Source organism: Thalassobaculum sp., assembly GCF_040219215.1.
Taxonomy (GTDB): Bacteria; Pseudomonadota; Alphaproteobacteria; order Thalassobaculales; family Thalassobaculaceae; genus Thalassobaculum_A.
In genome coordinates this window covers 56,383-112,580 of record NZ_JAVJSX010000019.1, presented here as the reverse complement: position 1 = coordinate 112,580, position 56,198 = coordinate 56,383, and the positions used below count along the sequence as shown (strand labels likewise).

Here is a 56,198-nt window from a genome sequence, read left to right as displayed (position 1 = left end):
GGTCGGTTGTCATCGCTCCCTCTCTCTCAGTCCCGAATGGCGATTTCGCGCAGCCCGTCGGCCAGGAGATTCAGGCCGAGAACCAGCGACGAGATGGCGAGGCACGGATACACGATCATGTGCGGGAAGGCGGGCGCCAATGCCCGGCTCTCGTTGACCATGCCGCCCCAGTCCGGATCCGGCGGCGGCAGTCCGAGACCGAGGAAGCCGAGGGTTCCGATGGTGATGGTCACGTAGCCCAGCCGCAGGCAGGCATCGACGATCAGCGGTCCGCGGGCGTTCGGCAGGATCTCGACGAACATGATGTACAGCGCGCTCTCGCCGCGGGTCTGCGACGCCGCCACGTAGTCGCGGTTGCGCAGGTCCAGGGTCAGGCCGCGCACGATACGCATGATGCCCGGTGCCGAGGCAAAGATAATCGCCAGCACGATGTTCAGGCCGGAGGCGCCGAAGGTCGAGATCACGATCACGTAGAGAACGAAGATCGGAAACGACAGCACGATGTCGGACACGCGGGACAGGACCGCGTCCCACCATCCGCGGAAGTACCCGGCGGCCAGCCCCATGATGATGCCGACCGCGTAGGCTGCAACGGTGGCAATCGGGCCGTAGATCAGAACACGGCGTCCGCCATAGATGATCCGCGACAGGATGTCCCGGCCGATCTTGTCGGTACCCAGCCAGAACGTGGCGCCGGATGCGGGGTCGACGGCACCCGGTCTCTGGAACGGCATGATGGTGGCGTTCGGGTCGAACGGCGCCAGCACCGGGGCCAGGATCGCCGCGATGACCCAGGCCAGCACGATGCCGGCGCCGATCATCCCGACCGGGCTTTCGCGCAGCAGGCCGATGGCCTTGACGACTCGGGTCAGCCCGGACTGGCGCTGCGCTACCGGTTCTTCGGTTTCCGCACTTGCGACCATCGCGCTCTCCTCAACTGAACCGGATGCGCGGGTTCAGGTACATGTACCCGATGTCCGCCAGGGTTTGCGTACCGACGGCGACCAGGACGGCCACCATGGTGCAGGCCTCAATGACGAAGATGTCCTTGTTGAGAGCGGCTTCCAGCAACAGCGAGCCGAAGCCCTTGTAGGCGAACAGGTACTCGATGACGATCACGCCCGAGAGCAGCCAGTTGATCTGCAGCATGATCACCGTGAACGGTGCGATCAGCGCGTTGCGAAGCGCGTGCTTCAGGATCACCTGCCGATGCGGCACGCCCTTGAGGATGGCGGTGCGGATGTAATGGGTCTGCATGACCTCGGCCATCGACGCCCGGGTCATGCGGGTGATGTAGCCGAAGCCGTAGAGCACAAGTGCGGCGACCGGCAGCACCATCTGGGCGATGTCGAAACCGCCGATCATGTTGCTGACGCCGGGCAGGAGCTTGAGCCAGAGAACGAAGATCGCCACCAGGAACACGCCGGAGGCGAACTCAGGGATCGAGGTCGTGGCGATCGAGAACACCGAGATCGTCCGGTCCTGAACGGAGCCTTCCTTCATGCCGGCCAGGACACCCAGCAGCAGCGACAGCGGGACCATGACCAGCAGGACCCCGAGTGCCAGAAGACCGGTATTGCCGAGGCGGGGGAGGAGAATATCGACCACCGGGACCTTGAACCGGGTCGACATTCCGAAGTCGCCGATCATGAAGTTGCCCAGCCAGCTCGCGTAGCGGATCGGCAGGGGCTCGAGGTAGCCGTTGGCTTCCATCCAGAGCTGGCGTTGTTCGTCGTTCGAATAGGGACCCAAAACCTTCTGGGCGACGTTGCTCGGGTCGAGCTCCAGAACCAGGAACACCAGCATCGACACCACGACCATGGTGAACAGCAGGTATCCAAGGCGCTTGGCGAGAAAGATCAGCATCGCTCGGTTCGCCTCCCGCGATACGGTTTCATCGGACGGCGCCGAAGACCGCTTCCCCCGGTGGCGCGCTACAGATGCGCGCGATCATGCGTCTATAAGGTCGTCAGGCGGTGCCGGAGCACCGCCTGACGTTCGCTCGTCGCCTCAGGCGCTGAGCGAGACCTTGTGCCACTGATGGTACAGGGTCGGGTGCGTTGTGTAGCCATGCACCTTGTCGGTCGTGGCCGAGAACACCGAGCGCCAGATCGGCTGCACCATGACGGCGTCGTCCTGGAGGATCTTCTCGACCTTCTCCATGGCCGCTTTCCGCTTGTTCACATCCAGGATGGCGCTTGCCTGATCCAGGGCCTTGTCGAACTCCGGATTGGCGTAGCCGGACTCGTTCCACGGCACTCCGGAGCGATAGGCCAGGTTCAGCACCATCACGCCGAGCGGGCGGTGGGTCCAGGAGGTCAACCCGAACGGTGTGGTGGTCCAGATGCCCCAATAGGTCGCCGCCGGAACCGGGCTCAGTTCAAGGTTGATGCCGGCCGGCGCGCACTGCTCCTTGAACGCCTGCATGGCCGCCAGTTCCCAAGCACCGGAGGTCTGGCCGAAGTCGATCTTCAGCGTGATGCCGTCCTTGAAGCCGGCCTCCGCCAGCAAGGCCTTGGCCGCTGCCGGGTCATATTTCGGCTTCGGCAGCTTGAAGTACTCCGGATGGATCGCCGAGACGTGGTGGTGTTCGCCAGCCTGGCCGCGGCCCCGATAGGCGATCTTCAGGATCGCATCGGTATCCATGCAAAGCTGAACGGCCTTGCGTACCTTGATGTCGTCGAACGGCTTCTCGGTGACCTTCATCCGGCCGATCGCGGTCTGCGCGGTCGCCGCCTCGTAGACCTTCACGCCAGGCAGGGCGTCGTAGACGTCGAGCTGGCTGACATCGACTTCGTAAATGCCGTCAACCTGACCGGAAGCGATGGCGGCAACCTGGGCCGATGCGTCCTCGCCAAGGTCGATGTAGTGGATCTCGTCGAGGAACACCTCGCCGCCCCAGTACGGGTCCTTGCGTCGGGTCAGGACCGCCTGGCTGCCGACGGTGAACTTCGTCAGTTCATAGGGGCCGGTGCCGATCGGGTTCTTGGACAGGTTGGCACCCATCTCGTCGAACTTCCGGTGCACGATCGCGGTCGGGTAGTTGTAGAGGTTCTCCGGGATCGACAGGACCGGCGAGTTGAGGTGCAGCCGCACGGTGTGGCTGTCGACCTTCTCGACGGCGCCCTTGGTCATGCGCTTGGACATGACCGCGTTGCCCTTGTCGTCCTTCTTGCCGGTGTCGACGTCCTCGACCATGGCGGAGAACAGGCCGACATTCGACGAACCGGTCTTCGGGTCAAGCCAGCGTGTGAAGTTGTGGACCACGTCGTCGGCGTTGAAGTCGTCGCCGTTGTTCCACTTCACGCCCTTGCGCAGCTTGAATTCCCACGTCTTGAGATCCTCGGACGCCGACCAGCTTTCCGCGAGGTACGGCCGGGTGACGTTGTCCGGGCCGGTGATCGTGAGATACTCGACAACGTGACGGGCGACATTGGACTTCTCCGTCCAATCGAACGTCGCCGGATCGGTCATTTCCTGGACCTTCATGGCGAACTTGAAGGTACCGCCCGGTTTGCCTTGGGCACGGGCCGGCGCCACCATTCCCTCACCGAGGATCTGGCCTGCCATCGCATACGCTGCGCCGGCTGATACGCCGAGCAATGTGATCGTCCGAAGGAACTCGCGGCGATCGACCTCTCCCCGGCTGAGCTGCTCTTTCAGCTCGGGGATATAGGGGTGGTTTGCCCCCGATTTGCGCTTGTCCATGATCTGCTCCCGTCTCTCCCGTTCGTTGTCGTTGCCCGCATCTCACGGGCCCAGGAAGCCGTAATCCTAGGCGGCTGCGACATTCCGAGATTGATGGTCGAGACGCATTTTTATCGATCTTGGTTGGCGTCTTCAGTCGACCCCGGCGTCGTCCCCGCGCCGTCCGCAACACGACGAACGACTTCCGCCTCCGCCGCTTCGTATCGGCGAAATCATTGGGCGAGCGTCTGGAGATGTCAAACGGTTATGGTAAATGGAAACTTGCGTAGCGGCCGAAGCGGTGGAACCAAAGAGGATTCGCGGCCATCCGGCCGAGGCGGGCATTGGCCTGCGGTCTTCAGATGCGACGGGAAATCTAGACGATGGATGGCATTGAGTACTTGTGGTCGGGGCCGGTTGCGACGCGGTTGTCCACAACGGCACTGCCGGCCATCGTTGACTGGTGTCGGGCACGACGCGTGACGAGGCCGATGCTTGTGGGAGGTGGATCTCTGACAGCGACCCCCCAGGCGCTTGCGCTGGTCCACGCGCTGGAGGCGGCCGAACTGGCGGTGTGGTGCTTCGACCGGGCTACGACGCCGTCCATCTCGGTCGTGGCCGACGCCGTCGCCAGCTATCACTTCGAGAACTGCGATGCGCTGATCGCGATCGGCAGTGCCGTGGCGATGGATGTCGCGAAGGGAGCAGCGCTCATGGCTGGCCAGCGCAGTCCGTACAGTGCTCTCGCCTGCGATCCCGGCGGCGAGGGTGTGCCGGTGGATGCATCGGCGCTGCCTCCGCTTCTGGCCTTGCCGGCCACGCCTTCCGCTGCCATGGCGGTCGGTGGCGTCGTCTGGATCGCTGATGAGATGGGGGCGGCGCGACCGGTCCGGCATCCGGCGCTGCGTCCCGGTGAAGCGGTTCTGGCGGACGATACGGTCATGAGTGTTCCGGATGACGCCCACGGCCGTTCGTCGGCCCTGGCGGCGCTTGTTGCAGCGGATGCAGGCTGCTCGGACGCTGCGGTGGCCGGGCTGATGGAGCCGGGCGTATCGGCGGTGACGACGATGCGGCGAGCTTTGGTAATGGCATCGACCATCGAGGGCGCGCGGGCGCCACGCCGGCGGCTGGCGCTGACGTCCTCGGTGATCGGCGGATTGGATTTCGGCCAGACGATGCTCGCGTTGCTGGGGCAAGCGTGCTGGCGGACCGATGCGCAGGCCAAGCTGGGCGGCACCCCGACCGATGTTTCGTCGCTGAGCGCCGATCTCATCCGGTCGACGCGCGGTGTTTGCGACACCAGCGATCTGATCGAGGTTGATCGCATCTTGGACTTGCTCGGCGTGGAGCAGCCGGGTGCGCCGCGTCGCCGCGGTCGCCGCGGTCGGGTCGTGTGATGCCGGAGCTGGCAATCCGACCCGGTGTCGAGGCCGACCTCGACCGGCTTCTGGTGCTCAACAACGCAGCGGTGCCGGCGGTCAATGAACTCGACCGCGGCGATCTTCAGCGGTTCTTGAAGATCGCTCCCCATTTCCAGGTGGCCGTGATCCGGGACCGTCTGGTCGGGTTGATGATCGCGCTGGCGCCGGGCCTCGACTATGGCAGCCTGAACTACCGGTGGTTTGAGGAACGCTATGACGGGTTCCTCTACATCGATCGTGTTGTCGTCGATCCCGACGTCCGGTCAGCCGGTATCGGTGCGGCGCTGTACAGGAACCTTGAACTGGTCGTTCGGGAGCGCGGCATTTCACGGTTGGCCTGCGAGGTCAACTTGCGGCCGTCGAACGACCGCTCGCTGCGCTTCCACGAACGGCTCGGCTTTAGAGGTGTGGGCACCCAGGACACCGAGAACGGGGCCAAGACCGTTCAGCTCATGGTCTGGGAGCTGAATCGCTGATCCGGGCCAGGACGTCGACCCACTGTTCGCCGATGAGCGCCGGGCTGTAGGTTTCGGCGATGAAGGTCTGACCGGAGCGGATGGCGGCGTCGATCGACGCTGATGGGATCTGCGTCGCGGCTTCGATTCCGGCGGCCAGATCGTCGACCAGCAGAGCGTAGTCGGCCAGCGTCCTGTACGCCGGCAGCGGCGAAGCCACGCAGAACCGTCCGGCCGCGATCGCAGTGATCAGTCGGTTCGCGCTCTTCAATGCGGAGTCGGCGTCGAGATCGCCCGGCAGGATCACCAGATCGGCATGTTCAAGTCCCCGCCGCTGGCTGTCCGGGGACCATTCGGTGTAGCGCACCGTCAGCCCGGCATGGCCGTCCCGGTACCGCTCCACCAAACCCTCGAACAGGTGTGCGCCCGTCGATACCAGGGAGAGCTCGAGCGGAAACTGCCCGGCAAGTTTGAGCAGTCCAGGCACTTGAGGGTTCAGGTACCGTGCGTTGGTTGGCGAACCGAACCAGATCAGGCGCAGGGGCCGTCGTCGAAGGTCGCCGCCTACCGGCCGCAGCGACTCGTCCAGCGGGTCGTCAATCCGGTAGGCCGGCGCGCCTGTCTTGGACCAGCTGCGGGCAAGTGCCGCCAGCCCTTCGGACGAGGCGGTGAAGGCGTGGACGTGCTCGGTCAGGGCGTGCATCGGCGCCAGCGCCTGGTAGCGCGCCAGATCGTCGGTGACGTCGAGGGTGACGGACTTGCCGAGGCGTCGGGCTCGGTCGGCCAGCCCGCGGTAGTTCTGGAACACCTTGCCGATGACGATGTGGTCGGCATCTATGAAATTCTGGCTGCCTTCGATGTGTTCGGGTGTGGTGTTCGCGACCAATGCCGCTTGATGTCCGTGAGCATTGAGCGCCTTGAGCGCAACCAGCAGCCGCAGGCGCGTGCTGGCCAGCCGGGCCGTTGGCCCGTCCGGAGTGTTGTGTACCTGATCGTCCGTAATCAGAAGCACGTTTCGCCGACGGACCGGGGTTGCCAGCGTCGGGGTGTTCACGGGAGGATCGGTTGTCGCGTCTGCGCGCTGCTTCGTATCCGTCATCACCGTACCCCACGGAATTTATCGCCCGATGTCCAGCCATCTCCCGGTCGAAGTCCTGGATGCATTGCGCCGTATGAAACTGGTGGGTGCCGGAGAGATTCCGGTTGCGACGGCACTGACGGGTGGGGTGGCGTCCGATATCTGGCGGATCGATTCGGCCCGCGGGGCATTCTGCGTGAAGCGGGCCTTGGCTCGCTTGAAGGTCGCCGCGGAATGGCTGGCTCCCGTTGAACGCAATGTCTTCGAGGTCGCCTGGTTCAGGGAGGCGCGCGCCGAAGTGCCTTCGGCGGTTCCGGAACTGCTCGGCCACGACGCGGAGGCCGGACTGTTCGCCATGGCGTGGCTCGATCCGTCGTCGCACCGCTTGTGGAAGGCCGACCTGGCAGCCGGGGTGGCGGATCCCGCGGTTGCCTGGGCGGTCGGGGATCGATTGGGTCGGATCCATGCCGGCACGGCTGCACGCCCGGAACTGGCGGTCGATTTCGCCACCGATGCGATCTTCCACGCCATCCGGCTTGAACCGTATCTGGAGGCCGCCGCACGGGCGCATCCGGATCGCGCGGACGTCCTGGCGGCCTTGGTGGCGCGGACCGCGGAAACCCGCTGGTGTCTCGTTCACGGCGACGTCAGCCCGAAGAACATCCAGATCGGCCCCGACGGTCCGGTCCTGCTCGACGCCGAATGCGCCTGGTGGGGCGACCCGGCGTTCGACGTCGCTTTCTGTCTGAACCACCTGCTCCTGAAGACGCTGTGGGTGCCGGGCGTTGCATCAGATCTGCTGGCGTCCTTCGACGCGCTGTGGACAGGCTACCGCTCGCACGTCGACTGGGAGCCGGTCGATACCGTCGAGGCGCGCGTGGCGACCTTGTTGCCGGGCCTGTTCCTGGCGCGGATCGATGGCAAGTCGCCGGTTGAGTACCTGACCGACGAAACTGATCGCAATCGGGTCCGAAACGCGGCACGGGCCTGGCTTGCCAGCCCGTTCGAGCGGTTGGCCGACCTTCGCGCGGACTGGACAAGGGAGATTGGCGGGTGAGCGACCGGATCGAACAGGTGATCGGACGCCGGGTGTGGGACAGCCGTGGACGACCGACGGTGGAGGTCGAGATCCGCTGTGCAGGTGGCGCCGTCGGCCGCGCCATCGCCCCCGCGGGTGCTTCGACCGGATCGGCCGAGGCGCTGGACAAGCGTGATGGCGGAACGGCGTTCGGCGGCCGGGATGTCCGAGAAGCCGTGGCTGCGGTAGCCGGACCGATTGCCGACGCGCTCATGGGCCGCTCGGTGGTCGAGCAGGGAGTGCTGGATCGCGATCTGATCGCCTGCGACGGCACGGCCGACAAATCCAAGCTGGGCGCCAATGCGATCGTGGCGACGTCGATGGCGCTCGCCCATGCGGCTGCAGCGGTCCACGGTACTCCCTTGTGGCGTCATCTGGCGGGAGACAGCCCGGGCCCGTTGCCGCTCCCCGAGATCCAGATCCTGGGCGGTGGTGCGCACGCTGCGCGGCGGGTCGACGTTCAGGACTTCATGGTCATTGCGGTCGGTGCCCCGGACTATCCGACCGCGCTCGACTGGACGGCGGAAGTTTATCGGGCGGCCGGCGAGTTGCTGGCCGAGGCGGGCCGGCTTCAGGGGGTGGCCGACGAAGGCGGTTGGTGGCCGGCATTCGATGGCAACGAGGACGCCCTTGACCTCCTGGTGCGGGCGATCGAGAGGGCGGGCCGGATTCCCGGAGACGAGGTGGCGATTGCCCTGGACATCGCGGCCAGTGACTTCGGCAAGCAGGGCCGGTACCGATTGGCGCGCGATTGCCGGGAGATCGACTCCGACGGGTTGTCGGAAATGCTGCTCGGCTGGCTGGCGCGCTATCCGATTGTGTCGATCGAGGATCCGCTCGCCGAGGACGACCTTGCCAGTGTGGCGGCATTCGCGAAGGCTGCACCGCGGGGCGTGCAGATTGTCGGCGACGATCTGGTGACGACCAACGCCTCTCGAATCCGGGCGGCTGCCGAAGCCGGGGCGGGCAACACCGCATTGATCAAGCCGAACCAGATCGGAACGCTCACAGAGACGGCGGAGGCACTGGCGGCAGCGCGGTCGGCCGGTTGGGGAGCGATCGTGTCGGCGCGTTCAGGCGAGACCGAGGATGTCACGATCGTCCACCTGGCGGTCGGATGGGGCATTCCTCAGCTCAAGGTTGGGTCGTTCGCCCGGTCGGAGCGCATGGCAAAGTGGAACGAAGGACTGCGCCTGGGTGAGGTCGTGCCAACTGGCCACGCATTGCCGAAGCGATCAATCTATCCGTGGGGCCAAGTGTAGAAGGACGGCGGGCATGAAGGCCATCTATCACTACGATGTCGGTCCGTGGCTGGCCGAGCGGCTGTCTGCATTGGCGACGGCCGATCGGATACAGATCTCGACCTGCCCGGAGGACGATGACGACGGGTTCGCCCGGCTGCTGACCGACGCCGACGTTCTGCTGCACAACCTGAAGCCCGTGACCGAGGCCCATATGGCGGCGGCACCGCGTCTGCGCCTGATCCAGAAGATCGGGGTGGGGGTCAATACGATCGACCTGGAAGCGGCCAAACGGCGCGGGATTGCCGTGTGCAACATGCCGGGCTCAAACAGCCGGGCCGTGATGGAAATGACGCTGCTGCTGATGCTGGCATGCCTGCGTCGGCTGCCGGTATTCGATGCCCGTACCCGACGCGGCGAGGGCTGGGGCTGGCCCAAGGAGATGCAGGACACGCTGGGCGAACTGGCCGGTCGAACCGTGGGCTTGGCGGGCTATGGCTCGGTACCGGAGATGCTGGCGCCGGTTCTGGCGGCCATGGGCGCGGAGGTCATCTATTGCTGCCGGACCGCGAAGTCCAACGCGATTGGAACCTGGGTCGACAAGGAGCAACTGCTCGCCCGATCCGACATCCTCTCCCTGCACATGCCCCTGACCGACGAGACCCGGCACTGGCTTGACCGTGACGCGCTGGCCGCGATGAAGCCCGGAGCGATCCTGATCAACACCGCACGAGGCGGTCTGGTGGACGAGAACGCGTTGATTGCATCCCTAAGCACCGGGCGGTTGATGGGGGCCGGTCTCGACGTGTTCGCCGAGGAGCCGACTTCGCCCGGCAACCCGCTGTTGGGGCTCGACCGGGTGGTCCTGGCACCACACGTGGCGTTCTTTACCCTTGGGACCCTGGAACGCAGCCTGTCGATCGCGGTCGAGAACATCAGGCGATTGCGCGACGGGCAGGATCTGATGCACCGGGTTGCATGAGCAGCCTGTGAACGACAGTGGAAGGCGGGACATGCTGATCAGGGATCTTCCCACGCCGCATCTGGTGCTGGACCGGCGCAAGCTTGAGCACAACCTCGCCCGGATGCGCGGACGGGCTTCGGAATTGGGCGTTCGCCTGCGGCCGCACGGCAAGACCGCAAAGTCGGCCGAGGTCGTACGGCGGGCCGTTGGTGCCGGACCCCTCATGGTCACGGTGTCGACCCTGCGCGAAGCCAAGTACTTTGCCGAGAATGGCGTCCGCGACATCGTGCACGCCAACTGCATCGCACCGAACCGGCTGCCGGAGGCGGCAGCCTTGCTGCGCGACGGCGTGGATCTGGCGATCACGACGGACAGCACGGCGGTGGCAGCGGAGATCGTCCGCGCCGGAGGTGAATTCGGGGTGCGCTTTGCGGTGATGATCGAAGTTGACGTAGGCGAGCACCGGGGAGGCGTCGCCGCCGATTCCGATGCGCTGTTGGCAACGGCCCGTGCGTTGCACGACGGCGGGATGGAAGTCCGCGGGGTCCTCGCCCACGCCGGACACACCTACGGCTGCACCGACGCGGCGGCGGTGGCGGTGATTGCCGAAGCCGAACGGGCGGGCGCCGTTGCGGCAGCCCGCCGCATCCGCGAGGCTGACATTCCCTGCCGGGAGGTCAGCGTCGGATCGACCCCCGGTGCGCTGTTCGCCAAGCACCTGGATGGTGTCACTGAGTTCCGCCCCGGCGTGTATATGTTCATGGACCTGTTCCAGGCGGGGGTCGGGTGCTGCGGCATCGACGAGATTGCGCTGACGGTGCTGGGTACGGTGATCAATCACCGTCCGGATGAGGGGACCGCCCATATCGACGCCGGTGCGCTGGCTCTGTCCAAGGACCGGTCGACCGGCGCGCAACCGATCGATCGGGGGTTCGGTCTGGTGACCGACGTCTTCGGCCTTCCGCTGCCGGGGCTGTGCGTTGAGGCGGTGCACCAGGAGCATGGCCGTCTGGCCGGTGCCGGAGGGGTGCCGTTCGGGGTTCTGCCGATCGGCTCGCGAGTGCGGGTGCTGCCGAACCACGTCTGCATGACGGCGGCGATGTATGACAGGTACGCCGTGGTTGACGGCAGCGAGAAGGGCGACGAGCAGCCGGTCGAGGCGTTCTGGGATCGCGTGAACGGCTGGTAGCTGGGTGGTGTTGTCCCGGTGCCGGTCAGACGATCGCCTGGGCAAGCTGCTGGGCCGTCACGCGCGCGCCATCCAGATCGGCGCCTTTCAGTTGAGCCCGAGCGAGCTTCGCGCCGGTCAGGTCGGCGCCCTTCAGGTTCGCGCCAGTCAGGCGGGCGCCCGTCAGGTCTGCGTTGACCAGAACCGCTCCGGAAAGGTTGGATACCCATAGCCGTCCGGTCGGCTGACCGTCCGGGCCCTTCAGTTCAACCGAGGTCAGGTCGGCGCCGGCGATCCGGGCACCCGTCAGGTTGGCACCGGCGAGGTTTATACCGGCCAGTTCGGCATCCCTGAGATCGGCGCCGGAAAGATCCGAGCCGGACAGATCGGACATTACCAGACTGGTCCGCCGCATGACCGCGCTGACCAGGACTGCCTCACGCAGATCGGCACCGGACAGGTTGACGTCAGACACATCGATGCCGGTCAACTCGGTCTTGGCCAACTGCGCGCGTGATCCGCCACGTCCCTGTTCGCGGATCCAGACCGCGTGTTCGTGCAGGATGTCGCGCAACGATCTGGACAGGCCCCGTCCGTCGCCTGAGGTCAGGTTGGCGCCCGAGAGATCGGCGGTGGAGAGATCGACGTTCTCCAGAATGGCACCCTGCAGTTCGGACTTCTGGAACATCGTGCGATGGATGAGTGCGCCCGACAGGTTGGCGCCGGAGAGATTGGCGCCGACGATTCGCGCGCTCGACAGGTTGGCGCCGGAAAGGTCCGCCCCCTGCAGGTTGGCGCCCTCCAGGTTGACGCCCGACAGATTGGCCCCACACAGCAGGGTCTTTTCCAGCGTCGCGCCGATCATGCTGGAATGCGACAGGTCGGTGCCGGAGAGATTGGCACCGCCCATGTCTGCCTCGTCCATGTCGGACTGGCCGATGTTCGAGCGGATGATGGTCGCCGGTGCCGCCGGGTTACCGCTGATCAATGCGCCGCCGCGCAGGTCGGCTTCTTTCAGATTGGCACCAGCCAGGTTCGAGCCGCGCATGAACGCGCCCCGCAGGTCGGCACGAATCAGCAGGGCGTGGTTCAAGTCCGCGCCGTCCAGGTTGGCGCAGAACATGTCCGAGTATGACAGGTCGGCACCGGAGAGGATGGCCCGTGCCATGTACGCGCCGGAGAGCTTGGCGGACTGCAGGTTGACCTGCACCAGGTTGAAATCCGCGAGATTGCAGCCCGACAGGTTGGCGCGGGCTCCGCCCGATCGGCGCTGCAGCCAGCGCTCGTGGCTCGAGATGATGTCCAGGATCTGGTCAGGGGTCATCGACATCGAACGGGATCAGTTCCAGCCGTCGACGACGACCCGATAGATCTTCGTCGGCCGAGGTTCATCTGCGTAGTAGTGCTCGTCGATGCGCAGTGACAAGGACAACTCCTCGCAGTAGCTGCTGAGATGTGCGTAGCCGCTGGTCCGTTGAATGTCGTCAAGGGAGATGCCGAAATCCCCGGCATTCGTGGTTTTCAACGGTTCGCCGGAATTGTCGGTCAAGTAGTAGATGACGAATCCCGCGCCTGCGGAGCCGGCCTTGGCATCAGCGTAGCGCGCCACATCATCGGCGACGCGCATCGCCAGCCGCTCCAACTGGTCGCTGATCGTTGCAAGCGTTCGGCTGCGGGCGGCTGATGGGCTGGCTGTCAAGTTTGCGTTCATCGCTAATGACTGTGTGCCGAGCGTTTTGCTCGGTTGCTCCATCATCTCATACCGTTACTGAGAAGAGGTTAAAAGGATGTTTCCACATTTCGGCTGCCGCGTGGCGGAAATTCCTGCGCGCACCGGGTCAAAGAGAGTCGAAGGTCGTCGGCAAGATTGTATCCGGCTCCGCAAGCATTCTCTCTGAACTGCGCGCGCATCTTGCAGATCAGGAACCGGGCACACTTTGCGCGTTGCTCGGGGACCTCAGACGGGGGCGGCCTCGTTGTTCACCGCTGCATCCAACTGATCGATCCCGACAAGGGCATCGGTAAAGTTGCAGCCGGTGATGTCGGCACCCGCGAGATCGGCACCGGTGAGGTCGCAGTGGGACATGTTGGCGCCTCGAAGATTGGCGCCGCGAAGGCTGGCGTCATTCAGTTTGGCGCCCGACAGGTTGGCCGGCCAGAGCCGCCCGGTCGGCTTGCCCTTACTGTCCTTCAGATTGACCGGCCCGATGATCGAGTTCTGCAGATTGGCGCCCGTGAGATTGGCGCCGGACAGGTTGACGCCCTCCAGCGACGCTTTCGACAGATTGGCGCCTTCCAGGGTGCACTTCCCCAGGTCCGACATCACCAGCAACACCTCGGACAGGTTTGCTCCGGTCAGGTCCGATCCGTGCAGGTCGGCGCCCGACAGGTTGACCCCGGGAATGTCGATGTAGGTCAGGTCGGTATTGACCAGCGTTGCGCGCTGACCGAGCCGGCCGTCTTCGCGAATCCAGACGTAGTGGTTGTTGAGCGTGTCGCGGACGTCGGACGGCAGCGAATCCTCGCTGCGAACCATGTTGGCGCCGGTCAGATTGGCGGATGACATGTCGCAGCCATCGATGTTGGCACCGGCGAGATTGGCGTGCTTGAAGATCGTGCTGTTGATGAATGCGTGCTTGAGATTGGCGTCCTGCAGGTTGGCGCCGGTGAAATCGGTCTCCGACAGGATGCAGTTCGACAGGTCGGCGCCTTCCAGGTTGGCGTTTCGAAGATTGACGCTCGACAGGTTTGCGCCCGACAGATTGGCGCCGGCGAGGTTGGTGTTGGCCATGGCCGAATTCGAGAGATCGGCGCCCCGCTCGTTGCGGGTCGGCGCCTCGCGGCTGCCGTCCTCGCCATCGGAGCCGAACATCAGGGTGCCGCCGCGGAAGTCCGCGCCCCGCAGGTTCGCGCCGTTGAAGTTGACGTTGCGGATGTTCGCGCCGCGCAGATCGGCCTTTTCGAAACTCGCGCCCTTTGCGTCGGCCCCGTCCAGCACCGCACAGAACAGGTCGGTCTGACTGAGGTCGGTGCGGACCAGGATGGCACGGGTCAGATCGGAACCCGACAGCTTGGCGCCGCGCAGGCGCGCGCCCTCAAGCGAGAACCCGGCGAGGTTCTGGCGGGCAAGGTTTGCCCGAACGCCGCCACGGCCCTTGGACAGCCAAGCCTCATGCTCCTGCAGTATGCTCACGAATTGCTGCGGCGTCATGCCGGCGCCCCCGAGATCCCATCGTCAAACTATCGAGACGTCCCCAACTATGTCCCAGCAAAGGTTAACATACTCTATCGCATTGTAGGTTGTGTTCGTGAACCGGCTCGCAACACGCATGGCGGGACGGCTACTCGGCCGGCGCTTCGCCCTTCACCGCCGTACCCGTTGATCCGGTTGCACGGGCCTTGACCGACCTGCCTTCGATGGCGGCCATGAACAAGGACAGCATCGACGGGATCAGGCCCAGGGTCAGGACCGCCGACAGCGACAGTCCGCCCACCACCACGGAACCCAGGCCGCGGTACAGTTCCGACCCGGCGCCCGGCATCAGGACCAGCGGCATCATGCCCAGGACGCTGGTCAGGGTGGACATGAAGATCGGCCGGATACGGTTGCTGGTTGCCTCCAGGATGGCGTCCGCCGGGCTCATGCCCTCGCGGCGCAGGTGATAGAGGGTCTGGTCGACCAGCAGGATCGCGTTGTTGACGACCGTGCCGATCAGGATGACGAAGCCGAGCAGGGTCAGCATGTCGAGATTCTGCTGGTAGAGCTGGTTCAGCAGGAACAGGCCGATGACCCCGCCGGCCGTGGCCAGCGGCACCGAGAAGATGATGATCAGCGGATAGAAGAAGCTCTCGAACAGCACCGCCATGACCAGGTAGACGATGACCAACGCCAGGGCGAGGTCGAGGACCATCGCATTCCAGGTCTCGGTCAGCTTGTCAGCGGTGCCCGACATCAGCAGCTTGGTTCCAGCCGGCAACCCTTCCGCCTGCAACGGTTCGATAACCTGCTCACGGATGATATCCATCGCCTGCTCGAGCGGCATCGCCGCCGGCGGGCTGATCTGCAGGGTGATGGTGCGGGCCCGCTCGCTGTGGCGGATCTCGGTCGGACCGGTCGTCTCGTACACGTCGGCGAGCGAGCCGACCGGGACAATGGTTCCGGACGATGTGACCACCGGCAAGTCGCGGATGCCCTGGGTTTCGGTGATCTGCTTGAACGGGCCCCGCAGGGTCAGGTCGATGCGCTCGCCGGCCACCGTCACTTCGGCAACCCGCATGCCGTCGTTGAACGCGTCCACGGTCTGCCCGAGTTCGACGGCGGTCACACCATTGTCGGCAAGGCGCAGGCGGTTCGGCACCACCCGCACTTCCGGCGCGCCCAGTGTCAGGCCGGGGCGGGGCCGCATCTGGGTGCCACCTTCGCGCGGCAGGGCCTGCCCAACCTTTCGCGCAGCCCGCCCGGCGACGTCGACGATCTGTTCCAGACTGCCGCCGGCAATCTCCAGATCGATCGCCCGCGCACCGCCAACACCGCGTCCGAACAAGGACGTCTGGCGGAAGAATCCGGAAGTGCCGGGTTCCTGGAACGCCGCGTCACGCATCGGCTTGATCAGTTCGCCGGCGCGGCTCGGATCAGCCGCAGAGGCGCCGACGATTGCGTTGGCCCGGAAGGCGGCGAAGAAGAACTGGTCGATCCGGACTTTTCCGTCCTCGCTTGACACCGGTCCGCCATCGACGTTCCACAGGGACCGGGTGGCGTCTTCGATCCGGCCGGCGATCGACGTCATCGTATCCAGGTTGTATCCGGCGGGTGGCTGGACCCAGCCGATGACCAGATTGCGGTTACCGTTCGGCAGATAGTCGATCTTTGGCAACATCGCCCAGGTGATCACCGACGTGACGGCGGTCAGGCCCAGGATCAGGCCGATGGCGACGGATTTCCGTCGAATGGCATGACGGGTCAGCGCCAGGGCGCCGGCTTTGAAGGCAGCCGCTGCCGGGTCCAGCAACGGAACCCGCCGCGCACCGGCGCTATCCGGGTTTGCGCCCAGCAGCCGGCCCGCCAGTGCAGGGATCACGGTTACCGAGACCAGCAACGACAACAGGACCGACACCGAGATGGCGACCGCGATGTCGCGGAACAACTGGCCGACTTCCAGGTCCATGATGAGGATTGGCAGGAACACCATGACGGTGGTCAGTGCCGATACCAGCACCGCGCTCCAAACCTGGGCGGCGCCCCGGTAGGCCGCTTCCCGCGCGCTGTGGCCTTGCTGGCGGAGCCTGAAGATGTTCTCCAGCACCACGATCGCGGCGTCGACCACCATGCCTACCGCGAACGCGATGCCGGCCAGCGATACCACGTTGATCGAACGGCCCAGGGCCGCCATGGCCACGAACGAGCCGATGACCGACACCGGGATTGCCAGCGAGACCACCAGCGTGGCCTGCCAGGAGCGCAGGAAGGTAAACAGCACGACGGCTGCCAGCGCGCCTCCGATGTAGATGTTCTGGGTGACCAGATCGATCGCCGAGTTGATGTAGGTGGTCTCGTCGTAGACCTGCTGCAGGATCAGGTTCTGCGCCGGCAGGTAGTCGCGCCGCAGCTCGTCGATCGCGGCTCTTACACCAGCCATGGTCTCGATCACGTTCGCACCGGTCTCCCGGTACATCGGCATGCCGATCGCCGGTACGCCGAAGCGGCGGATGTTGGAGACCGCTTCCTTGTAGTCAAAGGTGACGTCGGCAACATCGTTGACGGTCACGCGGGCGACGCGGCCGGTTGCCGGGTCGGTGTCGGTGCGAAGGGCCACCTCGCGGACCGCGGCCGGGCTGTCGAGGTCACCCTGGGTGCGTACCGTGTAGCGGCGCTTGCCTTCTTCGACGGCACCGCCGGAGATCGATGCGTTCGCCTGGCGCAATGCGTTGACCACCTGGGGCACGGTGATCTGGAACCGCGCCAGGCGTTCCGGATCGACGATCACCTGAATCTCGCGCTGACTGCCGCCGTAGATGTTCATACGGGCAATGCCGGGGACCCGCTCGATCCGGTCTTTGATGATGTCTTCGGCGAAGTCGTAGTAGGTGCCGATCCGGCGCTCGTTGCCCGGTCCTGCCATCAGCACCATCCAGGCGATGGCGTTGTCGTCGGAACCCGCGGTGTCGAAGATCGGCTCTTCGGCTTCGTCCGGATAGCCACTGATCCGGTCGAGCCGGTTGGCAACCAGCAGCAGGGCCTTGTTCATGTCGGTGCCGATCAGGAACTCGAGCTCGATCGACGCTCGTCCAATCTCCGACTGACTGGTCATCCTGCGCAGGCCCTCAAGGCCGCGCAGCTCGTCCTCCTGGCGGTTGGTGATCTCGCGCTCGACCTCGGCCGGTGCGGCACCGGCCCAGTTTGTCCGCACGCTGATGACCGGCTGATTGACGTCGGGCGCCAACTGGATCGGGATGCTGACCAGCGCGACATAGCCGAACAGCACCACCATGAGGACGGTCGCCAGGACGGCGATCGGGCGTTCAATCGAGGCGCGGATGATGTCCATGGCGGCCTCGCGTTAGGATTGGGGTTGCACGGCTTGGCCGGATCGCAGGCCTTCATTGCCGCGGACAACCACGACATCTCCGGCGCTCAGCCCCTGCAGAACTTCGTATCGGCTGCCCAGGCTTTCACCGAGCGCCACCGTCTTGTAGACGGCCTTGCCGTCGAGCACGACGAACACCGCTTCGCGGTCGCCGTTGCGCACGATGGCGTCCTTGGACACCGTCAGCGCATCGCGGGTGCCGCCGACCGGGATGTGCAGGACCACCGACTGGTTGGCGGCGATGTCGTTCTGCACTTTGTTGTCGGCCTGCAGCACGAACCGCACGGCCCGGGTCCGGGTCCGCGGATTCTCCTCCGGAACGATGGCCCGGACGGCGGCGAAGATGTGCCCGCCGTTTTGAACCTCGGCTTCGATCGTGGTGCCCGGCGGAAGGGCGGCCAATCGGTCGGCGGGGATGTCGGCTTCGATCTCGATCTCGGAATCGTTCAACAGGCTGACCACCGGATCGCCGACCCTGACATAGGCCCCGGCCGTGGTGTGCTTGATCGTCACGACCCCGTCATATGGCGCCCGCACGCTCGCGTCGGCGACGGCGATCTCGGCCAACTCCAGTTGCGCCATCGCCGCGGCGGCGTCCGCCTGGGAGCGGGCCAGTGCCGCCTGGGCGATCTCGACGTCCCGCTGGGCGTCCTCGGTGCGGTCCTTGCGGTATGCGGTGGAGCCCTTGAGCTGGTCATGGCGTTCCAAGGCCTGGCGCGCCTTGGCGAGCGTTGCGCGGTCCCGTGCGACCGCCGCACGTGCGGCTTCGCTGGATGCGGCACGGAGCTGCCGTTCGCTGGCCAGACGGTCGTCGGCGAGGCGGGCCAGGACATCCCCACGCTTCACGCGGTCGCCGACTTGGACCTCGACGATAGCCACCCGCTCGGCGGCACGCGCCGCCACCACGCCGTTCTGGCGGGCGACGAGACGGCCAAGAACGTCGATGGTCTGGCTGAGCGGCTCCAGGCGCACCGGATCGACGCCGACCGCCTCCTTGCGTTCCTTGGCGGGCGCCGCCGGCGCGGACTGGGCATAGGCAGGCCCGGATGCCAAAAGTCCCAAAGCACCGATCAGGAGCAGGGCGGTGCGATAACTGGGGAACATGTGGCGCATCCTGGCAAACTCGAACAGCGCCCGGACACCTTGCCGGACCCGGATTTATATCAACGAATCCTCGCAGCTGCGAACAGGATCGTCGATTACCTAACGCGGCAGGTCCTCAAACCAGTCGCACGAGCAGCAGGGCCAATCCGGAAACCAGGAAGCTCAGGCGCAGCCATGAGCGGGCCAAAGCATCCTCTCCGCCGGCCAGTGCAGCCGACACCAGCCACAGCGCGGCTCCGATCCGCAGAAACGCGACGGTCGCCTCGAACGGCTGGCCAAGCGGATCGAGCAGGGCGGGCTGCACGACAAACGCGATCGGCACCAAGTACAGGCCCAGGCCAAGTTTGAGCGCGCGGCCGGCAACCGCGAGCCAGGGCGCGTCGGCCATCCCGGCAGCAATGAACACCGTGCCGCATACCGGCGGCGTTATGGTCGACAGCAGCGCGTACCAGAACACGAACAGGTGGGTTACCAGCGGCGGCAGGCCGAGCTCGATCAGCGCCGGCCCGGCGACCGCCACGCAGATCACGTAGGCCGCGGTGGTCGGAACCTCCATGCCAAGGATCAGGCAGGCGAGCGCCGTCAGCAGCAGTGCCGCCCAGAGGTGTCCGCCGGACAGCGCGATCATTGCCGAGGTGACCTTTACCCCGAGCCCGGTCTGGTTCAGCACGCCCACAATCAGCCCGGCACACACGATGATCGCGGCAATCCCGGCGGTCTGGCGGCCGGCGTCGACCGCCGCGCGCCCGATCCGGTCGAGGAACAGGCGGGGTACCGGCCGCAGGCGCTCGTCGACCAGCAGCAGCATGAGGGCGGTGGCGATGGCGGCACCGGCGGCCAGTTGCGGTGTCCGGCCGCTGCCGAACAGCACAACCAGCAGCACGCCGAAGGGCAGCGCGAAGAACGGCAGAAGGCGCAGCACTGCCCGCCCGCTCGGCCGTTCGTCGGCAGGCATCGGCGCGAGCCCGGCGCGTGCGGCCTGACGGTCGACGCCGATCCAGACCGCGGCGAAGAACAGGATGGCGGGCAACGTGGCGGCCACCACGATGTCGGTGTACGGGCGGGTCAACAACTCGGCCATCACAAAGGCGCCGGCACCCATCAGCGGCGGCATGATCTGGCCGCCGGTCGACGCCACCGCCTCCACCGCGGCCGCCAGCGATGCCGGATAGCCCAGCCGCTTCATGGTCGGCAGGGTGATCGCACCGGTGGACGCCACATTGGCCGAGGCCGATCCACTGATCGATCCGAACAGGGCGGAGGCCACGACAGCCACCTTGGCGGCACCGGCGCGCAGGCCGCCGGCGCTCCAGGTCGCGATCGCCATGAAAGCCCGGCCGGCTTCCCCGGCACCGATCACCGCACCCAACAGCACGAACACCGCGACCACGTCGACGGAGATGCCGGTCAAAGGCCCCCACAGGCCGCCCTCGGCGATCGTCAGCGTTCCAAGGAAGCTTTCGAGCGGAAATCCCGGGTGGCCGAACCGGCCGGGCAGCAGGTCGCCGAACAGGCCGTAGGCAAGGGCCACCAGTGCTACCGCCGGCAGGATCCATTTGATGGCCCGGCGACCCATCTCCAGGACCACCAGGATGAGGGCAACCGAGATGGCGGTCTGGAACGGACCGTTCAGAGCTCCGTACTGATCGACCAGGGTGTCGCGGTCGAGGGCGACCCACAGCGAGCCCGCCATCCCGACCGCGGCGGCGAGCCAGCCGCTCCAACGGGCCGTGCGGCTGGTGGTCGTCGCGAACAGGAACACCCATGGCAGGGCGAGCAGCAGGTGCAGCGGCCGGGTGATCAGGTTCGGCAACAGGCCGGACGACACCAGATACAGATGGTACCCGGCGCCGATCAGCCCCCAGACAACAGCGACCCGCCGAACCAGCGGATGGTTCAGCGGGTCGACGAGAACGCCGTTCGCCGTCGTCACTTCACGGCGATTCCGGCCTCGGCGTAGTACTTGGCGGCACCCGGGTGCAACGTGGCACCCATGTCAGCCAGCATCGAGGTGATGACGCCGCCCCACCAGGGATTGCTCTTCGCCATGGCGGCCTTGCTCTCCCAGAATGCCTTGGTCAGCTTGTAGGCGGTTTCATCGTCGGTCGCGGCGACGGTGTAGGCGTTGACCGGCAACGAGATCGTCGTCACATCATAGCTCACGCCCGGATAGGTGCCGGCCGGAATGACCTGCTGGTCGCCCTTGACCTTCTCCAGATCGGCGGCGCTCAGGCTCAGCAGCCGGATCGGCGTGCCGGCACCAGCCTCGGTGACATTGGGCGCCGGATAGGATCCGGCGGTGGCGAAGCCGGCCACCTGGCCGTTCTTCAGGGCCGGAACGGCGGCGTTCAACTCGACATCGACGAACGAGACCTTGTCGGCGATGCCCAAGGCTGCGAACACGTCGCCGGTCTTGCGTTCGCCGAAGCTGCCCTTGCCGCCGGCGATGAAGCTCTTGCCGGCAAGATCCGCAAACGTCTTCACGCCGGAATCCTCGCGCACGACCCAGTGCATGGTCAGCGACGGAATCGGGAACAGGCCGCGCACCACGTCGTATCCGGTCTCGCCCTCGAACGGCTTCTTGGCGGCCTGGGCCGACGCGATCAGGGACGGCGGAGAGGTGAACACGTACCCGGCGGGCCGCCGGATCGCTTCCTTGACGTTCTGGACCGACCCCTGGCTCTCCTCGACCGTCACGTCGAGCCCGGCGGCCGATTTGGCGGCCTCGGACAACTGGACGGCCATCGCGTAGTAGGACGACGCGGCCTTGGCCGCTTTCAGGGTGACGCGGGTGTCGGCCGCCGCCGGTACGGCGATGACCGAAAAGGTCAGCGTGGCGGCGGCGAGTGCCGCCGTCAGGGTCTGTTTCATGGTGGTTTCCTCCCACGGATCGCGCGCGACAGGGGCGCTTGGCGCGAGAGGATCATCGCCGGTTCCGCTCGTCAACTGTGATGGGCGCGTACACTTGTTGCGGGCGCTCGGGGCCGCGTAATAGGCTCTTCGCCATGACAACACTTCTGTTCACCCACGAGGCCTGCCTCAACCACGATCCGGGCCGCATGCACCCGGAACACCCGGCCCGCCTGAAGGCGGTTCTGGCGGCCCTGTCGGCATCTGAATTCGATGCGCTGGAGCGTCGCGAGGCGCCGAGCGCGACCCTGGAGCAGCTTGCCCGCGTGCACCCCGAGGTCATGGTTCGGCGGGTTCTGGCGGCGGTGCCGTCGCACGGCCTTGCGGCGATCGATGCCGACACCGTCATGTCGCCGGGAACGGGCGAGGCGACGTTGCGGGCGACGGGGGCCGCGGTCGCGGCTGTGGACGCCGTTCTCGCCGGCGAGGCGCGAAACGCGTTCTGCGCCGTCCGGCCGCCGGGGCATCATGCCGAGCCGATGCGGGCCATGGGATTCTGCTTCTTCAACAGCGTTGCGGTCGCGGCGGCGCACGCCCGGGCCGTGCATGGTCTGGCGCGCGTCGCGATCGTCGATTTCGACGTTCATCACGGCAACGGCACCCAGGCGGCCTTCGCCGCGACAGGCGGCGTCTTCTATGCATCGACCCATCAGATGCCGCTATATCCGGGGACCGGCGCGCGTGGCGAACGTGGGGTCGGCAACATCCTGAACGTGCCGCTGCACCCGATGGCGGGCAGCGAGGAGTTCCGCCAAGCCTACAGCGAGGTGATCCTGCCGGCGCTGGTCGACTTCGATCCGGATCTGTTGATGATCTCAGCGGGGTTCGACGCTCACATCGACGACCCGCTGGCGTCGATCGCGCTGGTGACCGAGGACTTCGCCTGGATCACCCAGGAACTGCTGCGGGTTGCGGACCGGGTGTGCGGCGGCAGGGTGGTGTCGTGCCTGGAGGGCGGCTACGACCTTCAGGCGCTCGGCGAGGGCTGTGCGGCCCATGTGCGCGAGTTGCTTGCCGCCTGAGCGCCACGGTGTGCGGGTCGGGTGAGATCGCTGGCCCGCACGGCCAGCGCCGCCTGGGAGTGACGATAGGGATGACGGCCGGCATAAGGGTCGATATGGCGGAAGTCGTATCTGCTGGCGCCGATGACATAAAGTCGGCCAAGTTGGTCGGTGAACGGCAGTGAGAGGCGCTTCACGACGAACTGGGCCTGCTCGGTCGACGAACCCAGCAACACGGCCGGAGCGGTCACGCAGTACAGCCAGCGTCGATAGCTGGTCCGAAACCGGTCGGGTGACGAAATCTGCGACAACGGCAGGCCCTTGGTGGTCTGGCCCCAGACGTGGCGGATTTCCTCGCCGCACAGCCGGCCCACGAAATCCCGGCGATCGTCGGTCAGCTCGTAGATCCACATGCGCGGCAGCAAGCCGGGGTGCTCGAGCGGATCGAACTTCGCCTTGTCCGGCAATGTGCCGTCGACGGCGAGGTGAAGCCATGAATCGAGCAGCCGCTCCATCTCGGAATCGGCGATCTCGGCCTTGAGTCGTTCGACCGGCGCTGGCTCGGATGTGGGTCTCAGAAAGCGGATCAAGGTGCAACCTCCGCGCGTTGGCGGGGATACTCTCACCTGCTAACGGGGCATTCAAGCACTGGATTGAACGACGTTTGGTTTTGATCGCGTCGCTCGGTCGCGGTCCGCTGCCCTTGTCTCGCCATCAGCCGGTGCCTAAACTCCGCGCCTCTTTCGGAGGGACGCCGTGACGACCGACACCGCCGCCGGGGCTGCCCCGGAGACCGCTATCGAGGCATTGAGTTTTGAGGACGCGCTCAAGGAGCTTGAGCGCATCGTCGAGACGCTGGAGCGTGGCCAGGGCGCGCTGGACGATGCGATCGCCGCCTACGAGCGGGGCGCCCGGCTTAAGAAATACTGCCAGGCGAAGCTTGAGGAAGCTCGGCTGAAGGTCGAGAAGATCAAGCTCGACGAAAGCGGACAACCCAGCGGCACTACCGGCCTCGACGGCTGAGCGGAGGAAGCGATGGTCGACCTGCAGGCCGCGCTTGCGGAGTGCGCCGAGGACGTCGAGCGCATGATGGACCTGCTGTTGCCGCAACCGGAAGGCCCCGAGGCACGGTTGTACTCGGCAATGCGTCACTCCGCCTTTGCCGGCGGTAAGCGATTGCGGCCGTTCCTGGTCATGCAGTCGGCGCGGCAGTTCGGCGTCGACCGTCGCTGCGCGGCGCGGGTCGCGGCGGCCGTCGAGTTCATGCACACCTACTCGCTGATCCATGACGATTTGCCGGCCATGGATGACGCCGACATGCGGCGCGGCCGGACCAGCTGCCACAAGGAATTTGACGAGGCGACCGCCATCCTGGCCGGTGACGCCCTTCAGGCGCTGGCCTTCGAGACTCTGGTGATGCCGGAAACCCACTCCGACTCGGCGGTGCGCGCCGAACTGGTTCGCGATCTGGCGCGTGCCTCGGGCGGTCGCGGCATGTGCGGCGGCCAGATGATGGACCTGCTGGCCGAAAGCACCGAGATGGACATTGGAGCCATTACCCGTCTGCAGCGTTTGAAGACCGGTGAGATGTTCGCGTTCTCGGCGGTGTCCGGCGCGATCCTGGGTAAAGGGCCGTACCGGGCGTACATGGCGTTGCACAACTACGCACAGGAATTCGGGCTGGCGTTCCAGATCGTCGACGATCTGCTGGACGCGACCGGGGACTCCGAATGGATCGGTAAGCCGACCGGCCGCGACGCCGAAGTCGGCAAGGCGACCTTTGTGTCGGTTCTGGGAGCCGAGCGGGCGCGCTCGCAGGCCGGTCTTTTGATCGACCAGGCGATTACGGCACTCGACCTGTTCGACGAGAAGGCCGATCTTCTAAGAGAGGCCGCGCGCTACGTCGTCGCGCGGACCAAGTGAGGGACCGCATATGGTCGACTACAAGACTCCCCTGCTGGACACGGTGCGCACCCCGGCCGACCTGAAAGGTCTGGGAATCGACGCGCTGAAGCAGCTTGCCAACGAACTGCGCACCGAGACGATCGACGCCGTCTCGATGACCGGCGGCCATCTCGGCGCCGGCCTTGGCGTGGTCGAGTTGACCGTGGCTCTGCACCACGTGTTCGACGCGCCAAGCGACAAGATCATCTGGGATGTCGGCCATCAGGCCTATCCGCACAAGATCCTGACCGACCGGCGAGACCGCATCCGGACCCTGCGCCAGGGCGGTGGCTTGAGCGGCTTCACCCGGCGATCGGAGAGCGAGTACGACCCGTTCGGCGCCGCCCACTCGTCGACCTCGATCTCGGCCGGTCTCGGGATGGCGGTGGCACGCGACCTGAAGGGCGAGCGGTTCAACGTCGTCGCGGTGATCGGCGACGGGGCGATGAGCGCCGGCATGGCCTATGAGGCGATGAACAACGCCGGTTCGATGGACAGCCGACTGATCGTCATCCTGAACGACAACGACATGTCGATCGCGCCGCCGGTCGGCGCCATGAGCGCCTACCTCTCGCAGATCGTGTCGTCGCGGTCCTACCGCTCGCTGCGCCACATGGCCAAGCAGGTGGCGCAGCATCTGCCCAAGGCGATCGAGCGGACCGCAAAGCGGGCCGAGGAGTTCGCCCGGGGGATGGTCACCGGCGGTACGCTGTTCGAGGAACTGGGCTTTCTGTATGTCGGGCCGGTCGACGGCCACAACCTCGACCACTTGCTGCCGGTCCTCAAGAACCTGCGGGACACCCCGGGTCATGGGCCGGTGCTGCTGCACGTGGTGACTGAGAAGGGCCGCGGCCATCCGTTCGCGGAGGCCAGCGCCGACAAGTATCATGCCGTGGCGAAGTTCGACGTGGTGACCGGGACCCAGGCGAAACCGAAAGCCAACGCGCCGTCCTACACCAACGTGTTCGCCGACAGCCTGATCGCCGAGGCCGAGGCGGACGACCGGGTGGTCGCGATCACGGCTGCCATGCCGACCGGCACCGGGCTCGACCGGTTCGAGAAGCGGTTCCCGGAACGTCTGTTCGACGTCGGCATCGCCGAGCAGCACGCCGTGACGTTCGCCGCCGGGCTCGCGGCCGAAGGCATGAAGCCGTTTGCCGCAATCTACTCGACCTTCCTGCAGCGCGGTTACGATCAGGTCGTGCACGACGTGGCGATCCAGAGCCTGCCGGTGCGCTTCGCCATCGACCGGGCCGGGCTGGTCGGGGCAGACGGCGCGACCCACGCCGGCGCCTTCGATCTCGCCTATCTCGCCTGCCTGCCGGGTTTCGTGATCATGGCGCCGTCGGACGAGGCCGAACTGGTTCACATGGTTGCAACCGCTGCCGCCATCGACGATCGGCCGAGCGCCGTGCGCTATCCGCGCGGCGAGGGTGTGGGCGTCGAGCTGCCGGCGCGTGGTCAGCCATTGGAGATCGGCCGGGGCCGGGTGGTGCGCGAGGGGACATCGGTCGCGCTGTTGTCGCTCGGCGGACGGTTGCAGGAGTGTCTGACGGCTGCCGATGATCTGGCCGCCCGGGGCCTGTCCACCACGGTCGCGGACGCCCGGTTCGCCAAGCCGATCGACACCGTGCTGCTGCGCCGCCTCGCGGCCGAGCACGCGCTGCTGATCACGGTGGAGGAAGGCTCGATCGGCGGCTTCTCCTCACAGGTGCTGCACTACCTGGCCACCGAAGGCCTGCTGGATCGCGGCCTGGTGGTGCGGCCGCTGGTTCTGCCTGACCGCTTCATCGACCACGACAAGCCCGAGTTGCAGTACGCCCAAGCCGGCCTCGACGCCGCCGGCATCGTGGCGACCGCGCTTGCCGCCCTGGGCAAGGATGCCGAGGCCGCAGTCCGGGCTTAGCCATCTGCAATCCAGCGGTTATGGCAACGTGATTCCGAAACTCGAGCGCAGGGCCTGCTGACCTCTCGGGGTGATGGATACCGCCCGCGTGCCGTCGACCCGCCGGATCCAATTGTGCTCGAAGGCGTGGGTGCACAGCGCGGCACCGATCCTGCCGGCGAGATGCGGCCGCCGCTCGCTCCAATCCAGGCATGGTCGGCACAGGACGCGCGCTGATCTGCGACCGCCTCGATCCGTCGGGCGGTCGAGGTCGATCCCCAGGCTGGAGAACAGCTTGACCCCGCTTTCGGTGATCGCCCCGACATCGCCATCCAGTTCTGCATGGCCGGCGTCGACCAGCGCGTCGGCGAGGGCCACGCCGAGTTGACCGGCGAGGTGGTCGTAGCAGGTTCGCGCGGTTCTGAGAGCTGCGTCGCGGGGACCGGTCGCGACCCGCTTGCGCTGCGGCTGCAAGGTCGAGGCAACCTGCATGATGCTCTCGACCATCTGTGCGATCGTCGGCGCGGCCAGCCGGTGATAGCGGTGGCGCCCCTGCTTTTCGACGGCGAGCAGCCCTGCCGTGGTCATCCGATTGAGATGGCCGCTGGCGGTCTGCGGGGTGATGCCGGCAACCGAGGCCAACTCCGTGGCGGTCAGCGCGCGCCCATCCATCAGGGCGTTCAGCATCGCTGCGCGGGCCGGATCACCGGCGAGGGTTGCGATTTCCGCGAACATGGCGGTGCTCACCATCGATCGTCTCCCTTCAGCCGGGCATCGGTTCGGTTGCCAGCCAGTATCGCCGTTCGCGGCCTGGGATGGTTCGGCCGTGACCGTACCATCGAGGACCGTCCCCACGCGATACGTCGGCGTCCGCGCCGCTCGGAGAACGCTCCGGCGGTGCACAGGCGCAAGACGGCGATTCAGGGAGACGGATATGACCGACAGGCCGAGCAGGCAATCGTTCTACGGGTGGCGCGTGGTCGCGGCCACTTTCGTGCTGGCGATGTTCGGTTGGGGCTTCGGCTTCTATGGCCCGCCGATCTTCCTGCACGCCGTCCGGCAGATGCACGACTGGCCGCTGGCGGTGGTGTCCGGTGCGGTGACGGTGCATTTTCTGTTCGGCGCCGCCGTGGTCGCCAACCTGCCGCGGCTGTACCGGCGGTTCGGCGTGCCGAGGGTGACCAAGGCCGGTGCCATGGCACTTGCTGTCGGCCTGATTGGCTGGGCCAACGCAGAGGCGCCATGGCAGCTGTTTGCCGCAACGCTGTTCAGCGGGGCCGGGTGGGTCGCCATGGGGGCTGCCGCGGTGAACGCGATCATCTCGCCCTGGTTCGTGCGCGCCCGGCCGGCGGCTTTGGCCAGCGCCTACAACGGTGCCAGCATCGGCGGCGTGGTGTTCTCGCCGCTGCTGGTGCTGGCGATCACCGAGTTCGGCTTCCCGACGGCCGCCAGCGTGTTCGGTGCCGTCATGGTGGTGGTGATCTGCGTGTTGGCGGACCGGGTGTTCTCCTCCTCACCGGAGAGCATGGGGCAATCCCCGGATGGCGATGCCGCGGATACCCCAGCACGGTCGGTGACGATGCCCGATGCACGGCCGCTTGCCGGTCGGCAACTCTGGGGTGACCGGAGGTTCCTGACCCTCGCCGCCGGGATGGCCCTGGGCCTGTTTGCCCAGGCCGGATTGTTGGCCCATCTGTTCTCGCTGCTGGTACCGGCGCTCGGCGCGCAGAACGCCGGACTGGCCATGGGCTTGGCGACGGCATCGGCGATCGGCGGTCGCACGCTGGTCGGCTGGTTGATGCCGGTCGGCGCCGACCGGCGGCTGGTGGCGTGCGCCAGCTATGGGGTGCAGATCGCCGGATCGGCCACGTTGATTGCAGCGGCCGGGACCAGCGTTCCGTTGCTGCTGCTCGGCGTCGTGCTGTTTGGAGCCGGCATCGGCAACGCCACGTCGCTGCCGCCGCTGATCGCCCAGGTCGAGTTCGTGAAGGACGATGTCGCCCGCGTCGTTGCCCTGGTCGTGGCGATCGGCCAAGCGACCTATGCCTTCGCGCCAGTGACGTTCGGACTGGTGCAGACGGCATCCAAAGGGTCGGCTGACGCGATGGATGGCTCGGCGCCGATGCTGTTCATCACCGCCGCGGCAATTCAGGCCCTGGCAGTTGCCGCGTTCCTGTTCGGCCGGGTGCGCGTCGCCGATGAACCCGGGTTGCCGGCAGTCCGTCGATGCCGTTGCGGCGGAAGGTGAACTCAGTGCCGGCGATCGTTGTCGTAAGGCAGCCGGTATCGTGCTTCGTTCCGGATCCGCTGGCAGAAGAGAAACGCTAGAGGTCGGAACCGTAGGTTTGCACGGATGTTGTCGTGCGGGAGAGGGGACACCGTTCGAACTGCATTCAACGGAGACCCGACATGTCCGACCCAAATTCCGAGTCAATCACTGGCACCATCCTGGCAGACGTAATCGTTGCGGCTCAGGGTTCCGACACCGTCTCAAGCTTTGAGGGTGACGATCTTGTCTATGGCAACCAAGGTGCGGACTTCATCGACCTGGGCTCCGGGAACGACACCGGATACGGCGGTCAGGCCAAGGATACTCTTCTGGGCGGTGACGGCGACGATGTCCTGTTCGGAAACAACGGAACGGATGTCCTGTCCGGTGGCGGCGGGAACGACGTGATTTTTGGCGGCAACGGTGCCGACGAGATCGCCGGCGGCGACGGTCATGATGCGCTGAGCGGCGGCAATGGTCCGGATACGTACTGGTTCGATGGTGATGACGGGATCGACACCATAACGGGCTTCCAGGTCGGCAACGACGTCATCGGGCAGACGGACGATAGCGGACTGTCTATCAGCGCCGACGTGGATGGGACGGCGCTTCTGCTGATCGGCAATTCCGTCGTTCGACTGGTGGGGATCGCTGCGGGGGACGTCACGGTTGCTGACCTGACCGGCGCGGAGATGATCGGCGGGTCCGATGGCAGTGACACGCTGAGCGGTGGTGCCGGCGGCGATACAATCCTCGGCGGTGGCGGTGACGACATCCTCTACGGCAATGCGAGCAACGACCTGATGGCGGCAGAGGGCGGGAACGATACCCTGTTCGGAGGTCAGGGGAACGACACGGTCTCGGGTGGCGACGGGAACGACCTTGTGCTTGGGAACAAGGGCAATGACCACGTTTTCGGTAATGCCGGCGACGACACTCTGTTCGGCGGTACCGGCAACGACACCTTGTTCGGTGGCACCGGTGACGATTTCTTGGTGACGGATGATGGATTCGATTACATCGTCATCGAGGCCAATGGCGGCCATGACATCGTTGCCGACTTTGCAGCGGGCGTGGACCGCCTCATCCTTGCTGATGGCTTCACGACCGCTAACGTCACAGTGGAGACCTCGAGCGAGGGAGATGCCCTCCTGAGACTGTCCGCTGACCACACGGTTCGGCTCGTCGGTGTTCCCCCGTCCGACGTGAACGACGGCTTCTTCATTTAGCGGCGCCGGTCTCGGCTCAGTCCGGCCGGAACATCTGGTACACCTCGGTCACCGTCGAATAGTCGAAGTAGCCGAGGCGGGAGACCGGACGGTAGCGGGTCACGTCGATCAGCCCGTTCTCGACGATCTCCGGATTGACGTGGACGCCGATCACCTCGCCGAAGATGGCGTAGTTGCCGGCCGGTTCGTTCCAGGCCGGTAGCTTGACGGTCTGCAGGTAGCGGCATTCCAGCGCCACCGGGGCGGCGGCCACGCGCAGCGGCTTGACCAGCTTGGACGGCGCGCCCTCCAGTTCCGCGAAGCTCATCTCGTCCTCACCATGCGGCAGGTGGGCCGAGGTCTTGTTCATCTGCTCCTTGAGCGCTTCGGAGACGATGTTGCAGACGAACTCGCCGGTCGCCTCGACGTTGCGCTGGCTGTCCTTCGGCGTGCCGTCGGGGTGGGTGCCGGTTCCGAACACCACCACCGGCGGCAGGAACGCCATCGCGTTGAAGAAGCTGTAGGGCGCCAGATTGCTGCGGCCTTCGGCGTCGACGGTCGAGATCCAGCCGATCGGCCGGGGCGACACCACCGCCTTGAACGGATCGTGGCTGAAGCCCTGCTCCTTGTGGCGGCCCGGCTGGTAGAAGATCATGCGAATCACTCCCGCTCGCGCTAAGACGGGCGCAGATGTGCCGCACTCGGGCCGTCGGCGCAACGGCGGTGGATGGAAACGGTGCGGTGCCGCACTATGGCTGGCGGGGAAATCGCGTGATCGCTCTGGATCTGCTGGGCATCGTCATTCCGGTGTTCGTCTGTGCCATCATAGGCTTCGTCTGGGCGAAGCTGGGCAAGGCGTTCGACAGCGAGACGATCACCGGACTGACCGTGCAGATCGGCACGCCGTGTCTGGTGTTCGATACGCTGACCCGGCTCGATCTCAGTCTGCAGGATTTCGGAACCATGGCGCTGGCCACCGCCGTCGCGGTCGGCGGATTTGGCGCGCTGGCGCTGGCTTGGCTTCACCTGAGCGGCATGGACCGCCGGACGTTCCTGCCGGCACTGATGTTCCCGAACTCCGGCAACATCGGGCTGCCGACCTGCCTGTTTGCGTTCGGTGACCGCGGCCTGGCGCTCGCCGTGTCGTTCTTCGCAATGATGATCATGCTGCAGTTCACGGTCGGCATCGGGATCGCCTCCGGCCGTGTGTCGTGGCGAACGATCGTCACCGCGCCGGTGCTGTACGCGGTCGCCGCTGCCATCCCGGTCATGGCCTTCGACCTGACGATCCCTCCTGTGGCGGGCAAGACCCTGCACCTGCTGGCCGGGTTCACGATTCCGGTGATGCTGATCGCGCTTGGCGTATCGCTGGCCAAGCTGGAGATCCGCTCGCTTGGTGACGGCCTGGCAGTAGCCCTGGCCCGGCTGCTTATCGGTTTCGGGATCGGCACGGCGGTGGCCTGGGCGTTCGACCTGCCGCCCGTGGCGGCCGGGGTGCTGATCCTGCAGTCGTCGATGCCGATCGCGGTGTTCAGCTATCTGTTCGCGCTTCGCTACGGCCGTCGGCCGGAGGCGGTGGCCGGCGCGGTGCTGCAGTCGACCATTCTCGGCTTCATCAGCCTGCCGATCGTGATCTACCTGGTCCGCTTCGCCGGCCTGCCGTTCTGAACCCGATGGGTCAGGTTCGATCGTTCCGGGCCACTACTGCCGCTGTCAGGACCGGTGCCGCCTGGTCGGGCTGGTCGGACGGCATCTCCGGCTGACGGGCCAGGCGAACCGCCGGGGATGCCAGGATCACCAGCGCCTGCAGCCCGAACCCGCCGACCGCGACCAGCAGGCAGGCCTCGGCGCCCCACAGCGACCCGACCAGCGCTCCGAGCGCGGCGCCGAGCGGGCGGGAGCCCTGTGCCAGGACGCTGAACGACGACACCCGGCCGAGCAGCCCCTGGGGCGTCACCGCCTGGCGCAGGGTTGTGGTGCTGATCACCCACAGGATCGGGCCGACGCCCAACAGGAACAGGCTGAGGGCCGCCAGCAGCGGCGTCGGCATCCAGATCGTCGCGGCCAGGACGACCGACGCGCTCAATCCGACCACCGGGCCGATGGCGATGACGGTGCCGAATGGCAGGCGACGCAGGATTGCCGGCGCCAGAAGCGCGCCGATCACCATGCCGGTGCCGTATAGCGACAGCACCAACCCGATGCCGGACGCGTCCAGGCCGAGATGCCGCACGGCGTAGGGCACGAACACCGCCATGATCACGAAGAACGCCGTGTTGAAGATGAACTGGGTGATCAGCACCGGACGCAGCAGCGCGTGGCGGGCGACGAACGAGGCGCCCTCGGCAATGTCCTGCATCGGCCGCCGGCGCTGGATGGCGGCTCGCGCCGGCTCGCGCAGACCGATCAGCAGCATCACCGCGAGGATCGACAGGCCGGTGGCCGCGGCAAAGGCGGCGCTGCCGCCCGTCCATCCCACCAGCGCGCCACCGACCGCCGGTCCGCCCATGAAGGCCAGCGTTCGCGCCAGTTCGATGCGGGAGTTGGCCGCCCCCAGAAGCGCTTGCGGCACCAGGGCCGGAACCAGGGAGGGTGCCGCCACGCTGTAGGCCACGGTCCCGCAGGCGGCGATGAAGCCGAGGAGGGCGAGCAGCGACCAGCTGAGCAGCCCTGTGTGCACCAAGGCGAGTATGCCGAACAGGGCCGCCGCCCGCACCGCTTCGGCGGCAACCATCAGGCGTTTGCGCGACATCCGGTCGGCCAGCACCCCGGCCGGGATCGCCAGCAGCAGGAACGGCAGGGTCAGGGCGGTCTGCAGCAGACCGGTCTCGCCCTCCCCGGCGCCGAGCGCGAGGACGGCGACCAGCGGGGCCGCCGCCAGCGCGATCTGCTCGGCGGACTGGGCGGCCAGGTTGGACCAGGCGAGGCGGTTGAATGATGCGGGCAGCCGGGTGGTTTCGGTTGGCATGGCGGACCTGTCGTTCAGGGTGTCGGACGCCGGGAAACTAGGCCCTCCCGCCCGGCTCCGCGCTCCGGTGCTTGCGGTCCAATTGCGATTGGTGAAGGGGCACAATTTCCGCCCCGTTTGGTTACAGGCCGTACCGGCAACCGCCGATCCCACCGGCGTGTTCCTGATCCGTGCGCACTGCCGCGTGGCAGCGGACAGCGGGAGGGTCGGATGCAGGAACCGGGTGATGCCGAACAAGGCGCGCGGGCCGTTTCGAGCAGGGCGATTCGCGTGCTGGCCGATGTCGTGCTGCTGAACCGGGCCGTGTACGGCGGCGCCAACGAACTGGCGGACCGCTTCCTCTATGCCTACGCGCCGGCTGTCGACCCCAGCGATGCCGGGATCCGCCGGGACCTCAACGCCTATGACCGCTACGACGCCTATCTCGAACCGGTGGGATTGCGAACGCTGTCATCGGCGGAACTGGGTTTTCGGCCAGCGGACGTCTCGGCGTCGGACGACCTGTTGCCGGGCGATGGCAACGGCCTGGATCGCAACTACAGCTACGCCGGCGATCTGTGGCGCAATCACATCCAGCATGTCGACGGCACCGTTGAAGTGCCGTTCCCCGATGCCGCTGCGGTGGCCCTGACGGCGCTTCGCGAGACGGAGGCCGGAAAGACCCTGCATCTGGTGTTCCGCGGCACCGACGCCGATCTCGGCAAGGACGGCGAGGCCGGAACCGGTCCGGGGCAGGTGCGGTACTACGAGCAATTGAAGCCGCTGATCGATCAGGTGTTGGACTACGTGTCCAACCCGGCGAACGGCATCACCGAAGTGGTGGTGTCGGGGCACAGCCTGGGCGGGGCGATGGTCGACCTGTTCGCGCTGTACGACAGCAAGGCCTTCGCGGCACTTCAGGGCGTCGATCTGCAGATGATCGCGTTGGCGTCGGCCGGCATCGATCCGGCGACGCTGGCGCTGCGGCCGGGTTTCGACCCGTCGCTGGTCCGGATCGACGCCGATGGCGTGATCCGGCTGGTGGCACCCGACGGCTACACCCAGGTCGATCATGCCGGCGACATCGTGCGCAACCCGGACCGCTACGATCCAGGCGAACACGCTGCCAAGGATCCGGACGCCGGGCAGGTGTCCTTCACCACCGCCGCCACGTCGTCCCTGCGCGAGCACTTGCATTTCATGGAGGGTCGGATCGAGATCGAAGCGCCGTCCGTCGACCAGTACGCCCTGTCGGCCGGGTTCGAGACCAACTTCCTCGCCCAGCACTACGCCAGTTTCTACGAGCTGAACGCGACCGCGGTCGCCGATGCGCTGGAGACCGCCGGCGTTCGGTTCGTTGGGTTCGAACGGGTGATCGCTTTGAACGGCACCAACGCTGCGATCGCGGACGTGTCCGGGAGCAACAACGTCAACGGCTGGAACCTGCCGGTCGATGACGCCGCCGACTATTCGCACGAAACCGGCGCGCTGCTGGTCGTCGCGCACGATGGGGACGACACGGTGGTGGCCGGGTTGGGCGACGATCTGATTGCCGGCGGTGACGGCAACGATGCGCTCGACGGCGGGCGCGGCCGGGACACGCTGCTCGGCGGGTCTGGCAATGACCTGCTCGTCGGTGGATCCGGCAACGGCGGAGGCATCACTCCGAGCGGAGACTCCGCGATAGCGGTCGGTGTCGGCCTTGACGCCGACAGGCCGGGCACCGGTCTCACGGTCGGCATTGGTGCCGACGTCTCGACCGGGACTGGGTCCGGTGTCGGCAGTGCGGGCGACGACGACGTGCTCTACGGCAACCAGGGGGCCGATACGCTGTCCGGCGGTGCCGGTGACGACGTTCTCTTCGGCGGCCAGGGAAACGACCGGCTTGACGGCGGTGCCGGCAACGACATCCTGCTCGGCGGTGTCGGCGATGACCGTCTCGTCGGCGGTGAGGGCATCGACCTGTTCGTCATCGATTCCGGCGGCGGCCTCGACACGGTTGCCGACCTGAAGTTGCAGGATGGCGACCGCATTGCCCTGCGCATCGACATCAACGGCACGGGGATCGCGTCATTCGACGACCTGATGGACCGGGCGACCGACACCGATGACGGCGACGTGGCGATCGACCTCGGCCTCGCGGGCCTGCTGCGCATCGCCAACGTCTCGACCGCACAGCTCAGCGGAGACTATTTCCTATTCTACTGAGTACCTTGCGCGGTTACGCGAACTCCAGCGCCAGGTAGGAATTCAGGATCCGTTCCACCGCGTCCTTCTCCAGGTCACGGGCGATGATCACGAGCTTGGAGCGCCGGTCGTCGTCCGGCCAGGCGTCGAGCTTGGCAGGCGGGTGGAACAGATGCTGGACGGCGTGCACCACCACCGGCTTCTCGACCTCCTGGACGTTCAGGATGCCCTTCATGCGCAGCAGGTTCAGGCCGTGGGACTGCACCAGCATGTCGAGCGCCGGGGCGATGGCGTTCCAGGCGAACGGCTTGTCGAACGTCAGGCAGAATGCCCGGATGTGATCGTCGTGCCGGTTGACGTCGTGGTGATGATGGCCGTGGCCATGCTCGTCGTGTCCATGCCCGTCATGCCCATGGTGGTGGTCATGCCCGTGAGAATGGTCGTGACTATGATCGTGTTCGCCGGGGCGGTTGTAGACGTGGCCCTCGGTATCCCGGTAGGCCTCTTCCTTCAGCCAGCGCTGCACGTCGGACGACTTGGTCATCGGGTTGTACAGCCCGGCGTCGAACAGGGCCGCCGGCTCGATCGCGCCGCTGATCGCCTGAAGCACCGGGGCGGCCGGGTTGATGGCCTGCAGGCGGCTCTCCAGGGCGGTCACGGCGGCGGGTTCGGCGAGGTCGGTCTTGCTCAGCACGATCCGGTCGGCGACGGCCACCTGCTTGACGCTCTCGAACTGCTGGTCGAGCTGCCAGGGCGCATTCACCGCGTCAACCACCGCGATCACCCCGTCGAGGGTGAAGCGGGTCACCAGGAAGCCATCGGACATCATGGTGTGCAGGATCGGCGCCGGGTCGGCGAGGCCGGTGGTCTCGATCACGATCCGATCGAACGGTGCGATCTCGCCCTTGGACTTGCGCTTGTATAGCGACTTCAAGGTGTCCAGCAGGTCGCCGCGCACGGTGCAGCACAGGCAGCCGGATGCCAGCAGGACGGTATCCTCGTCGATCTTCTCGATCAGGGCGTGGTCCAACCCGATCTCGCCGAACTCGTTCACGATTACCGCCACCCGATCCATTGCCGGGTGCGCCAACAGCGCTTTCAGCAGCGTGGTCTTCCCGCTGCCGAGGAACCCGGTAAGGATCGACACCGGCAGGCGGTCGAGCGGCGAGGGGGCGGTGTCGGTCATGCGTGGTCTCCGGCGTGGGAATGGGTCGTGCCGGCGCGTGCGCCCGGCTTGCGGCAACCGGGGCAACGGCCGGCCACCTCGATCGTAATGCGGCGGATGTCGAAGTCGAGGTCGCGGGCCCGGGCCTTCAGGTTGGCGTCGAGCGCTCCACCCTCCAGTTCGTGGGCGGTGCCGCAGCCTTCGCAGATCAGGAAATAGCCGCGGTGCGGATGCTCCGGCTGGGCGCAGCCGACGAAGGCGTTGCGGCTTTCGATGCGATGGACAAGCCCCTGTTCCATCAGGAAGTCGATTGCCCGGTACACGGTCGGCGGTGCCACCCGGCCGGCTTCGCCATCGGCCTCGCGGGCTCGCGACAGCTTGTCGATCAGCTCGTAGGCGCCGATCGGGGCGTGGCTCTCCCAGATCAGGGTGAGGACCCGGCGGCGCAGCTCGGTCAGCCGCGTGCCGCGCTGGCTGCACACGATGTCGGCAGCGGACAGCGCGTCCGCCACGCAGTGGGCGTGGTCGTGCTCATGTCCGGTAAAGCGTTCGGCGTCGGCCACGGGCCTCTCCGTCGGATGATCACCCCGTATATCAGACTCCGCCCGGCCCGTGCCAACCCGGCGGCGGTTCGGTCGCATGGCCGCACTGGCTTTTCAGCCGACTGCCGAGCGATTACCGTCTGCGCTCCGTCGCCTGAGGAGCCGTCGTGATCCATATCTCCAGCCAGTTCGATTCCGGCAACATCGAGGTGGTCGCCGCCGACCGCGCCGACGCCATCCGTTTGCGCATCGTCAAGGATGGCGCCGCCGATTTCTTCCAGTGGTTCCATTTCCGGGTGTCCGGCGCCAAGGGCGTGCCGCTGACCCTGGCGATCGAGAACGCCGGGGCGGCCAGCTATCCGAAGGGTTGGGAGGACTACCGCGCCGTCGCCTCGACCGATCGCCAGCACTGGGGCCGGGTGGAGACCGGCTACGACGGGACCACGCTGACCATTCGCCACACGCCCGACGCCGACGCGGTCTGGTTCGCGTATTTCGCACCGTACTCGCTGGATCGGCACGAGGATCTGATGGCGCGCGCCCAAGCCCGTGGCGTCGCCAGAGCCGAGCGGCTGGGCGCGACGCTCGACGGTCGGGACATCGACCTGTTGACCTTCGGATCCGGGCCGAAGCCGCTGTGGGTGATCGCCCGCCAGCATCCCGGAGAGTCGATGTGCGGCTGGTTCATGGAGGGGCTGGTCGACCGGCTGCTCGATCCGTACGACCCGGTATCCCGCGCGCTGATGGCGCAGGCGACCGTTCACGTGGTTCCGAACATGAACCCCGACGGCGTGTTCCGAGGCCATCTGCGCACCAACGCCAGCGGTGCCAACCTGAACCGCGAATGGCGCGAGCCGAGTCTGGAGCGCAGCCCAGAGGTGTTCCACGTGGTGCAGCGCATGCAGGCCACCGGCGTCGCGATGTGCCTGGACGCCCACGGCGACGAGGCGTTACCGTACAACTTCATCGCCGGTTACGAGGGCGTGCCCGATGTCACCGAAGCGCATCTGGCACCGCTGGCGCGCTACAAGAGCGAGTTGGCGCGCCTGACTCCGGACTTCCAGATCGAGCATGGCTATCCGAAGCCTGCGCCGGGGCAGGGCAACCTGACGACCTCGACCGGCCATATCGCCAACACCTTCCGGTGCGCCGCGATGACCCTGGAGATGCCGTTCAAGGACACGGCCAACAACCCGATGCCGGAGGTCGGCTGGTCGCCGCAGCGCAGCGCCTTGCTGGCCGGCCATTGCCTAGAGGCGATGCTGGTGATGATCGACGATTGGGAGGCAGGCCTGTGATTACCGTCTGGGGCTTGAAGAACTGCGACACCTGCAAGAAAGCGCGCACCTGGCTGGACGGCCGGTCCACCGCACACAGCTTCAAGGACGTCCGCGCCGACGGCCTGTCGCCCGGTGACATCCAGGCCTGGCTCGACGCAGTCGGCGCTGACGTTCTGGTCAACCGGCGCGGCACCACCTGGCGAGGACTTGACGACGCAGCCAAGGCGAAGGCCGACGACCCGACGACGGTGGTCGAACTGCTGGCCGCCAATCCGGCGCTGATCAAGCGGCCGGTGTTCGTGGCCGGCGACGGCACCACGGTGGTCGGCTTCGGCAAGGCCGAGCAGGCCAAGGTGGAGGGACTGAAGTGACCGGTCCCGCCGATGTCGTGGTGATCGGCGGCGGGCTGGTCGGCGCCGCCGTCGCCTGGGGGCTGGGCCGTGCCGGGGCCAAGGTCGTGGTGCTGGACGAAGGCGATGACGCGATCCGGGCGTCGCGCGGCAACTTCGGGCTGGTCTGGGTCCAGGGCAAGGGCGACGGCATGCCGGAATACGCGGCCTGGACCCGCAACAGCGCTACGCGGTGGCCGGAACTGGCCGCCGCCGTTGCCGAGGAGGAGGGCGTCGACGTCGGACTGCGTCAGCCCGGTGGGTTGGAGCCGTTCCTCGACCAGGCGGAGATGGATGCCGGGGAACTGGAGATCCGGCGAATGCACAACCAACCGGGGGTCGGCGCCAACGACGCCCGGATCATCGATGCCGGCGAGGCGCGTGCGCTCGAGCCGCTGCTTGGACCCGAGGTGGTAGGGGCGACGTTCTGCCCGCATGACGGCCACGTGAACCCGCTGTACCTGCTGAGGGGCCTGCATGCCGGGCTGGCACGGCACCGGGTCGACTACCGGCTTAACCACCGGGTCGAGCGGATCGAGCGGGCGGGCACCGGGTACAACGTGGTGACCGAACGCGGGATGGTTTACGGCGGCAAGGTCGTGCTGGCCGCCGGCCTGGGCAACGGCCGGCTCGGGCCGATGGTCGGTCTCGACGTACCGACGGCGCCGGACCGCGGGCACATCCTGGTGACCGAACGACTGGGGCCGGTTCTCTCGCATCCGATGACCCGGCTGCGCCAGACCGAGGAGGGCACCGTGATGATCGGCGCCAGCTCCGACCATGTCGGCTACGACACCTCGCTGGATTTCTCGACGGTCGCCCGGCTGGCGGCGCGGGCCCGCCGGGTGCTGCCGGCGATCGGCGGGGCGCGCATCGTGCGCAGCTGGTCGGCCCTGCGTATCATGTCGCCCGACGGCTTCCCGATCTACGCCGAGTCCGAGACCTGCCCCGGCGCCTATGTGGTGACCTGCCACAGCGGTGTGACCCTGGCGGCGGCCCACGCCCTTGACCTTGCCCCGATGCTGCTGCGCGACGGCTTCAACGAAACGTTCGCGGCATTCTCGCCGGATCGGTTCAGGGCCACGGCAGCGGCGTAATCGGCCGGGCGCGGCTCACGCGAAGTCGCCGCGTATCGGCTTCCACACCTGGATCTGCCGGTCCTTGGCCAGAAGATCCGGCAGCCGCTCCCAGTACGCGGCGCGGTAGCCGCGGTGCATCTGGACCTGGGTTACGTCGTCCAGGTCGGCCCAGGTCTCGTACAGCATGAAGCGTGACGGATCCTCGGGATCGCGGTGCAGGGCGGCGTTGATGAAGGTCGGTTCCTGCCGCATGGCGTCGAGCACCGGGGTGAGCAGAGCCCGGAACTCCTCCTCGCAGCCGGACTTCAGGTGCAACGTCAGGATGAAGGTGACGTTGTCGGCGGTGTAGGCGCGCTCGGTCATCGGATCATCGCTCGGCGTTCGTTGATGATGGCCCGAGGATGCCGACAGCAGGTGTCCCGCGAAATTACGCAGTGGATAATGACGGACGCTCAATCGAGCGTGGTCACGTCCGCGCGCAGGTCCGGCGCCAAGCGGCGCAGATAGGCGACCAGGCTTTGGGCTGCCTCCTCCACCGCCTCCATCGGCATCGGATCCAGGCGCTCGAACACGAACCACATGTCGCGGCTATCCTCGGTCAGGCGGGTGCGCGGGCCCTGGCGCCAGTTCCAGCGCCGGCAGGTGACGCCGGAGTCGTCGCGCCACACCACCTCGCCCGGGTCGGCGGTTTCGATCACCGGCTCACCGTTGGCCGAGGTCTCGAACGGCTCGGTGCCGTCGGCGACGATCAGGCGCGGCGACCCGGCGTAGGCTTGCAGGTCCTCACCGCCGACCGGGATGGCGTAGCGCAGGCTCAGGGCGTTGTAGACGTCGACCACCGCGTTGATGGCGGGCAATGCACCCTGCTTCATCGCCCGTTTGCGCAGGGCCTCGGCCGAGCATGGCGTGCGGTTTGGCTTGGCGCCGAACGCCCGATAGGCCTCGGCCCAGGACGCCAGATGGGCGTCGGCCCAGGCGGGACCGTCGCCGATGCGCTCGATCGCGTCGCGCAGCATCGCCGTCGCTTGCGGTTCCTCGACGCAGTTCACGGCGCCGAACACCCGCACGCTGACCGCACGGAAGTCCGGGCGGAGCGCGCGCACGGCGGGAGAGACGGACGGCTTGAAGTTAGGCGTCATGTCGTTTCTTTAACCGGTCGTTTCGGTATAATATCCATATCGAAACTACCGAGTGTGTCAACGGAATGACCGATGGCGATCACTGAACCCGCCGCGATGACCACCGTGATCGCCCGCAACGTCGCGTTGCTGCGGCACGGCCAGCGGCTCTCCTACGAGCAGCTTGCCCGGCGCGCAGCGGTCAGCAAGGGCGTCGTGGTGCAGATCGAGCAGGCCCGCTCCAACCCGAACATTGCGACCTTGTGCCGGCTGGCCTCGGCGCTGGGGGTCGCGGTGGTCGACCTGCTGGCCGAGGATTCCGGTGCCGGCGTGCGGCTGGTGCGCGCCGACGAGGTGCCGGTGCTGTGGAGTGGGCCCAATGGCGGCACCGCGCGCCTGCTTGCTGGAACCCGCGGTCCGGACATGCTGGAGCTGTGGGAGTGGGTGCTGCACGATGGGGAGCGCTACGATGGCGCAGCCCACGCGTCGGGCACCCGCGAGATCGTGCATGTGGTCGAAGGCATGTTGGCGATCGAGGTCGAAGGCCGGCGGTTCGATCTCGACGCCGGTGACGGAATGACCTTTGCCGGAGACCGTCGGCACGCCTACCTTGCGGTCTCGGACCTCGTCCGCTTCACCATGGCCGTTCACGAACCTCCCTCCACCTGGACCTCCGCATGATGCGCTTCGCCCGACTGCCCAATCCCGGCCGATCGCGCCGGATCGTGTTCCTGTTCGAGGGGGAGCCGGTCGAGGCCCAAGAGGGCGACACGATCGCCACCGCCTTACTGGCGGCGGGCGCCGGTGCCACCCGCACCACTGCGGTCAGTGGTTCGGCACGCGGCGCCTATTGCATGATGGGTGTGTGCTTCGAATGCTTGGTGGAGATCGACGGCACTCCCAACCGACAGGGCTGTCTGGTCGCCGTGACCGAGGGCATGTCGGTGCGCCGTCAAGCGGGGCCGGCGGTGATCGTGGAGGACGCGCCATGAGCGCGGTCCGCGACCTGGTCATCATCGGCGCGGGGCCGGCGGGATTGGCCGCGGCCGCCGAGGCGCGCGACCATGAGCTCGATGCCGTGATGCTGGACGAGCAGCCGGAGCCCGGCGGCCAGATCTACCGCTCGGTCGCTCGGGTGGCGGAGCGTCGGCCGGCCGATCTGGGATTCCTCGGCGCCGACTACGCCCACGGCGCCTCGCTGGTGGACGCTGCCAGCGGGATCGACCGCCGCCAGGGCGCCACGGTCTGGCAGATCGGCCCGACCGCGAATGACGGCACGCGCGAGGTGATCTGGTCGCGGGATGGACGGGCGCAGCGTGTATCGGGCCGTACCGTGCTGATCGCGACCGGCGCCATGGAGCGACCGGTGCCGATACCCGGCTGGACCCTGCCGGGGGTGACCACCGTCGGTGCCGTCCAGGTGTCGCTCAAGCAGGCGGCGATCTATCCGGCGGGACGGCTGGTGATCGCCGGCTCCGGCCCGCTGCCGCTGCTGCTGGCCGAGCAGTTGCGCGCGGCGCGCATCCCGGTGGCGGCGATCATCGACACCACGCCGCCGGGTCGGCTGACCGCGGCGATGGCCCATGTGCCGATGGCAGCGCTTGGAGCACCCGACACGCTGTGCAAAGGCCTGGCGCTTTTGCGCGCGCGCGACCGCTCAGGCGTACCGGTGTGGCGGGATGCCTTCGGGCTGCGGGCCGAGGCGGGTCCGGACGGCGCGGTAGCGGCGGTACGGTTCCGCTCGGCATCGGGTGAGGAGGAGCGGATCGAGGCCGATGTGCTGGCCCTGCACGAAGGCGTGGTGCCGAACCCGCAACTGACCCGGCTGGTCGGTGCCGAGCACCGCTGGCACGCGGTGCAGCGCTGCTTCCACCCGGTGACCGATCCTTGGGGGGAGACCACGGTGGCTGGCGTGTTCGTCGCCGGCGATGGCGGCGGCATCCTCGGCGCACGGGCTGCTGAAGGGTCTGGGCGGCTGGCGGCGCTGGCGGTGGCCCGCCGGCTGGGGCGGTTGAACGAAAGCGCCCAGGAGTTCCAGGCGGCCCGCTGGCAGATGCGTCGGCTCGGCGATCGGGCGTTGCGGCGGCTGCTTGACGCGCTATACCCGGCACCGGACTGGATCGCGGCGCCGGATGACGATGCGGTGGTCTGCCGCTGCGAGGAGATCACCGCCGCCCAACTTCGTGCGGTCGCCGGTCACACTGCCGGCCCGAACCAGGCCAAGGCCTATCTGCGGTGCGGCATGGGGCCGTGCCAGGGTCGGCTGTGCGGGTTGACCGTGACCGAGATGATCGCGCGGGCCCAGGGCACGACGCCGGCACAGACCGGCTACTACCGGATCCGCGCGCCGATCAAGCCGGTGACCGTCGACGAGTTGGCCTCACTGAGCGAATAGACCGCGGCGTGAGCCACTGGTGCCGGCTATGACCGTCTCAATTGCGTGGCCCGCGACGGTCGGCTGACCGTCGATCCCCCTGGACAGTGCTGTGGTTGAGGCGTGCAATGCCATGGCCATGCGCTGGATCCTCGGCACGTTGATGTTGCTGATCGGCTTGGCGACCGCGCGCGATGCGGTCGCCGAAGCGGACCTTGCGGTCGATCTGGAGCTTGTGCTGGCGGTCGACGTGTCGGGGTTGATCGATCCTGCGGAGGCGCTGCTGCAGCGGCAGGGCCATATTCAGGCGCTGACCAGTCCCGAAGTGATCCGGGCGGCCACGAGCGGCCCGATCGGCAGGATCGCCGTCAGCTATATGGAGTGGGCCGGCGCCGGCCATGTTCGGCTGGTCGCGGGCTGGCATCTGATCGATGGATTGCCGGCAGCGCGGACATTGGCCGCGCGGCTTGCCTCGGCCGACATCGTCTCGGGGCAACGCACGTCGATCAGTGCGGCGGTGATGTTCGCCTTGCCGCTGTTTCGTGACAACGGATACGCCGGGACCCGCAGGGTCATCGATATTTCCGGCGACGGGCCGAACAACAACGGACTGCCTGTGCTGGCCGGGCGCGATGCGGCGAATGTCGCCGGGGTGACGTTGAACGGCTTGGCGATCCTGAACGACCGGCCGGGTCCGCTCGGCTTTCCGGTTCTGCGGGACCTGGATGTGTACTACGAGGCATGCGTCATAACCGGACCAGGGGCCTTCGTGCTGGCGGCCCAGGGGTTCGAGGATTTCGGAGCGGCGATCCGGCGCAAGCTGGTACTGGAGATTGCCCAGATCTCGCCGTCGCGGCCTCCAATCCGGCGAGTCATTGGGTACGATTGCCTGATCGGGGAACGGCAGCTTCGCGACTGGTTGACCAGGTATCCGTCGTCGCCCTGAGGCGCGGTGCGACGCGGTTCGCTACTGCATGAACCCGCATCGGAACAACTGGACATGGAAGTCGCGCAGGACGCGCTCTTTTTCGGCGGCCGGAACGTCGGCCACCAGTTCGGTCTCGAAGCTCGGGCGGCGCAGGTGCTTGACGATGATCTTACGGGCGAGTTGCGAGGCCTTGCCCTCCGGCAGCATTTCCGGCGTGCACATCGACAGCAGCATGAACGCCCGGACATGCAGCGGGCGGTTCGGGTCGTCGACCTTCTCCAAAATGTGGTCGTCGACGATGTAGTGGGCGAGCAACTCATCCAGCCGATTGCTGATCCGCGCCTTGAAGCCTTCCTCCAGGCTGGACTGTTGCACCTTGTAGTAGACGGTGGTGATGGTCTCCATCTTCTTGTTCGGCGGACGGTTGTCCTTGACGATCTGCTTGACCGACGCCGGCTGGACGAAGAGCCCCTCAAGGTGCTGGCTGATCTCCTCCCCGATCGAACCAGCCAGCTTGCTTTCCGACAACGCCAGCAGGTACGACGCCTTGCGGACCGGGTCGGCCAGCGTCGGCAGCATCGTGCCGGTCGCCTCCTTCAGGCCGGCCAACCCACCCTTGTTGAGGATGCGCGACTGGCGATGGGTCAGGGCCTCGGCGATCGACCCGCCGCCGAACAGCACGTCGCTCGGCATGAGCTTTTCGATCAGTTGGCTGAAGGCCTCAGCCTCCTGTCCGGGCTCACCTTTCGCCAGCGGACTCTTCGCCTCGAGTTGACGGCGGACCCGGTCGACCAGCATGGCCTTGCTGTCCGGCAGTGCGTCGAGCCCGAGCATCGCATTCAGACGGCCGGCCATCGCTTCCGGTGAGTCTTCGGGGCGTCCTTCGCTTTCAGTTTCGAGCCGTCCCTGCGCCAGATCGATCAGCGAGCCGAGGGCGGCTCCGAGGTTCGCCTGCGGTCCCAGCAGGTCCTGCAGGAGTTCCGCGTTGGCCATGACGTCGGAGATGTAGGTGTCGACCAGCGTGCGCGCCCGGTCGTCCTCGGTCGGTTCCGCCCAGTCCATTGTCATGGCGAGCTTGCCGAAGAACGATCGCTGCTGGACCAGTTCGCGCGCGGCGACTACCCGCAGCAGGAAATCGCACTGCGCCGGATCGACCGACGCCACCACTTTCGCGACCGCGCCTTCGAACCCGTCGACCCGGATGGTCGGCAGCTTGCGCTCCGACGCGGCGCGCGCGCGGGCGGTGATCTCGTTCAGGAAGCCGTCCAACGCGTCACGCCGCGCCGGCATGTCTACATCGTCGCGCCCTTTGGCCTGGAGGGTGGCGACCTTGGCCACGCCGGAGGTCATCAGCGTGTCGGCGTCAATCAGCCGACGCAACTCGCGAAAGTCGTGCATGACTTCGCTGGCCGTCACTCCGTTCTTATCGAGATAGGCGCGAAACAGCCGGTTGATGGTCTGCCGCCCGCTGCCGACGTACAATTCGTCGACGTGTTCGCAGTACGGCGCCTCGTCAATATCATTGACGAAGATCTTGCCGCTGCCGCCCGCCTGACGGGTCAGTTCCAGCAGGACATTTTCGCGCGTCGTGCTGCCCTGCGCGATCTCGCGGATCACCCGCACACCGGTAACGCCGGGCTTGTTGAGCGCCTTGCGCGCGAACGATTCCGCGTCGGCCTGGCTCGCTGCCGTCGTCTCGATCTGCCAGCGGTCCTCGCGACAGGCGTGGACCTCGAAACTTTCCTGCTTGCCGAACATTCTGTCCCCTCCGCACGTCTGCGCGGATCTCCGAAGCAAACTTTATTCCATTTTTAGCCGCTGGGCAAAGCAACCCGGGGTGTTGGGGCTTTTCTTCAGGGGGTTGCGTCGCTATCTGACACCAATGCATTCGCTCCCTGATCTTGCACCCCCACCGTCGCTCCCGATGGATCTTGCGATGGCGAGGAGAGTGGTCGATGCATCGATCGACCGTTGGGTCGCCGGGCGGCGTGAGGCCATTCTGCCGTTCATCGACCGGCATTTCACCTTTCGCGGCACGGCGCGCCTGCACCGCCATGCGTTCGGCTGGGACGTTCTGCGTGCGCCTGCAAACATTGCGCTGGTTCCCCCGCAACTCGGCCTGCACGCCGGAGGCGTGGTGGCGTCGCGGCTGGGCGCACGGCGGCTGGGTCACTGGCTTGCATCGCGGCGGCTCTTGCTGCGCACCGATGTCGACGCCGAGATCGAATGGCTGCTGTGGAGCGAGTTCCTCGAGTTGCCCTATTCCGTCGGAAATCGGGTGTCGGTCAGGGATTCACTCGCCGAGTGCATGCTCGGCGACCCGTCGCTGACGGCCGCTCTTGCTGAGCCGCTGGCCGAGATTGCGCGGCATGCCGGCGATCCGGAGATCCGCAAACGGATCGAGGAGACCGTCGCGGCCTACACCGGCGCGCGTGCCGCTGCTGCCGACGTGACCGGTGCGCTGATCAACGCCGGCGCCGGCTACCTCGCAGCCCAGCAGTTCACGCCGAGCGTGTGGACTCTCGGCCCGGTCCTGGCCGCCGCCATCGCGCAGAAGGCGGCGGTCACGGGGTTTCCACTGGGCGCTACCCTGGGCAGCGCCTGGTACGGCCTGTTTCCCGCGGTTGTTGGACCATGGGCGGTGGTCTCGACGACCGTTGGACTGGCGGCCATCGGCGCCGTCGTCTCGGCCTTCGCTGGACTGGTCGCCGATCCGACCCAAAGGGCGCTGGGCATCCATCGTCGCCGCCTCGACCGGATGCTGCGGACCATCGAGACCAATCTTCGCGGCAACGGGCCCGCGGCCTTCGCGCCGCGCGACCACTATGCCGCCCGGCTGATCGAAGTGGTCGACATGATCCGGGCGGCCCACCGCGTCGTGCAGGGCGGCTGAACGACCGATCTGTGGCTTGACGGCTGGAGCAGCGTCCCGCTCAATCGCCGGGTTCAGTGACGGGAGGGTCTAATGGCGATCACCACTGTGGCCGACGGTCTGGTCGGACGAGCGGTTGCCTTCCAGGAAATCCCGATTGTTGATGTCGGCGCGCTCGTCGATGGGAGTGATCCTCAAAGGGTCGCCAAGGCTCTCGGTCATGCCGCCGCCACGGTCGGCTTCGTCTATGTCCGCAATCACGGCGTTCCGGCCGAGCTCCGCGCCGCGATGATGGCGGAGGCGGAGCGGTTCTTTGCGCAGCCGCTTGAGACCAAGAACGCCTTGCACATCCGGAACTCCAAGATCCATCGGGGCTATTTCTCGCTGTTCGAGGAGAACACCGACCCCGGTCTGACCGCCGACCTCAAGGAGGGCCTCGACATCGGGCGGGAACTTGGGCCGGACGATCCGGAGGTTCGCCGTGGCCTTCCGCTGCACGGCCCGAACCAGTGGCCGACCGATCTTCCGGGATTCCGGACGACCACCGATGCGTACTTCGCTGCGATGCGATCGCTGGCCGAGACGCTGATGCGCGGCTTCGCGTTGGCGCTTGATCTGACGCCCGATTTCTTTGCCGACAAGATCGACCAACCCTGCGCCTCGCTGCGCCTGCTGCACTACCCGCCGCAGGAAGGGCAGATCGAGGCCCAGACCATGGGCTGTGGCGCCCACACCGATTACGGCTGCCTGACGATCCTGGCGCAGGATGCCAACGGCGGCCTGCAGGTCCGCAATTCGGCGGGCGAATGGATCGCGGCGCCGCCGGTGCCTGACACCTTCGTCATCAATCTCGGCGATCAGATGGCTCGCTGGACCAACGGACGGTTCCAGGCGACCCCGCACCGGGTGATCAACACCTCGGGGCGGGAGCGGTACTCGATGCCGTTCTTCTTTGATCCGAACTGGGACGCTTTGATCGAAGCGCTGCCGGGCACGGTGCCCTCCGGGGAGGCTCCGAAGTTCGCGCCTGTCCTGGCTGGGCCGTATCTGCAGTCGCGGTTTGACGACACCTTCGCTTACCGTAAGACCGAAGCTGCCAAGGCATGACTGCGGCGGCAGGCCGTCCGGCGGACCCGCGTTCGGTGGCCGCCGCCTTCGACCTGGGCAATCTCGACGCCGGGTTTCTCGACGATCCGTACCCAACCTACCGCGCGTTGCGCGAGCACGCACCGGTGCACCGGATGGCCGACGGCTCGTTCTTCCTGTCGCGCTACGCCGACTGCCTGGAGGTCTACCGCGACCGCCGTTTCCTGTCCGACAAGACCCGAGAGTTCGGCCCGAAATACGGCATCGATACCCCGCTGTACCGGCACCACACCACCAGTTTGGTTTTCAACGATCCCCCGTTGCACACCCGTGTCCGACGCCTTCTGATGCCGGCGTTCACGCTGCGGGCTCTGGGCGCGCTGCAGCCGAAGCTGGAGGCCCTGGTCGACCGGTTGCTGGACCGGATCGCGGAGGTGCGGGAGTTCGACCTGATCGCCGACCTGGCGGCCGCGGTGCCGGTGCAGGTGATCGGCGACCTGCTGGCGATCCCGATGGACGAGCGCGGGCCGCTGCGCGACTGGTCGCTGGCCATCCTCGGTGCGCTTGAGCCGCGCCTGAGCGACGAGCAGTTGGTCCGCGGCCACCGGGCCGTAAGCGAGTTCACCGCCTATCTCGACCAACTGATCGCGGACCGGCGGCGGGACCTGGCGCTCGACGGCAGTGACGTGTTGTCCACGCTGATCGCCGGGGATGCCACGACGGGGGAGTTGCTGACCCCTGAGGAACTGACCCAGAACTGCATCTTCCTGCTCAACGCAGGGCACGAGACCACGACCAACCTGATCGGCAACGGCGTTGCCGCCCTGCTTGATCATCCCGACCAACTGGCCCGTCTCCGAGCCGACCCGGATTTGATCAACGGCGCCGTTGAGGAATTCCTGCGTTACGAAAGCTCGAATCAGCTCGGCAACCGCCGGGTGGCTGAGCGCCTGGAGTTCGCCGGCCACATCCTGGAAGCCGGTACCTACGTCCACATCGGCATCGGTGCCGCCAACCGCGACCCGACGGTGTTCACGGATCCAGAACGGCTCGACATCGCGCGTTCGCCGAACAAGCACCTTGCCTTCGGCTCCGGATCGCACGCCTGCGCAGGGATGAGCCTTGCGCGGATGGAGGGCCGTGTGGCGATCGGTCGGCTGGTCCAGCGCTTCGCGCGGCTGGAACGGGTCGGTGATCCAATTCGGGGCGGCCGCGTACGGTTCCGCGGATTTCTCAGCTATCCGATGCGGACGGGTTGACCCTCCGCCTGCGGCGGCGCTCGCCCCAGATGCTGACCATGTTTCCGGCGAAGATCAGCCCGCCCCCGGCAAGCACGAACGGGTTGAAGGGTTCGGCGTAGAGCAGCCAGCCGACCACGGCGATGAGCGGCAGTCGGACGAAGTCCATCGGCGCCACCAGGGCGGCGTCGGCGTGCCGCATCGCATGTGACACACACCAGTGCGAGGTCAGGCCGGAAACCCCGATCGCCGCGATCCAGGGCCATGCCTCGGGCGAGGGCGTGACCCAGACGGTCAGCGCCGGGCCGAGGCCGAGCGGCAACTGGATGAGATTCATCCAGAAGATGATCGTCAGCGGGCTCTCGGTCGGCGCCATGGCTCGGGTGAATGCATAGGTCGCCGCATAGCACCAGGCCGCGCCCAGCACGACGAAGGCCGCCAGGTCGATCATGGCCGAGCCAGGACGCAGGATCACCAGGATGCCGGCGAAGCCAAGCGCAATGCCGATTGCCCGCCAGCGCGTGAACGGCTCGCGCAGGAACAGCGCGGCGAATATCGCGGTCCAGATCGGTGTCGTGAACTCGATCGAGAACACCGCCGCGAGCGGCAGCACGCTGATGCCGTAGATCCAGGCGTAGGTGCCGGTGTAGTGCACCGCGCTGCGCGCCAGATGCAGGCGGAAGCGCCCTGTCGCGACCGAGGCGAATCCGGCGCGCCATGCGATCGCCGTCAGCACCGTAACGCAGATGATGCTTCTGAGCGCCATCGCCTGGAACACAGACATCTCGGCCGTCAACTCCCGGCCGGCGAGCGCCATGGTCGTGAAGGATGCGAGGGCGCCCATCATCCAGGCGGCGGAGAGCAGGGGTCGGCTTTCGTTCACCGCATCGTGGAGGTTCGGTTGGAGGGAGGGCGAGGATAGGGAAGCGGGTTGCCCGGTACAATTCCCGAAGTGGCAACTCACGGTTCCTGGACAAACACGACCAATACGGTCCACTTTCATCTTGACCACCCCGGAGGCCGGGACTACCTAATGCGTACCGAACTGGTACAGATTAGGGTGACAATGCTCCGTCTCAATCGCATGACCGACTACGCCATCGTGGTTCTTGGGCAGATGGCCCAGGAAGCCGGACGGGTGCGGACGGCGGCGGCTTTGGCGGAGGCGACTGGCGTGCCGGTGCCGACGGTATCCAAGCTATTGAAGCAGATGGCGGCGGTGTCGCTGATCAGTGCTCATCGCGGTGCCAAGGGTGGCTATGCCCTGGATCGTCCGGCGGCGGCGGTTACCGTCACCGAGATCATTCAGGCGCTGGAAGGGCCGATTGCCCTGACCGCCTGTGTAGACGGCGCCGAGGAGTGCTGCGAAGTCGAGCATTCGTGCCCGATGCGCGGCAACTGGAACCGGGTCAACCGGGCCATCCGATCGGCCTTGGACGGTGTGACACTCGCCGACATGGTCGACCCGGAGGGCATGTTTCCGGTACGAACCCCGGCACCCACGCTGCACCCGACGACAGTCGGGGCCGCCGAGTAGACGAACGACGGATACGGGAGAGAAAACCGATGGCCGCCACCGCGGACACCGTGCGACAGGTCGAGGACGTTACCGGAGGCGCGTACAAGTACGGCTTCGTGACCGACATCGAGGCCGATGTCGCGCCGAAGGGGCTCGACGAGAGCACAATTCGGTTCATCTCCGCCAAGAAGGAAGAGCCGGAATGGCTGCTGGAGTGGCGCCTGAAGGCGTTCGAGCAGTGGAAGCGGATGATCGAGCCGGAGTGGGCCAAGGTCGACTACGAGCGCATCGACTACCAGGACATCCACTACTACTCCGCCCCGAAGCAGAAGGACGGCCCGAAGAGCCTGGACGAGGTCGACCCTGAGTTGCTGGCGACCTACGCCAAGCTCGGCATTCCGCTGAAGGAGCAGGAGCTTCTGGCCGGCGTGGTTGCCGTCGACGCGGTGTTCGACAGCGTGTCGGTCGCCACGACCTACAAGAAGGAGCTTGAGAAGAAGGGCATCGTCTTCTGCTCGATCTCCGAGGCGGTGCGCGAGCACCCGGATCTGGTGAAGCGCTATCTCGGCTCGGTCGTGCCGGTCGCCGACAATTACTTCGCCTGTCTGAACAGCGCGGTCTTCACCGACGGCAGCTTCGTCTACATCCCCAAGGGCGTGCGCTGCCCGATGGAGCTGTCGACGTACTTCCGGATCAACGCGCAGAACACCGGGCAGTTCGAGCGGACCCTGATCATCGCCGACGAGGGCAGTTACGTCAGCTACCTGGAAGGCTGCACGGCGCCGCAACGCGACGAGAACCAGCTGCACGCCGCGGTGGTCGAACTGGTGACCCTGGACGACGCCCAGATCAAGTACTCGACCGTCCAGAACTGGTACCCGGGCGACGAGAACGGCAAGGGCGGCATCTACAACTTCGTGACCAAGCGTGGCGCCTGCCGCGGCAAGCGCTCGAAGATCTCGTGGACCCAGGTCGAGACCGGCTCGGCGATCACTTGGAAGTACCCGAGCTGCATCCTGCAGGGCGATGATTCGGTCGGCGAGTTCTACTCGGTTGCGATCACCAACAACGCCCAGCAGGCCGACACCGGCACCAAGATGATCCATCTGGGCAAGAACACCCGCTCGACGATCATCTCCAAGGGCATCAGCGCCGGCCGCGCCGACAACACCTATCGCGGTCTGGTGCGGATCTCGAAGAAGGCCGAGGGCGCGCGGAATTACACTCAGTGCGACAGCCTGCTGATCGGCGACAAATGCGGCGCCCATACCGTGCCGTACATCGAGAGCAAGAATCCGACGGCGCGGATCGAGCACGAGGCGACCACCTCGAAGATCAGCGAGGATCAGCTGTTCTACTGCCTGTCGCGCGGGCTGTCCGCCGAACAGGCGGTGTCACTGATCGTCAACGGCTTCTGCAAGGAAGTCATGAAGGAACTGCCGATGGAGTTCGCCGTCGAGGCGCAGAAGCTCATCGGCATCAGCCTTGAGGGCAGCGTCGGCTGACGCAACGGCCAACCGGTACATTCGATAAGGATTGTGGAGCGATGGCGCTTCTGGAGATCAAAGACCTGCACGCCGAAGTCGATGGCAAGCCGATCCTGAAGGGGATCGACCTGACGATCGAACCGGGCGAGGTGCACGCGATCATGGGGCCGAACGGGTCCGGCAAGAGCACGCTGAGCTATGTGCTGGCTGGGCGCGACGGCTACGAGGTGACCGGCGGCAGCATCAAGTTCGATGGCAAGGACCTGCTGGAGATGGAAGCGGACGAGCGGGCGGTTGCCGGCATCTTCCTGGCCTTCCAGTACCCGGTGGAATTGCCCGGCGTCGGCGGCATGACCTTCCTGAAGGAAGCGCTCAACGCCCGGCGCAAGGCTGCCGGCGAGGACGAGATCGACGCCATGGGTTTCCTGAAGCTGGTGCGCGCCAAGGCGAAGACCCTGGAGATCACCGACGAAATGCTGAAGCGCGCGGTCAATGTCGGATTCTCCGGCGGCGAGAAGAAGCGCAACGAGATCCTGCAGATGGCGGTGCTGGAACCGATGCTGTGCGTGCTGGATGAGACCGACAGCGGTCTCGACATCGACGCGCTGAAGATCGTGTCCGACGGCGTGAACGCCTTGCGGGCCGAGGGCCGCTCGATGCTGGTGATCACCCACTACCAGCGCCTGCTGAACCACATCGTTCCCGACAAAGTCCATGTTCTCGCCCAAGGCAAGATCCGCCGCACCGGCGGCAAGGAACTGGCTCTTGAGCTGGAGCAGAAGGGCTATGCCGACTTCGTCGAAGCGGCGTGAGGATACGATGAGCACCGACGTCACCACCCTGCCGTTGATCACGGGTCCGCTGGACGACAGCGGGCCGCACTGGCTGGTTGCCCTGCGCCGGTCGGCGATCGCGCGCTACGGCCAGATCGGCCTGCCCGGCGCCCGGACCGAGGCGTGGAAGTTCACCGGCCTGAACGCCCTGAAGGCGCTGCAGCCGGTGGCGGCCGAGGGGCCGGCCCCCGCGGCGTTGCCGTCGTCGCTTGCAGACCTTGACCGCACCGAGGTCCGCCTTGCCAACGGCCGGGTCGAAGCGTTGCCTTCAGGCCTGCCGAACGGTGTCGAGATCGTTCCGCTGGACGACCCCGCAACCGTGCCGGGGTGGGTGCGCGAGAACCTGGGTTCGGTCTCGTCGATCGACGCCTATCCGTTCGCCGCGTTGAACGCTGCCCAGTTCACCGGTGGTGTGGCGATCCGGATTGCCCGCGGCGTCATGCCGGACGCACCGATACTGCTGTCGATCGCGACCAGTGGCGACGACGGTGCGACCGCGATTGCCCATCCCCGCGTGCTGGTGGTGGTCGAAGACGGTGCGTCGGCCGATCTGGTGACCGTGCATCAGGGATCCGGTGCCTACATGGCGAACCCGGTGACCGAAATCGTCGTCGGCACTGGCGCCCGCCTGAGCCACAGCGTGCTGCAGGCCGAGGCGGTGGAAGCGTTCCACGTCGCCATGACGTCGGTGCGGTTGGCCGACCAGGCGACTTATGACGGCTTCGTGCTGGCGACCGGTGCGCGGCTGGCCCGCCACGAGGTCCGTGCCGAGCTGGCCGGCCAGCGCGTCGACTACCGGATCAACGGCGTCTATCTCGGCGCCGACAGTCAGCATCATGACCTGACGACCTTCATCGATCACGCCCAGCCGCACGGCTCCAGCCACGAGATGGTCAAGGGCGTGCTGACCGGCCGGTCGCGCGGCGTGTTCCAGGGCAAGATCCTGGTCCGGCCCGATGCCCAGAAGACCGATGGTTTCCAGATGAACCGGGCGTTGCTGCTGTCGCGCGACGCCGAGGTCGACAGCAAGCCGGAACTCGAGATCTACGCCGACGACGTGAAGTGCAGCCACGGTGCGACGGTCGGCGAGTTGGATGACGACCAGCTGTTCTACCTGATGGCGCGCGGCATTCCGAAGGCGCGCGCCCGCGCGCTGCTGGTCGAGGCCTACGTGCTGGAGGCGATTGCGCTGATTGCTCGCGCACCGGTCCGTGAAGCGTTCACGGCGGTTGCGGCGGATTGGTTGAGCCGGCACGTGGCCGGGGCGGAGGAATGAGCATGGGCGCCAACGGAGCCTACGACGTCGAACGCTATCGCGCCGATTTTCCGATCCTGTCGACCCAGGTGCATGGCCATCCGTTGGTCTATCTGGACAACGCCGCTTCGGCCCAGAAGCCGCGACAGGTGATCGATCGGGTCAGCGCGGTATACGAGACCGGCTATGCCAACGTGCACCGCGGCCTGCATTACCTGAGCGAAAAGGCGACCGCCGACTACGAGGCGGCGCGCGAGACCATCCGTTCGTACATCAACGCCCGATCAACCGCCGAAATCATCTACACCCGCGGCGCGAGCGAGGCGATCAACCTGGTGGCCGCGACTTGGGGCCGGCAGAACCTGTGCGAAGGCGACGAGATCATCGTCACCTACATGGAACACCACTCCAACATCGTCCCCTGGCAGTTGTTGCGCGACGAGAAGGGGCTGGTGCTGAAGGGCGTGCCGATCGGACCGGACGGAACGTTCGATCTGACGGCGTTCAAAGCTTTGCTGACCGACCGCACCCGGCTGGTCGCCATGACCCATGTGTCCAATGTGCTGGGAACCGTGGTGCCGGTGAAGGAAGTCATCCGGCTGGCCCACGAGGCCGGCGCGGTGGCGCTCATCGACGGTTGCCAGGCTGTCCAGCACATGACGGTCGACGTGCAGGACCTGGACTGCGATTTCTACGTGTTCTCCGGCCACAAGCTGTATGGCCCGTCCGGGATCGGCGCGCTGTACGGCAAGGAAGCCCTGCTGGAGAAGATGCCGCCCTACCAAGGCGGCGGCGAGATGATCAGTTCGGTCACCCTGGAGAACAGCGAGTGGGCCGACCTGCCGCACAAGTTCGAGGCCGGGACTCCGGCGATCGCCCAGGCGATCGGACTTGGGGCCGCCATCGACTACGTCAAAGCGATCGGGGTCGAGCGGATCGGCGCCCATGAACGCGACCTGATCACCTACGCCACCCAGCGCCTGTCGGCGGTCGACGGATTGCGGCTGATCGGCACGGCAGCCGGCAAGGTGTCGGTAGTGTCGTTCGTCATGGACTGCGCGCATCCCCACGACATCGCGACCATCGTCGACCGGCAGGGCGTGGCGGTCCGGGCGGGCCACCACTGCGCCCAGCCACTGATGGACCACCTGGACCTGTCGTCGACCGCGCGGGCCAGCGTCGGGCTGTACAATACCCGTGCGGAGATCGACGCGCTGGCCGATAGCCTGGATAAGGTCCGGGCGATCTTCGGATGAGCGAGGCGGCATGAACCAGGAACTCGGTCTTCGCGATTTCATGCCGGTCGGCAGCAATGCCGGCCCCGACGGCATCGCCCGCGCCGGCCAACGGCTGCCGGAAGGTGCGGCAGTCGCCGACGAGGCAGAGGTGATCGAAGCGCTGCGAACCGTCCACGATCCCGAGATCCCGCTGAACATCTACGACCTCGGCCTGATCTACGATGTCGAGCGGTTTGACGATGGCAGCGTGAAGATCGAGATGACCCTGACGGCACCCGCCTGTCCGGTCGCCGGTGAGATGCCGATGATGGTCGCGGAAGCGGTCGCAGGCGTTCCTGGGGTCGGCGAGGTCGAGGTCCAACTGGTCTGGGAACCGCAGTGGACCGTGGAACGCATGAGCGAAGACGCTCGACTAGCCCTGGACATGTTCTAGAATGCTCCCCACTTGAGTGGGAGCGATCACCTACGGATGGCCTGAATGTTTCAGCCGATGAAAGCACCGATTACCCTGACCGAGGCCGCCGCTGCGCGGGTACGGGACCTGATGGCGAAGTCGCCGGAGGATGGCGTGATCGGGCTGCGCGTCGGCGTGAAGAACACCGGCTGCTCGGGTCTCAGCTACGTCATCGAGTACGCGAAGGAACGCAAGAAGTTCGAGGATCTG

General features: G+C 66.6%; 53 protein-coding genes and 1 pseudogene (2 of these 54 only partly in view). 32 read left to right on the top strand and 22 right to left on the bottom strand.

From position 1 onward, the window contains the following. The 4 genes from RIC54_RS14670 to RIC54_RS14655 form a co-directional block, all read right to left on the bottom strand. Positions 1-13 carry the beginning of a dipeptide ABC transporter ATP-binding protein gene (locus RIC54_RS14670; RefSeq protein WP_350084933.1) on the bottom strand. 2,120 nt of this gene lie to the left of the window's left edge, so 13 of the gene's 2,133 nt are visible here — the first part of the coding sequence; its start codon is at positions 11-13; its stop codon lies beyond the left edge, outside the window. A gap of 13 nt (positions 14-26) precedes the next feature. Continuing rightward, positions 27-923 carry an ABC transporter permease gene (locus tag RIC54_RS14665; protein WP_350084932.1) on the bottom strand — a complete coding sequence of 299 codons (897 nt, stop codon included), beginning with the start codon at positions 921-923 and terminating at the stop codon, positions 27-29. A 10-nt stretch (positions 924-933) separates the two neighbouring features. Further along, positions 934-1,866, bottom strand: coding sequence for an ABC transporter permease (locus RIC54_RS14660; RefSeq protein ID WP_350084931.1), 933 nt, complete (start codon positions 1,864-1,866; stop codon positions 934-936). Between the two features lie 144 nt (positions 1,867-2,010). Next, a complete protein-coding gene (locus RIC54_RS14655) occupies positions 2,011-3,708 on the bottom strand; it encodes an ABC transporter substrate-binding protein (protein WP_350084930.1) in 1,698 nt (565 codons plus the stop codon). 362 nt (positions 3,709-4,070) lie between these two features. On the opposite strand from RIC54_RS14655, the gene RIC54_RS14650 reads away from it, so the two are divergent. Together RIC54_RS14650 and RIC54_RS14645 are read left to right on the top strand one after the other, a co-directional pair. Next, positions 4,071-5,084 (top strand): iron-containing alcohol dehydrogenase, encoded by a 1,014-nt coding sequence (locus RIC54_RS14650; RefSeq protein ID WP_350084929.1) that lies wholly within the window; start codon positions 4,071-4,073, stop codon positions 5,082-5,084. After that, entirely contained in the window at positions 5,084-5,584 is a 501-nt protein-coding gene (locus RIC54_RS14645; protein ID WP_350084928.1) for a GNAT family N-acetyltransferase, read from the top strand. The genes RIC54_RS14650 and RIC54_RS14645 overlap by 1 nt, the downstream gene beginning before the upstream one ends. On the opposite strand, the gene RIC54_RS14640 is transcribed toward RIC54_RS14645, so the two are convergent. Further along, entirely contained in the window at positions 5,559-6,662 is a 1,104-nt protein-coding gene (locus RIC54_RS14640; RefSeq protein WP_350084927.1) for a glycosyltransferase, read from the bottom strand. The two genes, RIC54_RS14645 and RIC54_RS14640, sit on opposite strands and share 26 nt — an antisense overlap. Positions 6,663-6,690: 28 nt before the next feature. Between RIC54_RS14640 and RIC54_RS14635 the strand changes: the two genes are divergently transcribed. From RIC54_RS14635 to RIC54_RS14620, 4 genes are read left to right on the top strand one after another with little or no spacing between them, the layout of a single operon-like run. After that, positions 6,691-7,698 carry a phosphotransferase family protein gene (locus RIC54_RS14635; protein ID WP_350084926.1) on the top strand — a complete coding sequence of 336 codons (1,008 nt, stop codon included), beginning with the start codon at positions 6,691-6,693 and terminating at the stop codon, positions 7,696-7,698. After that, positions 7,695-8,981 carry a phosphopyruvate hydratase gene (gene eno, locus RIC54_RS14630; protein WP_350084925.1) on the top strand — a complete coding sequence of 429 codons (1,287 nt, stop codon included), beginning with the start codon at positions 7,695-7,697 and terminating at the stop codon, positions 8,979-8,981. The genes RIC54_RS14635 and eno overlap by 4 nt, the downstream gene beginning before the upstream one ends. A gap of 13 nt (positions 8,982-8,994) precedes the next feature. After that, on the top strand, positions 8,995-9,942 hold the full coding sequence (locus tag RIC54_RS14625; protein ID WP_350084924.1) for a 2-hydroxyacid dehydrogenase: 948 nt from the start codon (positions 8,995-8,997) through the stop codon (positions 9,940-9,942). 31 nt (positions 9,943-9,973) lie between these two features. Beyond that, the gene (locus RIC54_RS14620) at positions 9,974-11,113 is read left to right on the top strand and encodes an alanine racemase (protein WP_350084923.1); all 1,140 of its coding nucleotides are present in this window, start codon (positions 9,974-9,976) and stop codon (positions 11,111-11,113) included. Positions 11,114-11,138: 25 nt separating this feature from the next. On the opposite strand, the gene RIC54_RS14615 is transcribed toward RIC54_RS14620, so the two are convergent. The 7 genes from RIC54_RS14615 to RIC54_RS14585 form a co-directional block, all read right to left on the bottom strand. Further along, positions 11,139-12,422: a pentapeptide repeat-containing protein gene (locus RIC54_RS14615; protein ID WP_350084922.1), complete on the bottom strand. Its 1,284-nt coding sequence runs from the start codon at positions 12,420-12,422 to the stop codon at positions 11,139-11,141. A gap of 9 nt (positions 12,423-12,431) precedes the next feature. After that, on the bottom strand, positions 12,432-12,848 hold the full coding sequence (locus RIC54_RS14610; protein WP_350084921.1) for a hypothetical protein: 417 nt from the start codon (positions 12,846-12,848) through the stop codon (positions 12,432-12,434). 201 nt (positions 12,849-13,049) lie between these two features. Continuing rightward, positions 13,050-14,285: a pentapeptide repeat-containing protein gene (locus RIC54_RS14605; protein WP_350084920.1), complete on the bottom strand. Its 1,236-nt coding sequence runs from the start codon at positions 14,283-14,285 to the stop codon at positions 13,050-13,052. Positions 14,286-14,433: 148 nt separating this feature from the next. After that, complete coding sequence (locus RIC54_RS14600; RefSeq protein ID WP_350084919.1) at positions 14,434-17,637, bottom strand: efflux RND transporter permease subunit; 3,204 nt, start codon at positions 17,635-17,637, stop codon at positions 14,434-14,436. Between the two features lie 12 nt (positions 17,638-17,649). Continuing rightward, positions 17,650-18,780 carry an efflux RND transporter periplasmic adaptor subunit gene (locus RIC54_RS14595; protein WP_350084918.1) on the bottom strand — a complete coding sequence of 377 codons (1,131 nt, stop codon included), beginning with the start codon at positions 18,778-18,780 and terminating at the stop codon, positions 17,650-17,652. Between the two features lie 115 nt (positions 18,781-18,895). Further along, positions 18,896-20,713: a TRAP transporter permease gene (locus tag RIC54_RS14590; RefSeq protein ID WP_350084917.1), complete on the bottom strand. Its 1,818-nt coding sequence runs from the start codon at positions 20,711-20,713 to the stop codon at positions 18,896-18,898. Beyond that, positions 20,710-21,651 (bottom strand): TAXI family TRAP transporter solute-binding subunit, encoded by a 942-nt coding sequence (locus RIC54_RS14585; protein WP_350084916.1) that lies wholly within the window; start codon positions 21,649-21,651, stop codon positions 20,710-20,712. Before RIC54_RS14585 ends, RIC54_RS14590 begins: the two co-directional genes overlap by 4 nt. A gap of 134 nt (positions 21,652-21,785) precedes the next feature. On the opposite strand from RIC54_RS14585, the gene RIC54_RS14580 reads away from it, so the two are divergent. Continuing rightward, positions 21,786-22,712, top strand: a complete 927-nt coding sequence (locus RIC54_RS14580) for a histone deacetylase family protein (RefSeq protein WP_350084915.1) — start codon at positions 21,786-21,788, stop codon at positions 22,710-22,712. Here the strand turns inward: RIC54_RS14580 and RIC54_RS14575 are convergent. Further along, positions 22,658-23,281 (bottom strand): PAS domain-containing protein, encoded by a 624-nt coding sequence (locus tag RIC54_RS14575; RefSeq protein WP_350084914.1) that lies wholly within the window; start codon positions 23,279-23,281, stop codon positions 22,658-22,660. The two genes, RIC54_RS14580 and RIC54_RS14575, sit on opposite strands and share 55 nt — an antisense overlap. A 166-nt stretch (positions 23,282-23,447) precedes the next feature. Here RIC54_RS14575 and RIC54_RS14570 point away from each other — a divergent pair, with 166 nt between their 5' ends. The 3 genes from RIC54_RS14570 to dxs are packed head-to-tail and all read left to right on the top strand — an operon-like array spanning position 23,448 to position 26,541. Beyond that, a complete protein-coding gene (locus tag RIC54_RS14570) occupies positions 23,448-23,714 on the top strand; it encodes an exodeoxyribonuclease VII small subunit (RefSeq protein ID WP_350084913.1) in 267 nt (88 codons plus the stop codon). 12 nt (positions 23,715-23,726) lie between these two features. Next, a complete protein-coding gene (locus RIC54_RS14565; RefSeq protein ID WP_350084912.1) occupies positions 23,727-24,614 on the top strand; it encodes a polyprenyl synthetase family protein in 888 nt (295 codons plus the stop codon). A gap of 10 nt (positions 24,615-24,624) precedes the next feature. Beyond that, positions 24,625-26,541, top strand: coding sequence for a 1-deoxy-D-xylulose-5-phosphate synthase (gene dxs / locus RIC54_RS14560; protein WP_350084911.1), 1,917 nt, complete (start codon positions 24,625-24,627; stop codon positions 26,539-26,541). Between the two features lie 18 nt (positions 26,542-26,559). Here dxs and RIC54_RS14555 read toward each other — a convergent pair whose 3' ends face one another. After that, positions 26,560-27,270: an ArsR/SmtB family transcription factor gene (locus tag RIC54_RS14555; RefSeq protein WP_350084910.1), complete on the bottom strand. Its 711-nt coding sequence runs from the start codon at positions 27,268-27,270 to the stop codon at positions 26,560-26,562. A 184-nt stretch (positions 27,271-27,454) separates the two neighbouring features. Between RIC54_RS14555 and RIC54_RS14550 the strand changes: the two genes are divergently transcribed. The 3 genes and pseudogenes from RIC54_RS14550 (at position 27,455) to RIC54_RS14540 (ending at position 30,018) form a co-directional block, all read left to right on the top strand. Further along, a complete protein-coding gene (locus RIC54_RS14550; RefSeq protein WP_350084909.1) occupies positions 27,455-28,768 on the top strand; it encodes an MFS transporter in 1,314 nt (437 codons plus the stop codon). 161 nt (positions 28,769-28,929) lie between these two features. After that, positions 28,930-29,148: pseudogene (locus tag RIC54_RS14545) on the top strand (calcium-binding protein); the annotation flags it as partial. A 45-nt stretch (positions 29,149-29,193) separates the two neighbouring features. Continuing rightward, positions 29,194-30,018: a calcium-binding protein gene (locus tag RIC54_RS14540; RefSeq protein ID WP_350151138.1), complete on the top strand. Its 825-nt coding sequence runs from the start codon at positions 29,194-29,196 to the stop codon at positions 30,016-30,018. A 16-nt stretch (positions 30,019-30,034) separates the two neighbouring features. Here RIC54_RS14540 and RIC54_RS14535 read toward each other — a convergent pair whose 3' ends face one another. Beyond that, a complete protein-coding gene (locus RIC54_RS14535) occupies positions 30,035-30,652 on the bottom strand; it encodes a flavin reductase family protein (protein ID WP_350084907.1) in 618 nt (205 codons plus the stop codon). Between the two features lie 116 nt (positions 30,653-30,768). Between RIC54_RS14535 and RIC54_RS14530 the strand changes: the two genes are divergently transcribed. Further along, positions 30,769-31,665: an AEC family transporter gene (locus RIC54_RS14530; RefSeq protein WP_350084906.1), complete on the top strand. Its 897-nt coding sequence runs from the start codon at positions 30,769-30,771 to the stop codon at positions 31,663-31,665. 10 nt (positions 31,666-31,675) lie between these two features. Here RIC54_RS14530 and RIC54_RS14525 read toward each other — a convergent pair whose 3' ends face one another. Continuing rightward, positions 31,676-32,965: an MFS transporter gene (locus RIC54_RS14525; RefSeq protein WP_350084905.1), complete on the bottom strand. Its 1,290-nt coding sequence runs from the start codon at positions 32,963-32,965 to the stop codon at positions 31,676-31,678. 210 nt (positions 32,966-33,175) lie between these two features. Between RIC54_RS14525 and RIC54_RS14520 the strand changes: the two genes are divergently transcribed. Then, the gene (locus tag RIC54_RS14520) at positions 33,176-35,152 is read left to right on the top strand and encodes a hypothetical protein (protein ID WP_350084904.1); all 1,977 of its coding nucleotides are present in this window, start codon (positions 33,176-33,178) and stop codon (positions 35,150-35,152) included. A gap of 13 nt (positions 35,153-35,165) precedes the next feature. Here the strand turns inward: RIC54_RS14520 and RIC54_RS14515 are convergent, their stop codons facing one another. Continuing rightward, positions 35,166-36,317 (bottom strand): CobW family GTP-binding protein, encoded by a 1,152-nt coding sequence (locus RIC54_RS14515; RefSeq protein WP_350084903.1) that lies wholly within the window; start codon positions 36,315-36,317, stop codon positions 35,166-35,168. After that, positions 36,314-36,859, bottom strand: coding sequence for a transcriptional repressor (locus tag RIC54_RS14510; protein WP_350084902.1), 546 nt, complete (start codon positions 36,857-36,859; stop codon positions 36,314-36,316). Before RIC54_RS14510 ends, RIC54_RS14515 begins: the two co-directional genes overlap by 4 nt. A 146-nt stretch (positions 36,860-37,005) precedes the next feature. On the opposite strand from RIC54_RS14510, the gene RIC54_RS14505 reads away from it, so the two are divergent. Genes RIC54_RS14505 through RIC54_RS14495 form a run of 3 tightly spaced genes read left to right on the top strand, consistent with a single transcriptional unit; the run spans position 37,006 to position 39,604 of the window. Further along, positions 37,006-38,136: a M14 family metallopeptidase gene (locus tag RIC54_RS14505; RefSeq protein ID WP_350084901.1), complete on the top strand. Its 1,131-nt coding sequence runs from the start codon at positions 37,006-37,008 to the stop codon at positions 38,134-38,136. After that, positions 38,133-38,489, top strand: a complete 357-nt coding sequence (locus RIC54_RS14500; RefSeq protein WP_350084900.1) for a Spx/MgsR family RNA polymerase-binding regulatory protein — start codon at positions 38,133-38,135, stop codon at positions 38,487-38,489. Before RIC54_RS14505 ends, RIC54_RS14500 begins: the two co-directional genes overlap by 4 nt. After that, entirely contained in the window at positions 38,486-39,604 is a 1,119-nt protein-coding gene (locus RIC54_RS14495) for an NAD(P)/FAD-dependent oxidoreductase (protein WP_350084899.1), read from the top strand. Before RIC54_RS14500 ends, RIC54_RS14495 begins: the two co-directional genes overlap by 4 nt. Before the next feature lie 15 nt (positions 39,605-39,619). Here the strand turns inward: RIC54_RS14495 and RIC54_RS14490 are convergent, their stop codons facing one another. Together RIC54_RS14490 and RIC54_RS14485 are read right to left on the bottom strand one after the other, a co-directional pair. Then, positions 39,620-39,949 (bottom strand): putative quinol monooxygenase, encoded by a 330-nt coding sequence (locus RIC54_RS14490; RefSeq protein WP_350084898.1) that lies wholly within the window; start codon positions 39,947-39,949, stop codon positions 39,620-39,622. Positions 39,950-40,038: 89 nt separating this feature from the next. Beyond that, on the bottom strand, positions 40,039-40,725 hold the full coding sequence (locus RIC54_RS14485) for a B3/B4 domain-containing protein (RefSeq protein WP_350084897.1): 687 nt from the start codon (positions 40,723-40,725) through the stop codon (positions 40,039-40,041). Between the two features lie 72 nt (positions 40,726-40,797). Here RIC54_RS14485 and RIC54_RS14480 point away from each other — a divergent pair, with 72 nt between their 5' ends. The 4 genes from RIC54_RS14480 to RIC54_RS14465 all read left to right on the top strand — a co-directional run bounded on the left by RIC54_RS14480 (position 40,798) and on the right by RIC54_RS14465 (position 44,024). Further along, positions 40,798-41,385, top strand: coding sequence for a helix-turn-helix domain-containing protein (locus RIC54_RS14480; protein WP_350084896.1), 588 nt, complete (start codon positions 40,798-40,800; stop codon positions 41,383-41,385). After that, positions 41,382-41,696 carry a (2Fe-2S)-binding protein gene (locus RIC54_RS14475; protein WP_350084895.1) on the top strand — a complete coding sequence of 105 codons (315 nt, stop codon included), beginning with the start codon at positions 41,382-41,384 and terminating at the stop codon, positions 41,694-41,696. Before RIC54_RS14480 ends, RIC54_RS14475 begins: the two co-directional genes overlap by 4 nt. Continuing rightward, positions 41,693-43,099 (top strand): FAD/NAD(P)-dependent oxidoreductase, encoded by a 1,407-nt coding sequence (locus tag RIC54_RS14470; protein ID WP_350084894.1) that lies wholly within the window; start codon positions 41,693-41,695, stop codon positions 43,097-43,099. Before RIC54_RS14475 ends, RIC54_RS14470 begins: the two co-directional genes overlap by 4 nt. A gap of 112 nt (positions 43,100-43,211) precedes the next feature. Next, complete coding sequence (locus RIC54_RS14465) at positions 43,212-44,024, top strand: DUF1194 domain-containing protein (RefSeq protein ID WP_350084893.1); 813 nt, start codon at positions 43,212-43,214, stop codon at positions 44,022-44,024. Positions 44,025-44,045: 21 nt separating this feature from the next. Here RIC54_RS14465 and RIC54_RS14460 read toward each other — a convergent pair whose 3' ends face one another. Then, entirely contained in the window at positions 44,046-45,764 is a 1,719-nt protein-coding gene (locus tag RIC54_RS14460; protein ID WP_350084892.1) for a dihydrofolate reductase family protein, read from the bottom strand. Positions 45,765-45,942: 178 nt separating this feature from the next. Here RIC54_RS14460 and RIC54_RS14455 point away from each other — a divergent pair, with 178 nt between their 5' ends. The 3 genes from RIC54_RS14455 (at position 45,943) to RIC54_RS14445 (ending at position 49,223) form a co-directional block, all read left to right on the top strand. Continuing rightward, the gene (locus RIC54_RS14455; RefSeq protein WP_350084891.1) at positions 45,943-46,899 is read left to right on the top strand and encodes a DUF6635 family protein; all 957 of its coding nucleotides are present in this window, start codon (positions 45,943-45,945) and stop codon (positions 46,897-46,899) included. Positions 46,900-46,971: 72 nt separating this feature from the next. Then, the gene (locus RIC54_RS14450) at positions 46,972-47,985 is read left to right on the top strand and encodes an isopenicillin N synthase family dioxygenase (RefSeq protein ID WP_350084890.1); all 1,014 of its coding nucleotides are present in this window, start codon (positions 46,972-46,974) and stop codon (positions 47,983-47,985) included. Further along, positions 47,982-49,223: a cytochrome P450 gene (locus tag RIC54_RS14445; RefSeq protein WP_350084889.1), complete on the top strand. Its 1,242-nt coding sequence runs from the start codon at positions 47,982-47,984 to the stop codon at positions 49,221-49,223. Before RIC54_RS14450 ends, RIC54_RS14445 begins: the two co-directional genes overlap by 4 nt. Here the strand turns inward: RIC54_RS14445 and RIC54_RS14440 are convergent. After that, entirely contained in the window at positions 49,198-50,085 is an 888-nt protein-coding gene (locus RIC54_RS14440; protein ID WP_350084888.1) for a DMT family transporter, read from the bottom strand. The genes RIC54_RS14445 and RIC54_RS14440 overlap by 26 nt on opposite strands. Before the next feature lie 183 nt (positions 50,086-50,268). On the opposite strand from RIC54_RS14440, the gene RIC54_RS14435 reads away from it, so the two are divergent. The 7 genes in view from RIC54_RS14435 to RIC54_RS14405 are tightly spaced (at most 45 nt apart) and all read left to right on the top strand, a layout consistent with a single transcriptional unit that may run on beyond the window. Continuing rightward, positions 50,269-50,739: an SUF system Fe-S cluster assembly regulator gene (locus tag RIC54_RS14435; RefSeq protein WP_350084887.1), complete on the top strand. Its 471-nt coding sequence runs from the start codon at positions 50,269-50,271 to the stop codon at positions 50,737-50,739. A gap of 29 nt (positions 50,740-50,768) precedes the next feature. Then, positions 50,769-52,226: a Fe-S cluster assembly protein SufB gene (gene sufB / locus RIC54_RS14430; protein ID WP_350084886.1), complete on the top strand. Its 1,458-nt coding sequence runs from the start codon at positions 50,769-50,771 to the stop codon at positions 52,224-52,226. Positions 52,227-52,267: 41 nt separating this feature from the next. Next, a complete protein-coding gene (sufC, locus tag RIC54_RS14425; protein WP_350084885.1) occupies positions 52,268-53,020 on the top strand; it encodes a Fe-S cluster assembly ATPase SufC in 753 nt (250 codons plus the stop codon). 7 nt (positions 53,021-53,027) lie between these two features. Then, positions 53,028-54,317: a Fe-S cluster assembly protein SufD gene (gene sufD, locus RIC54_RS14420; RefSeq protein ID WP_350084884.1), complete on the top strand. Its 1,290-nt coding sequence runs from the start codon at positions 53,028-53,030 to the stop codon at positions 54,315-54,317. A gap of 2 nt (positions 54,318-54,319) precedes the next feature. Beyond that, the gene (locus tag RIC54_RS14415) at positions 54,320-55,552 is read left to right on the top strand and encodes a cysteine desulfurase (protein WP_502989646.1); all 1,233 of its coding nucleotides are present in this window, start codon (positions 54,320-54,322) and stop codon (positions 55,550-55,552) included. A gap of 10 nt (positions 55,553-55,562) precedes the next feature. Beyond that, positions 55,563-55,967, top strand: coding sequence for an SUF system Fe-S cluster assembly protein (locus RIC54_RS14410; protein WP_350084882.1), 405 nt, complete (start codon positions 55,563-55,565; stop codon positions 55,965-55,967). Positions 55,968-56,012: 45 nt separating this feature from the next. Further along, positions 56,013-56,198, top strand: the 5' portion of a protein-coding gene (locus RIC54_RS14405; RefSeq protein ID WP_350084881.1) for a HesB/IscA family protein. It continues 177 nt past the right edge of the window; the window shows 186 of its 363 coding nt (coding positions 1-186); its start codon is at positions 56,013-56,015; the stop codon falls past the right edge of the window.

What these genes read in the sequence shown, in the direction of transcription:
- RIC54_RS14665 (WP_350084932.1), bottom strand. Translation starts at nt 923, where the DNA reads ATGGTCGCAAGTGCGGAAACCGAAGAACCGGTAGCGCAGCGCCAGTCC.
- RIC54_RS14660 (WP_350084931.1), bottom strand. Translation starts at nt 1,866, where the DNA reads ATGCTGATCTTTCTCGCCAAGCGCCTTGGATACCTGCTGTTCACCATG.
- RIC54_RS14655 (WP_350084930.1), bottom strand. Translation starts at nt 3,708, where the DNA reads ATGGACAAGCGCAAATCGGGGGCAAACCACCCCTATATCCCCGAGCTG.
- RIC54_RS14650 (WP_350084929.1), top strand. Translation starts at nt 4,071, where the DNA reads ATGGATGGCATTGAGTACTTGTGGTCGGGGCCGGTTGCGACGCGGTTG.
- RIC54_RS14645 (WP_350084928.1), top strand. Translation starts at nt 5,084, where the DNA reads ATGCCGGAGCTGGCAATCCGACCCGGTGTCGAGGCCGACCTCGACCGG.
- RIC54_RS14640 (WP_350084927.1), bottom strand. Translation starts at nt 6,662, where the DNA reads ATGACGGATACGAAGCAGCGCGCAGACGCGACAACCGATCCTCCCGTG.
- RIC54_RS14635 (WP_350084926.1), top strand. Translation starts at nt 6,691, where the DNA reads ATGTCCAGCCATCTCCCGGTCGAAGTCCTGGATGCATTGCGCCGTATG.
- RIC54_RS14625 (WP_350084924.1), top strand. Translation starts at nt 8,995, where the DNA reads ATGAAGGCCATCTATCACTACGATGTCGGTCCGTGGCTGGCCGAGCGG.
- RIC54_RS14620 (WP_350084923.1), top strand. Translation starts at nt 9,974, where the DNA reads ATGCTGATCAGGGATCTTCCCACGCCGCATCTGGTGCTGGACCGGCGC.
- RIC54_RS14615 (WP_350084922.1), bottom strand. Translation starts at nt 12,422, where the DNA reads ATGTCGATGACCCCTGACCAGATCCTGGACATCATCTCGAGCCACGAG.
- RIC54_RS14610 (WP_350084921.1), bottom strand. Translation starts at nt 12,848, where the DNA reads ATGATGGAGCAACCGAGCAAAACGCTCGGCACACAGTCATTAGCGATG.
- RIC54_RS14600 (WP_350084919.1), bottom strand. Translation starts at nt 17,637, where the DNA reads ATGGACATCATCCGCGCCTCGATTGAACGCCCGATCGCCGTCCTGGCG.
- RIC54_RS14595 (WP_350084918.1), bottom strand. Translation starts at nt 18,780, where the DNA reads ATGTTCCCCAGTTATCGCACCGCCCTGCTCCTGATCGGTGCTTTGGGA.
- RIC54_RS14585 (WP_350084916.1), bottom strand. Translation starts at nt 21,651, where the DNA reads ATGAAACAGACCCTGACGGCGGCACTCGCCGCCGCCACGCTGACCTTT.
- RIC54_RS14580 (WP_350084915.1), top strand. Translation starts at nt 21,786, where the DNA reads ATGACAACACTTCTGTTCACCCACGAGGCCTGCCTCAACCACGATCCG.
- RIC54_RS14565 (WP_350084912.1), top strand. Translation starts at nt 23,727, where the DNA reads ATGGTCGACCTGCAGGCCGCGCTTGCGGAGTGCGCCGAGGACGTCGAG.
- dxs (WP_350084911.1), top strand. Translation starts at nt 24,625, where the DNA reads ATGGTCGACTACAAGACTCCCCTGCTGGACACGGTGCGCACCCCGGCC.
- RIC54_RS14555 (WP_350084910.1), bottom strand. Translation starts at nt 27,270, where the DNA reads ATGGTGAGCACCGCCATGTTCGCGGAAATCGCAACCCTCGCCGGTGAT.
- RIC54_RS14550 (WP_350084909.1), top strand. Translation starts at nt 27,455, where the DNA reads ATGACCGACAGGCCGAGCAGGCAATCGTTCTACGGGTGGCGCGTGGTC.
- RIC54_RS14535 (WP_350084907.1), bottom strand. Translation starts at nt 30,652, where the DNA reads ATGATCTTCTACCAGCCGGGCCGCCACAAGGAGCAGGGCTTCAGCCAC.
- RIC54_RS14525 (WP_350084905.1), bottom strand. Translation starts at nt 32,965, where the DNA reads ATGCCAACCGAAACCACCCGGCTGCCCGCATCATTCAACCGCCTCGCC.
- RIC54_RS14520 (WP_350084904.1), top strand. Translation starts at nt 33,176, where the DNA reads ATGCAGGAACCGGGTGATGCCGAACAAGGCGCGCGGGCCGTTTCGAGC.
- RIC54_RS14515 (WP_350084903.1), bottom strand. Translation starts at nt 36,317, where the DNA reads ATGACCGACACCGCCCCCTCGCCGCTCGACCGCCTGCCGGTGTCGATC.
- RIC54_RS14490 (WP_350084898.1), bottom strand. Translation starts at nt 39,949, where the DNA reads ATGACCGAGCGCGCCTACACCGCCGACAACGTCACCTTCATCCTGACG.
- RIC54_RS14485 (WP_350084897.1), bottom strand. Translation starts at nt 40,725, where the DNA reads ATGACGCCTAACTTCAAGCCGTCCGTCTCTCCCGCCGTGCGCGCGCTC.
- RIC54_RS14480 (WP_350084896.1), top strand. Translation starts at nt 40,798, where the DNA reads ATGGCGATCACTGAACCCGCCGCGATGACCACCGTGATCGCCCGCAAC.
- RIC54_RS14475 (WP_350084895.1), top strand. Translation starts at nt 41,382, where the DNA reads ATGATGCGCTTCGCCCGACTGCCCAATCCCGGCCGATCGCGCCGGATC.
- RIC54_RS14470 (WP_350084894.1), top strand. Translation starts at nt 41,693, where the DNA reads ATGAGCGCGGTCCGCGACCTGGTCATCATCGGCGCGGGGCCGGCGGGA.
- RIC54_RS14465 (WP_350084893.1), top strand. Translation starts at nt 43,212, where the DNA reads ATGGCCATGCGCTGGATCCTCGGCACGTTGATGTTGCTGATCGGCTTG.
- RIC54_RS14460 (WP_350084892.1), bottom strand. Translation starts at nt 45,764, where the DNA reads ATGTTCGGCAAGCAGGAAAGTTTCGAGGTCCACGCCTGTCGCGAGGAC.
- RIC54_RS14455 (WP_350084891.1), top strand. Translation starts at nt 45,943, where the DNA reads ATGGCGAGGAGAGTGGTCGATGCATCGATCGACCGTTGGGTCGCCGGG.
- RIC54_RS14450 (WP_350084890.1), top strand. Translation starts at nt 46,972, where the DNA reads ATGGCGATCACCACTGTGGCCGACGGTCTGGTCGGACGAGCGGTTGCC.
- RIC54_RS14445 (WP_350084889.1), top strand. Translation starts at nt 47,982, where the DNA reads ATGACTGCGGCGGCAGGCCGTCCGGCGGACCCGCGTTCGGTGGCCGCC.
- RIC54_RS14435 (WP_350084887.1), top strand. Translation starts at nt 50,269, where the DNA reads ATGCTCCGTCTCAATCGCATGACCGACTACGCCATCGTGGTTCTTGGG.
- sufB (WP_350084886.1), top strand. Translation starts at nt 50,769, where the DNA reads ATGGCCGCCACCGCGGACACCGTGCGACAGGTCGAGGACGTTACCGGA.
- sufC (WP_350084885.1), top strand. Translation starts at nt 52,268, where the DNA reads ATGGCGCTTCTGGAGATCAAAGACCTGCACGCCGAAGTCGATGGCAAG.
- sufD (WP_350084884.1), top strand. Translation starts at nt 53,028, where the DNA reads ATGAGCACCGACGTCACCACCCTGCCGTTGATCACGGGTCCGCTGGAC.
- RIC54_RS14415 (WP_502989646.1), top strand. Translation starts at nt 54,320, where the DNA reads ATGGGCGCCAACGGAGCCTACGACGTCGAACGCTATCGCGCCGATTTT.
- RIC54_RS14410 (WP_350084882.1), top strand. Translation starts at nt 55,563, where the DNA reads ATGAACCAGGAACTCGGTCTTCGCGATTTCATGCCGGTCGGCAGCAAT.